At 44.3% G+C, this 57671-nt stretch carries 51 protein-coding genes, 1 tRNA gene, 1 rRNA gene and 1 pseudogene (1 of these 54 running past the window's edge); 26 read left to right on the forward strand and 28 right to left on the reverse strand.

Going from position 1 to position 57671, the window contains the following annotated elements; all coding sequences use genetic code 11:
- Window positions 1-5: 5 nt before the first annotated feature.
- The 5 genes from rrf (at window position 6) to cqsA (ending at window position 3765) form a co-directional block, all read left to right on the forward strand.
- Window positions 6-121 (forward strand): 5S ribosomal RNA (gene rrf, locus KI743_RS05515).
- 69 nt (window positions 122-190) lie between these two features.
- Window positions 191-281 (forward strand) — tRNA-Ser (locus tag KI743_RS05520).
- A 217-nt stretch (window positions 282-498) separates the two neighbouring features.
- The gene (locus KI743_RS05525) at window positions 499-945 is read left to right on the forward strand and encodes a hypothetical protein (RefSeq protein ID WP_285465495.1); all 447 of its coding nucleotides are present in this window, start codon (window positions 499-501) and stop codon (window positions 943-945) included.
- A gap of 332 nt (window positions 946-1277) precedes the next feature.
- On the forward strand, window positions 1278-2267 hold the full coding sequence (locus KI743_RS05530; protein ID WP_285465496.1) for a zinc-dependent alcohol dehydrogenase family protein: 990 nt from the start codon (window positions 1278-1280) through the stop codon (window positions 2265-2267).
- A gap of 265 nt (window positions 2268-2532) precedes the next feature.
- On the forward strand, window positions 2533-3765 hold the full coding sequence (gene cqsA, locus KI743_RS05535; RefSeq protein WP_285465676.1) for an alpha-hydroxyketone-type quorum-sensing autoinducer synthase: 1233 nt from the start codon (window positions 2533-2535) through the stop codon (window positions 3763-3765).
- Window positions 3766-3848: 83 nt separating this feature from the next.
- Here the strand turns inward: cqsA and KI743_RS05540 are convergent, their stop codons facing one another.
- From KI743_RS05540 to KI743_RS05570, 7 genes are all read right to left on the reverse strand, one after another.
- Entirely contained in the window at window positions 3849-5894 is a 2046-nt protein-coding gene (locus tag KI743_RS05540; RefSeq protein ID WP_285465497.1) for a hybrid sensor histidine kinase/response regulator, read from the reverse strand.
- 250 nt (window positions 5895-6144) lie between these two features.
- Entirely contained in the window at window positions 6145-7467 is a 1323-nt protein-coding gene (locus KI743_RS05545) for a CoA-disulfide reductase (RefSeq protein WP_285465498.1), read from the reverse strand.
- A gap of 75 nt (window positions 7468-7542) precedes the next feature.
- Window positions 7543-8949 carry a cation:dicarboxylate symporter family transporter gene (locus tag KI743_RS05550; protein WP_285465499.1) on the reverse strand — a complete coding sequence of 469 codons (1407 nt, stop codon included), beginning with the start codon at window positions 8947-8949 and terminating at the stop codon, window positions 7543-7545.
- A 31-nt stretch (window positions 8950-8980) separates the two neighbouring features.
- A complete protein-coding gene (locus KI743_RS05555; RefSeq protein ID WP_285465500.1) occupies window positions 8981-9364 on the reverse strand; it encodes a RidA family protein in 384 nt (127 codons plus the stop codon).
- 25 nt (window positions 9365-9389) lie between these two features.
- Window positions 9390-10058, reverse strand: coding sequence for a transcriptional regulator (locus KI743_RS05560; protein ID WP_285465501.1), 669 nt, complete (start codon window positions 10056-10058; stop codon window positions 9390-9392).
- 479 nt (window positions 10059-10537) lie between these two features.
- Window positions 10538-11875: an MATE family efflux transporter gene (locus KI743_RS05565; protein WP_285465502.1), complete on the reverse strand. Its 1338-nt coding sequence runs from the start codon at window positions 11873-11875 to the stop codon at window positions 10538-10540.
- 100 nt (window positions 11876-11975) lie between these two features.
- Entirely contained in the window at window positions 11976-12968 is a 993-nt protein-coding gene (locus KI743_RS05570) for an AraC family transcriptional regulator (protein WP_285465503.1), read from the reverse strand.
- A 120-nt stretch (window positions 12969-13088) separates the two neighbouring features.
- Between KI743_RS05570 and KI743_RS05575 the strand changes: the two genes are divergently transcribed.
- On the forward strand, window positions 13089-14459 hold the full coding sequence (locus KI743_RS05575) for a serine hydrolase (protein ID WP_285465504.1): 1371 nt from the start codon (window positions 13089-13091) through the stop codon (window positions 14457-14459).
- A 206-nt stretch (window positions 14460-14665) separates the two neighbouring features.
- Here KI743_RS05575 and ppsA read toward each other — a convergent pair whose 3' ends face one another.
- Window positions 14666-17038 carry a phosphoenolpyruvate synthase gene (gene ppsA, locus KI743_RS05580; RefSeq protein WP_285465505.1) on the reverse strand — a complete coding sequence of 791 codons (2373 nt, stop codon included), beginning with the start codon at window positions 17036-17038 and terminating at the stop codon, window positions 14666-14668.
- A 178-nt stretch (window positions 17039-17216) separates the two neighbouring features.
- Here ppsA and KI743_RS05585 point away from each other — a divergent pair, with 178 nt between their 5' ends.
- From KI743_RS05585 to KI743_RS05620, 8 genes are all read left to right on the forward strand, one after another.
- The gene (locus tag KI743_RS05585) at window positions 17217-18050 is read left to right on the forward strand and encodes a pyruvate, water dikinase regulatory protein (RefSeq protein ID WP_032550172.1); all 834 of its coding nucleotides are present in this window, start codon (window positions 17217-17219) and stop codon (window positions 18048-18050) included.
- A 645-nt stretch (window positions 18051-18695) separates the two neighbouring features.
- Complete coding sequence (locus KI743_RS05590) at window positions 18696-19151, forward strand: hypothetical protein (RefSeq protein ID WP_050487356.1); 456 nt, start codon at window positions 18696-18698, stop codon at window positions 19149-19151.
- A 3-nt stretch (window positions 19152-19154) separates the two neighbouring features.
- Complete coding sequence (locus KI743_RS05595) at window positions 19155-19658, forward strand: hypothetical protein (RefSeq protein ID WP_150868582.1); 504 nt, start codon at window positions 19155-19157, stop codon at window positions 19656-19658.
- 39 nt (window positions 19659-19697) lie between these two features.
- On the forward strand, window positions 19698-20108 hold the full coding sequence (locus KI743_RS05600; protein WP_285465506.1) for a hypothetical protein: 411 nt from the start codon (window positions 19698-19700) through the stop codon (window positions 20106-20108).
- 209 nt (window positions 20109-20317) lie between these two features.
- Window positions 20318-20575: a hypothetical protein gene (locus tag KI743_RS05605; RefSeq protein WP_285465507.1), complete on the forward strand. Its 258-nt coding sequence runs from the start codon at window positions 20318-20320 to the stop codon at window positions 20573-20575.
- Between the two features lie 190 nt (window positions 20576-20765).
- Window positions 20766-22730 carry a CHASE3 domain-containing protein gene (locus tag KI743_RS05610; RefSeq protein WP_285465508.1) on the forward strand — a complete coding sequence of 655 codons (1965 nt, stop codon included), beginning with the start codon at window positions 20766-20768 and terminating at the stop codon, window positions 22728-22730.
- A gap of 182 nt (window positions 22731-22912) precedes the next feature.
- Window positions 22913-23719, forward strand: a complete 807-nt coding sequence (locus KI743_RS05615) for an arylamine N-acetyltransferase (RefSeq protein ID WP_285465509.1) — start codon at window positions 22913-22915, stop codon at window positions 23717-23719.
- Window positions 23720-23721: 2 nt separating this feature from the next.
- Window positions 23722-24252: an NADPH-dependent FMN reductase gene (locus KI743_RS05620; protein WP_285465510.1), complete on the forward strand. Its 531-nt coding sequence runs from the start codon at window positions 23722-23724 to the stop codon at window positions 24250-24252.
- Between the two features lie 80 nt (window positions 24253-24332).
- Here the strand turns inward: KI743_RS05620 and grxB are convergent, their stop codons facing one another.
- The 3 genes from grxB to KI743_RS05635 form a co-directional block, all read right to left on the reverse strand.
- Window positions 24333-24965: a glutaredoxin 2 gene (gene grxB / locus KI743_RS05625; protein WP_285465511.1), complete on the reverse strand. Its 633-nt coding sequence runs from the start codon at window positions 24963-24965 to the stop codon at window positions 24333-24335.
- A gap of 262 nt (window positions 24966-25227) precedes the next feature.
- The gene (locus KI743_RS05630; RefSeq protein ID WP_150868588.1) at window positions 25228-25386 is read right to left on the reverse strand and encodes a hypothetical protein; all 159 of its coding nucleotides are present in this window, start codon (window positions 25384-25386) and stop codon (window positions 25228-25230) included.
- Window positions 25387-25545: 159 nt separating this feature from the next.
- Window positions 25546-26529, reverse strand: a complete 984-nt coding sequence (locus KI743_RS05635) for a Gfo/Idh/MocA family protein (protein WP_285465512.1) — start codon at window positions 26527-26529, stop codon at window positions 25546-25548.
- Between the two features lie 202 nt (window positions 26530-26731).
- Here KI743_RS05635 and KI743_RS05640 point away from each other — a divergent pair, with 202 nt between their 5' ends.
- Both KI743_RS05640 and KI743_RS05645 read left to right on the forward strand, forming a co-directional pair.
- Window positions 26732-27214 carry a GNAT family N-acetyltransferase gene (locus KI743_RS05640; RefSeq protein ID WP_285465513.1) on the forward strand — a complete coding sequence of 161 codons (483 nt, stop codon included), beginning with the start codon at window positions 26732-26734 and terminating at the stop codon, window positions 27212-27214.
- Window positions 27215-27333: 119 nt separating this feature from the next.
- Window positions 27334-27753 (forward strand): annotated as a pseudogene (locus KI743_RS05645) (murein L,D-transpeptidase family protein); the annotation flags it as partial.
- Window positions 27754-27788: 35 nt separating this feature from the next.
- Here KI743_RS05645 and KI743_RS05650 read toward each other — a convergent pair.
- Window positions 27789-28505, reverse strand: a complete 717-nt coding sequence (locus KI743_RS05650) for a glycerophosphodiester phosphodiesterase family protein (protein WP_285465514.1) — start codon at window positions 28503-28505, stop codon at window positions 27789-27791.
- Window positions 28506-28561: 56 nt separating this feature from the next.
- On the opposite strand from KI743_RS05650, the gene KI743_RS05655 reads away from it, so the two are divergent.
- Entirely contained in the window at window positions 28562-28699 is a 138-nt protein-coding gene (locus tag KI743_RS05655; RefSeq protein WP_285465515.1) for a hypothetical protein, read from the forward strand.
- Here KI743_RS05655 and KI743_RS05660 read toward each other — a convergent pair.
- Window positions 28696-29298, reverse strand: coding sequence for a 2OG-Fe(II) oxygenase (locus KI743_RS05660; RefSeq protein ID WP_285465516.1), 603 nt, complete (start codon window positions 29296-29298; stop codon window positions 28696-28698). The two genes, KI743_RS05655 and KI743_RS05660, sit on opposite strands and share 4 nt — an antisense overlap.
- 250 nt (window positions 29299-29548) lie before the next feature.
- Between KI743_RS05660 and KI743_RS05665 the strand changes: the two genes are divergently transcribed.
- Complete coding sequence (locus tag KI743_RS05665) at window positions 29549-30331, forward strand: MBL fold metallo-hydrolase (RefSeq protein ID WP_285465517.1); 783 nt, start codon at window positions 29549-29551, stop codon at window positions 30329-30331.
- 122 nt (window positions 30332-30453) lie between these two features.
- Here KI743_RS05665 and KI743_RS05670 read toward each other — a convergent pair whose 3' ends face one another.
- Together KI743_RS05670 and rimK are read right to left on the reverse strand one after the other, a co-directional pair.
- The gene (locus KI743_RS05670) at window positions 30454-30879 is read right to left on the reverse strand and encodes a RimK/LysX family protein (protein WP_032550185.1); all 426 of its coding nucleotides are present in this window, start codon (window positions 30877-30879) and stop codon (window positions 30454-30456) included.
- Between the two features lie 63 nt (window positions 30880-30942).
- Window positions 30943-31848, reverse strand: coding sequence for a 30S ribosomal protein S6--L-glutamate ligase (rimK, locus tag KI743_RS05675; protein ID WP_032550186.1), 906 nt, complete (start codon window positions 31846-31848; stop codon window positions 30943-30945).
- Window positions 31849-32451: 603 nt separating this feature from the next.
- Between rimK and KI743_RS05680 the strand changes: the two genes are divergently transcribed.
- Window positions 32452-34209 carry an SgrR family transcriptional regulator gene (locus tag KI743_RS05680; RefSeq protein WP_285465518.1) on the forward strand — a complete coding sequence of 586 codons (1758 nt, stop codon included), beginning with the start codon at window positions 32452-32454 and terminating at the stop codon, window positions 34207-34209.
- On the opposite strand, the gene KI743_RS05685 is transcribed toward KI743_RS05680, so the two are convergent.
- The gene (locus KI743_RS05685; protein WP_285465519.1) at window positions 34210-36108 is read right to left on the reverse strand and encodes a methyl-accepting chemotaxis protein; all 1899 of its coding nucleotides are present in this window, start codon (window positions 36106-36108) and stop codon (window positions 34210-34212) included.
- A gap of 317 nt (window positions 36109-36425) precedes the next feature.
- On the opposite strand from KI743_RS05685, the gene KI743_RS05690 reads away from it, so the two are divergent.
- The 4 genes from KI743_RS05690 (at window position 36426) to KI743_RS05705 (ending at window position 40858) form a co-directional block, all read left to right on the forward strand.
- Window positions 36426-37478: an MBL fold metallo-hydrolase gene (locus KI743_RS05690; RefSeq protein ID WP_285465520.1), complete on the forward strand. Its 1053-nt coding sequence runs from the start codon at window positions 36426-36428 to the stop codon at window positions 37476-37478.
- 197 nt (window positions 37479-37675) lie between these two features.
- Entirely contained in the window at window positions 37676-38173 is a 498-nt protein-coding gene (locus KI743_RS05695) for a DUF6515 family protein (protein ID WP_285465521.1), read from the forward strand.
- Between the two features lie 99 nt (window positions 38174-38272).
- Complete coding sequence (locus KI743_RS05700) at window positions 38273-39649, forward strand: Na+/H+ antiporter NhaC family protein (RefSeq protein WP_285465522.1); 1377 nt, start codon at window positions 38273-38275, stop codon at window positions 39647-39649.
- A gap of 138 nt (window positions 39650-39787) precedes the next feature.
- Complete coding sequence (locus tag KI743_RS05705) at window positions 39788-40858, forward strand: AraC family transcriptional regulator (RefSeq protein WP_285465523.1); 1071 nt, start codon at window positions 39788-39790, stop codon at window positions 40856-40858.
- Between the two features lie 20 nt (window positions 40859-40878).
- On the opposite strand, the gene KI743_RS05710 is transcribed toward KI743_RS05705, so the two are convergent.
- From KI743_RS05710 to KI743_RS05720, 3 genes are all read right to left on the reverse strand, one after another.
- On the reverse strand, window positions 40879-41892 hold the full coding sequence (locus KI743_RS05710) for an alpha/beta fold hydrolase (protein ID WP_285465524.1): 1014 nt from the start codon (window positions 41890-41892) through the stop codon (window positions 40879-40881).
- Window positions 41893-42011: 119 nt separating this feature from the next.
- Window positions 42012-42401 carry a hypothetical protein gene (locus tag KI743_RS05715; RefSeq protein ID WP_285465525.1) on the reverse strand — a complete coding sequence of 130 codons (390 nt, stop codon included), beginning with the start codon at window positions 42399-42401 and terminating at the stop codon, window positions 42012-42014.
- A 215-nt stretch (window positions 42402-42616) separates the two neighbouring features.
- The gene (locus KI743_RS05720; RefSeq protein ID WP_285465526.1) at window positions 42617-44329 is read right to left on the reverse strand and encodes an RluA family pseudouridine synthase; all 1713 of its coding nucleotides are present in this window, start codon (window positions 44327-44329) and stop codon (window positions 42617-42619) included.
- Window positions 44330-44521: 192 nt separating this feature from the next.
- Between KI743_RS05720 and KI743_RS05725 the strand changes: the two genes are divergently transcribed.
- Entirely contained in the window at window positions 44522-44974 is a 453-nt protein-coding gene (locus KI743_RS05725) for an NUDIX pyrophosphatase (protein ID WP_285465527.1), read from the forward strand.
- Between the two features lie 49 nt (window positions 44975-45023).
- Here the strand turns inward: KI743_RS05725 and KI743_RS05730 are convergent, their stop codons facing one another.
- From KI743_RS05730 to KI743_RS05750, 5 genes are all read right to left on the reverse strand, one after another.
- Window positions 45024-45311, reverse strand: coding sequence for a putative quinol monooxygenase (locus tag KI743_RS05730; RefSeq protein WP_285465528.1), 288 nt, complete (start codon window positions 45309-45311; stop codon window positions 45024-45026).
- A gap of 7 nt (window positions 45312-45318) precedes the next feature.
- The gene (locus tag KI743_RS05735) at window positions 45319-45765 is read right to left on the reverse strand and encodes a hypothetical protein (RefSeq protein WP_285465529.1); all 447 of its coding nucleotides are present in this window, start codon (window positions 45763-45765) and stop codon (window positions 45319-45321) included.
- A gap of 752 nt (window positions 45766-46517) precedes the next feature.
- The gene (locus KI743_RS05740) at window positions 46518-47375 is read right to left on the reverse strand and encodes a hypothetical protein (RefSeq protein ID WP_285465530.1); all 858 of its coding nucleotides are present in this window, start codon (window positions 47373-47375) and stop codon (window positions 46518-46520) included.
- Window positions 47376-48230, reverse strand: a complete 855-nt coding sequence (locus KI743_RS05745; RefSeq protein WP_285465531.1) for an ABC transporter ATP-binding protein — start codon at window positions 48228-48230, stop codon at window positions 47376-47378. It lies immediately after the preceding gene.
- Window positions 48227-48598 carry a GntR family transcriptional regulator gene (locus tag KI743_RS05750; RefSeq protein WP_150868603.1) on the reverse strand — a complete coding sequence of 124 codons (372 nt, stop codon included), beginning with the start codon at window positions 48596-48598 and terminating at the stop codon, window positions 48227-48229. The genes KI743_RS05745 and KI743_RS05750 overlap by 4 nt, the downstream gene beginning before the upstream one ends.
- Window positions 48599-48765: 167 nt before the next feature.
- Here KI743_RS05750 and KI743_RS05755 point away from each other — a divergent pair, with 167 nt between their 5' ends.
- Complete coding sequence (locus KI743_RS05755; RefSeq protein WP_285465532.1) at window positions 48766-51288, forward strand: EAL domain-containing protein; 2523 nt, start codon at window positions 48766-48768, stop codon at window positions 51286-51288.
- Window positions 51289-51300: 12 nt separating this feature from the next.
- Here the strand turns inward: KI743_RS05755 and KI743_RS05760 are convergent, their stop codons facing one another.
- From KI743_RS05760 to KI743_RS05775, 4 genes are all read right to left on the reverse strand, one after another.
- Window positions 51301-53043 carry an EAL domain-containing protein gene (locus KI743_RS05760; RefSeq protein WP_285465533.1) on the reverse strand — a complete coding sequence of 581 codons (1743 nt, stop codon included), beginning with the start codon at window positions 53041-53043 and terminating at the stop codon, window positions 51301-51303.
- 728 nt (window positions 53044-53771) lie between these two features.
- Window positions 53772-54254 (reverse strand): type II secretion system protein, encoded by a 483-nt coding sequence (locus KI743_RS05765; protein ID WP_032550206.1) that lies wholly within the window; start codon window positions 54252-54254, stop codon window positions 53772-53774.
- Window positions 54255-54500: 246 nt separating this feature from the next.
- The gene (locus tag KI743_RS05770) at window positions 54501-56447 is read right to left on the reverse strand and encodes a bifunctional diguanylate cyclase/phosphodiesterase (RefSeq protein ID WP_285465534.1); all 1947 of its coding nucleotides are present in this window, start codon (window positions 56445-56447) and stop codon (window positions 54501-54503) included.
- Window positions 56448-56521: 74 nt separating this feature from the next.
- The gene (locus tag KI743_RS05775) at window positions 56522-57079 is read right to left on the reverse strand and encodes a hypothetical protein (protein WP_285465535.1); all 558 of its coding nucleotides are present in this window, start codon (window positions 57077-57079) and stop codon (window positions 56522-56524) included.
- Between the two features lie 513 nt (window positions 57080-57592).
- Between KI743_RS05775 and KI743_RS05780 the strand changes: the two genes are divergently transcribed.
- Window positions 57593-57671, forward strand: the beginning of a protein-coding gene (locus KI743_RS05780) for a response regulator transcription factor (protein WP_032550209.1). 608 nt of this gene lie beyond the right edge of the window; 79 of the gene's 687 nt are visible here — the first part of the coding sequence; it begins with the start codon at window positions 57593-57595; the stop codon falls past the right edge of the window.

A 57671-nucleotide genomic window follows, 5' to 3' on the forward strand; every position in this document is an offset into this window, starting at 1 on the left:
ATTTGCTTGGCGACCATAGCGTTGTGGACCCACCTGATTCCATGCCGAACTCAGAAGTGAAACGCAATAGCGCCGATGGTAGTGTGGGGTTTCCCCATGTGAGAGTAGGACATCGCCAGGCTTTGATTTGGTTATTTGCTATGCAAATAACAACCTCAACAGTGTACTAATCTGTTGATGACAATTTGTTGGAGGGATGGCTGAGTGGTCGAAAGCACCGGTCTTGAAAACCGGCAACCGTTAATAGCGGTTCTAGGGTTCAAATCCCTATCCCTCCACCACCATTTAAAAGCCCGCTGAGAAATCAGCGGGCTTTTTTCATTTCTGCAGTCTTTATCACGACTTTAGCTTCACTTTATGTTTCTAAGAGGTGTTAACCTATAAAATTCTTTGTTTAATTACGACCTAACAGTTTGTAATTATTATGATTATGGTAGGCCTCCTCGAAGAGCTATGGTCGGGGAGAGGTTATGATTCACCCGAAGTATGGTTTGAAAAGTGGAAATAAAAGGAAAGAAAGTTAGCACTTGGATTGTATGTGTACTGTTCATCCATATTTTGGCTTTTTTCTATCATACTTATCTAGAAATAACGAGTTTACCTATTCAGGATGTATTGCATGGTGTAGACGGAAATACATCATTTACTATCGCGCCAAGTCAGGAAGCGAAAGAATTTGGATTGAAAAAAAATGGTGTGTTAGGAAAGATGTATGAGTGTATTATACAGTTCAATAAGAGTAGCCGAAGAGAACGTCCGAAGTTAACCAAATCAGGATGGCTCGATGTTCGATTAAGTGATGTAAACATTACATTGAATATGACGATTTCAGAAGGCAATGTAACTAAATTAATTACGAAGGGCGTAGATAAAAATGGGAAAAAGCTGAATGTAGATGTAGTCTATTTGAAGTGTCCGATTAGCCTGTTAAACGAAATATACTAATGATCTTCTTGGCCGTGAAGTGTGACTCGATTACTCTCTTCCCTACTTTTTAATCCAACGTTTATAAAATATTTCCATCCTTTAATTTCCCGTTAGGTATGCCGCCAAAACAAATTTGTTGAGAGCCAGAGACGCTAGCTTCGGCTCTTTTAGATCTCTACTTTTCCATTAAATCCTTACTTCGATTAGATTCGAAGATTGTCTCTCCAAATGCTCAATTCTTAACAAAAACTTAAAACTGATTCTGTGCCTTGTCGTCTTATAAACCTCACAGTGCTGCCTATACTAGTTGCGTACAAACAACGTAAAGCAATGGATAGGGGTTCTACGGTATGAAAGCGACAGTGATTCGTAAGTTTGGCGGTACAGAGGTATTTGAAGTAGCAGATATTGAAAAGCCAGAGGTTAAGGTTGGTCATCTATTGGTTAAGGTTGAGGCTTCTAGCGTAAACACGGTAGATATGATGCTACGTGAAATGGGTGAAGCGCTTCCCTTCCATCCTCAATTACCAGGTGTTCTCGGTATGGACTTTGCTGGCACTATAGAAGCTGTTGGTGAAGGTGTTGCAGGTTATGCGATTGGAGATGAGGTATATGGCTGTGCTGGCGGTTTAGGGGACTTACAGGGCTCATTGGCAGAGTTTATGTTAGCTGACGCCAATCTTGTTGCTCACAAGCCGAAGAATATCTCCATGCGTGAAGCTGCTGCCATTCCACTAGTGGGTATTACTGCTTATGAAGGACTGGTGCGAGCTGGTATCACGGCTGGGCAGAAAGTTCTTGTACATGGTGGGGCAGGTGGTGTTGGACATATCGCACTTCAATTGGCAAAACACTTCGGAACGGATGTTTATGCTACCGGTACTCAGGGTGTCAAGAATGATCTGATTACAAAGCTTGGCGCTACTCCTATCGATTACAGAAACGAGTCAGTGGCAGATTACGTTGCCAAGCATACTGATGGTGTTGGTTTTGATTTGGTGTTTGACTCGGTTGGTGGTTTGAATCTCAATAACTCCATTGAAGCGACTATGCTTAATGGCCAGATCGCAACAACAGTCTCGATGAATGAACTCGACCTCACTATGGTTCATCTAAAGGGCTTGTCACTGCATGTTGTGTTCATGTTGATCCCGATGATCCACAACGTTGGTCGACCTGAGCACCACAAGATCTTAAAAGCTATTGCCGATATTGTCGAAGCCGGCGAGCTTACCCCGGTTGTCGATAGTCAACGCTTCACATTAGAAGAAGCAGGTGCTGCGCACGAACGTTTAGCCAGCGGTCAGGTTACCGGCAAGGTGGTTGTTGATATCTCATAACAGTGTGCTCGACCAGTAGTCTTCAACCAATTTACTATCTGAAAATGCTTTGAATTAATGCTCACGTTGTTACACCGCAGCGTGAGCATCATCATTTTTCGAGCTTGAAAAACATCGTGAATCTTTGATTTTTAGTACACCCGAGTAAAGGGTGTATTCCCGAATCCTAATGACTGTTCCCCCTCCTTAAATCCTTAAATTCCGAGTTTGCAAGTCGCTGCAAAAATATGCAACTCACCACTTAACAGGTGCGTTTTTTTCTTCAATATACAGCTGTCAGCGCTGGCGTTTTTCTGTATTACGAAGAGAACTTACTATGAGTAATAATTCTAAAACAAAACCATTACCTTCCTTTGTTGAGGAACGCCTTAACTATTTTATTCAAGATCTGATTGCGCCGAACATGAACAAAAAGCACTTGGTACTGGGTCAGCGCCCAAGACCGAGTTCTGTTGTGATGCAAAGCAATGACTACTTAGCTTTGTCGAATCACCCAGAGATCCAGCAAGCGCATAGAGGCGCAATAAAAAATGATAGTCAAAGCGTCGTTATGTCTTCGATCTTTTTGCAAGATGAAGACTCTAAACCCGAGTTTGAGCAACAACTAGCTGAGCTAGTCGGAATGGAGAGTTGTTTGTTGTCTCAATCAGGTTGGGCGGCGAACGTCGGTTTATTGCAGACGATATGTGCTGAAAATACACCTGTCTATATCGATCACTATGCGCATATGTCGCTCTGGGAGGGCATACGTGCCGCCAATGCGGTTGCTCGCCCATTTCGACACAACAACATGACCCATCTGCGCAAACAGCTTCAACGCCATGGAGCAGGTGTAATTGTGGTCGACTCTGTCTACAGCACGATTGGTACTGTCGCACCTCTCGCTGACATCTACGAAATGGCTCAAGAGTTTGGCTGCGCACTAATTGTCGATGAGTCCCATTCCCTAGGAACCCATGGGAAGCAAGGAGCGGGTCTGGTGCATGAACTCGGACTGACTGAGCAGGTTGATTTTATGACTGTGAGTTTGGCTAAAGCTTTCGCTTATCGGGCTGGTGCTATTCTTGGTCCGAAATCAATGGCAGATTCACTGCCTTTTGTCGCGTTTCCTGCAATATTCAGCTCGACGGTGTTGCCTGAGGAAGTAAGTCGTTTAGAGAAGACACTGCAGGTTATTAAAAGTGCTGACGAGAGACGGGAGCGGTTGTTTGAGCGCTCTACATTACTGAAAAATGGCTTGTCAAAGATAGGATTCAATATTCGCAGTGAATCTCAGATTATTGCATTGGAATGTGGGAGCGAACGAAACACCGAAAGAGTTAGAGACTTCTTAGAAAACAACGATGTGTTTGGCGCGGTATTTTGCCGGCCTGCAACCGCGAAAAATAACAACATCATCCGCTTTTCCGTGAATTCTGACTTGAGTATGAGCGACATTGATCATGTGTTGACGGTGTGCCAACAGGCATTTAATCACAAGGATCTACAGTTTGCGTAGACGAAAACGGCACTCAATTAAGATAGGGTAGTCGTAAATACACAAATAGAGCTCAGTGAAATACTGAGCTCTTATTCAAGTGTTTAAACCCAGTTGGCAATCTTATCGAACAGACGGTTTTTATCCGCGGGCTTAACAATAAAGTCGGACATTCCTGATTCGCCAATCTGCTCAAGCGTGACTGGGGAACTGTCGCCCGTGTGTGCAATGATAGGAATCTTTGAATAAGCTTTGTTGGATCCTCGGATACGTCGAGATGCTTCAACACCATTCATGACTGGCATCTCAATGTCCATAAGGATTAGATCTACATTACTGTTGTCTAGGGCATCCAACGCCTGCTGACCGTCTTCTTTTTCGATGACTTCAAAGCCTTGTTTGGCGATAAGCATTGCAGTAAATCTGCGCAGTGACTCATTGTCGTCAACCACCATAATCGTACCTTTCTTAGAGGTCTTAAGCGGTTCGAAGTTAGAATGTGGTGACAGTGTTTCACTATCGAAAAACAGGCCGTCGACGGTTGATTTTGTATTGAGCAACCAAGCTTGGGTTTCTATCCATTTTACGTTAGGTAGCATAGAGCCGATTTGTTGGGTTGTTGATTGTTCATAAAGGTAAGCAACTCGCGCCTCAGTAAATGACAGCAGTGACTCAATTGCTTTTAGCTGCTTGGGTTGTTTAACGAGTGCTTCAGCGTCAACAAAGATAACATCAAACTCAAATTCATACTCTTTGCGACCCAGCGCTGATGCTGGGTTGATCACAGTTAAATCAAAGCCCATAAATCGGCTAATTTCGGTCATTCTTGTGGTCAGAATGTTTTGTTCGCAAATCATTAATACTGATTTCAGTTTAGTCAGGTCATTCTGGATCTCGGTCACAGTATTTGAACCTATCAATGGGAACGAAAGCGTGAACTGAGACCATTCTCCGAGTTCAGACTGGCACTGAATATCACCACCAAAAGCTTTCATAACTTTCTGGCAAAATGGTAACCCCAACCCGTAGCTACCCGACTTACCTGTGGTGTAGAAGTCTTGGAAAATATTACGCATGACCTCATTAGAGATGCCGGAGCCGTTGTCCGTTACTGTCACGCTGTTGGTCCTGCCCTCATTATACATCGAGACATGGATATGAAATTCATCCGAACTACGGTGGTGGAAAGCATTTTTAAACAAGTTATACATCACGTACTTGAATAAGGTGTCACTACCAAGAAATTCGAAATCACCTTGTACATTTAACGAGATAGCCTTTCTGTCAGTCGAGCGCTTGTAACTGAAGCTTTCGATCGCCTCGGTCACTACATTTTTCGCTGAGTGTTTCTTAAACGTTGACCGTGATATACGGTTCTCGTCAATTGACGTTAATAGAAGGTCTATCGTCTCGTTACCACTGCGAATGATGTTCATTGCATCGTCGCTGACTTTTTTAAGTAATACGACGTCGTCGTGTTTTAAGGTGTATTGACCTTGTGGTTCTTGCTTCGGATTAGGAAGTATCGATTGAATAACATCAATCGAAGTGAGCAAACCACTGAGTGGGTTACGCATTTCGTGGGCAATACCAGCACCAAAAGACTTAGCAAGAGACACTCTCGCTTCGTGTTCTACTTGGTTGCGAACATAGAACAAGTTACCGAACAGATAGATGAACAAGAAGATAGGAACATGCGTCCAGTCCATGGTGATATCAAGGTGAAACCCCTGTGCTACCCATGCACACAAGCTTGCTAACCCAATTCCCGCAAAGGTTTGAGCGAACATGACTTTGGTGATGTGAACTAGCAGGATATGCAGGAATATTGCTGCCATGAACGACATTACCCACACGTTCGACCAACTGTTCATCAGTAACATGTAAAAGAAGAAGCCGGGTAAGCATATTGTTGTGACGACTTGGTAGTACGCAGGGAGGTACTTTCTCCAGCGAAATGGGAAGCGATGTCGGTATATGATGCCGAAGAACAGTGTTGAGCAGAACACGCGCAATGGCAGGTTTTCATAGGGCTGCGGAAACATTAATTCCCAGACTATGTAATAGACTGGGAAGCCGACAAAGCCCATCCACCCAACAAGGGTCAGGTTTGGTTCAGCATATTGATAAACCTTGCGAATAGCATCCATATTGAATATTTAGTTACCTAGCCTAAGACGTATAAGAGTACTGATTTTATTTTTATATTTTCTTAGTGATTATATATCACTTGTTGTTTGTAAGCTTTTAAAGTTCGATCAAATATTGCACTAAGTCAGATTGTGGCACGAATTGATAGTTCCCATTTTGTTGAGCGCGGATAAACAAAAAAGCAGCCTGTGGTGGCTGCTTTGGGTAAAGAGCAGAGATGAGCCCAGCTCGGAAGGGCTTAAGCTTTCATTACTTCGCTACATTGCCTGCCACGTTTAGTGCATCCCAAGTTCGTGAGAACGGTGGTGCGTAACAGAAGTCCATGTAGCCGAGCTGTTGGGTGGTCATCTTTGCTGTGATCGCAACAGCTAACGCATTGATTCGGCCTACGGCTCCTTTTTTACCGACAATCTCGCCACCGAGTAAAACTTTGGTCTCTGGGTGGTAAACCAGCTTCACTTTGATGTCTTCTTGGCCTGGGTAGTAATCGGTCTGGTTTTTATCTGAAATGGTTGAAACCTTCACATCTAAACCGTGTTCTTTTGATAGAAGTTCAGATACGCCTGTGCATGCTAGTTCGTAGTCCAACACTTTCAAACAAGATGAGCCAAGGAAGCCATCCATATAAGTATCTTTTCCTGCCAACTTGTCTGCCATCATACGCGCTTGTTTGTTCGCTGTGGTTGCGAGTGGGACATAAACAGGTTTCCCTAAAGCCATATGGTGAACGACCGCACAGTCGCCGACAGCGTGGATATAAGCGTCTTCAGTGGCACCGAATTCATTCACCAACAACGCTCCGTTGGTAGCTTTTGGTAATTCGAATGCTTCGGTATTTGGTTTAAAGCCAAGTGACATGATCACCACGTCAGCCTCAATATTGCCGTTGTCGGTTTCGATGAGGTAACCACCTTGCTCTGAATCGCGAATAGCAGACACGCTGCAACTCGTTTTAAGCTCAGCGCCAGATTCACGAATCGCACCTTCTACCACTTCAATCATTTCTGGGCTAAATTGACGGCTCATCACGTGCTGCTCACGCTCAATGATGGTCACTTGTTTACCTAATAGATGTGCGGCATCGAATACCTCAAGCCCAATAAAGCCTCCACCAATTACGCAAACGCGTTGTTTACTGTTGTCCTTAAGTGCTTCTTTTACCGCCAAGCCATCTTCCATGCTGGTTAGCGTGTATACGTGCTCTGGGTTAAACTCGCCGAATGATGGCACTATTGGACGCGCGCCCGTCGCAATCACCAACATATCGTAATCGATGGTGCTTTCTTCTCCTTGGTGACGAACTTTAATCTGCTTTTCAATGCGGTCTAGTGCGATCATTTCAGTTTCAATACGCACGTCTAAACCAGATTTAATCGCCTGTTCTGGCGTTCGAGAAATCATCCGCTCGGTGTCATCAAACATACCACCCGCGAAGTAAGGCAAGCCACACGCTCCGAACGAGATGTAATTGCGCTTATCCAAGACAATCACCTCATCAGATGGTTGATTACGTTTGTACTTTGCCGCGAAACTCATACCAGCAGCACTACCGCCTATAACAACAACTTTCATATTTACTACCTAAAAACCTGAATTCAGGGAGACAAAAGAGCACCCATGTTGAGTGCTCTTGATAAATGCTAAGAATTACACTGCTGCTTCTTTTGTTACTGTAGCAGTGGCGTCAGCGTTGTATTGTTCAGTGTTTAGCGAGCCATTCTTCTTCGCGGTTAGAACACCAGACAACATAGAGCCTGAGATATTAAGCGCAGTACGTGCCATATCGATTAGTGCTTCAATAGAAACCAGAATCGCGACGACCGTAATGTCTAGACCCATGATGGTAAGTACCGCGACGGCTGCGAACGTTGCACCGCCACCAACACCTGCGATACCGAATGAAGCAATCGCGATAACTGCAATCAACTGTAGGATGAAGCCTAGGTCAACTGGCATGCCCATGACTTGTGCTGCCATGATGGCTAACATTGCTGGGTAGATGCCTGCACAGCCGTTTTGACCGATACTGGTACCGAATGTCGCTGACATGTTTGCTGTTTCTTCGTCGACACCTAGTCGTTGAGTTTGAGTTTCAACGTTGAGTGGGATAGCTGCCATGCTTGAGCGAGAACCAAAGCCGAACACCAATACAGGCCAGATTTTCTTCATGAACTTCGCTGGAGAAAGACCGAACATAGATACCATCACGAAGTGGATAGCGAACATCACACCGATTGCTACATAGCTTGCTAGTAGGAAGCGACCCATTTCAGCGAGTGCGAACAAGTCGTTGGTCATCATGAACGTGGTCATCAGAGCGAATACACCGTAAGGCGTCAGCTTTAAGATTTCACGCACCATTGAAAGCACCACTTCTTTTGCAGAGTTGATGAAATCAACGAAGTTTTGCACTTTCTCAGGCTTACGGTTTTTCACTTGCAGGATACAGTAGCCAAGGAACATACCGAACAGCACTGTCGATAGTGTTGACGTACGCTCTGATCCAGTCAGCATGTCGAAAATGTTGGTTGGGATGATAGACAACGCCATACCCGACAAACCGCTACTTGCCATAGCGTCTTGTGTTGCGACTAATGAGTTTCCACGTGCCTCGATAGCGCTGTTGGTGCCAATAGTGCTCACTAGCGCATTAGCATCGATACCAAATAGGTAAATGCTTGCGATACCTACTGCCGCTGAAATGGCACAAGTGAAAAGTAGAATACCGATGATTTTTGGTGCGATGCGTGACAGGGCACCACCACCTTCTACGTTCATGATCGAAGAGATCATCGCTACGAATACTAGCGGGATAACGATCATTTGTAGCAGTTTGATGTAGCCTTTACCAAACACAGAAATCAGCTCAGCAAAACCAGCCGTTGCTGCATTGCCGACACCAAACACCAGTTGAATTGCACCACCGAACAACAAGCCGGCAGCAAGCGCACTTAGTACGCGGAAGTTGAAACTTTTTTTCTGTTTTTTAAAGTTCGAAAGTAGTGCGTAGAACCCGAAGAACAGTATGCTTAATCCTAAAAATGAAACGCTCATGAGAATCTCCTATTGACCCCATTAAATTCGATTATTTTTTGTATGCGATGGCTTCAACTTCAACCAGTGCGTCTTTTGGTAATCTTGCTGCTTCAACACAAGAGCGAGCAGGTGCGTTCTCGGTGCCAAACATTTCGGTATATACCTCATTAAAAGCAACGAAGTTCTCCATATCTGATAAGAAACACGTCGTCTTTAATACTGTCTCGAGGCCAGCCCCACTTGCTTCTAGAACGGCTTTTAAGTTTTCTAGAGACTGACGAGCTTGTTCTTTAATGCCGCCCTCAACAAACTGCATGGTTTCAGGTACCAGTGGTAGTTGGCCTGAGGTGTAAACCATCTCTCCGTAAGCCGTTCCTTGAGAGTAAGGACCGATAGCCGCAGGTGCTTGTTCAGTGGTAATGATTTGTTTCACGATATAACTCCTAACTTATTAATTTTTATTCTGATTTAAATTCACGGATAAACTTGTAGACGGCCTGACGGCTTATCCCAAGTTGTTCGGATACTTGCGTGGTAGTTTCTTTTAATTCAAAGACACCGTTATCGAATAGGTTGCGAACAATGGCTTTGTTGTAGCCCTTTGGTGAGACGGTTTCGTCTTGATCGACTTCTTGAATCGCGGCGCTGAGAGCCTGTTGAATTACATCGTTGGCGTTGTTGCTGAATGTTTCGCTTACCAAGGTCTGAGGCGCGTTACATTGAGGCATCAAGGTCTTAACGATCTCTGGAAATGGGAATGACAAGTTCATGTTGATACAAAGCATGCCAATCGGCTTTTTATTTGGACCAGCTAGTATGCATGTCGTTGATTTTAGTAAAGAACCATCTGCTGCGTTGGTGAAGTAGCTTCTTGGCGACACTTCTCCAGTTTTCTCGAATGTGCTCCACATACGTAAACCTAAGTCAGTAATAGGCGAGCCGATTTCTCGGCCGGTATGGTGACCGTTGACGATCTTGACCACTGAATTTTCGAGGCTTTCAAAAGAGTGGATCACCACCTCGCAGTAAGGACCAATTAGGTCGGCGATTGTGTCTGCTAAGCGAAAGTAATTGCTCAAACACTCTCTATCTTCATCACTGAATCGAACTTGTTTTACACTCATCATTTCGGTTTACATTTTTGAACTCAATGACTGAAAGCTACTCCTTTAGTGGTAATTGAGCAATCTTGAGTAAACTTCTGTAAACCGAGAAAATGTGATGTAAATTCCAACAATTTTTCTGTTTTTAGCTGGTCTTATGGATGATATTTGAACAAGGTCACTAGAAAATGGAGATATGAGTTTAATTTCGTAAACCACATCAAAGTTTATTTATTTAAAACCAAAGATTGCGTTTTTGAAGGCTTTAATGATCTAGGACAAGTTCTAATGAACGCTGAAAAAACAGACCGATTTATTTCTTAAATACATAATATGAATGCATTTGTTCTATAAATGGAATGATGGCTAATGTTAGGTGATCAAATTGAAGTTTAGAGCGTTTGGACTCTCAAAAAACGCTATTGATAGGGCAGGGATTTAGTCTTAGATATGAAAAAGCAGCCGAGGTGGCTGCTTTATAATTGTGAATAAGGTTAAGCGTATTATTCGGTTGCCATCTTTAACTCAACTTGTTTTAGAGCACGTTGAGACATCAGCCAAGCGCAGCTACCAGCAAAGATATTCCCCACCATAGCGCCCCAGAACAGACCTTCAATTCCCGCGACTTGAGAGCCAATCCATAAACAAGGTAAGAAGAAAGCAAACAGACGCAGAGCTGAAATTGTCAGCGCGGTATACGACTTACCTAGTGCGTTTGATACCGATACCATCAACATACAAATACCTAGAGGGCCAAGGCTGATTGGGACAATCATTAGGTGGTAGTTCAAGATTGTTGTTACATCATTGTCGGTGGTCATTAACCCAGCTAATCCGTTTGAGAACAACCAAGTAACGAGTGCAATCACGACCTGAAAACCAAGCACAAAGGTAGCGGCTATCTTGATTAAACTGCGAATGTCAGTCAGGTTTTTTTCACCTAGCATTCGACCAACCATTGGTGGCATCGACATGGTTAGAGCCAGAACGGAGACGATAGAGAAAAACTCAAAGCGTGAGCCCAATGCCCAAGCCGCAACTGCAGCGGTACCGTAACTTGCTAGTAGTTTGGTTGCCAACATTGAGGATACTGGGGGTAGCAATTGGCTGATCATTGCAGGTCCCATAATATGGCCAATTGATCGAACACTTTTGCTAATGTCCAAGTCTTGCCAATCGAAAGTGAGCCAATGTTTCTTGGTAACCTTAGGTGCCACAATCAGGATACCCACGCCAAAGGCGATGATCGTTGCGATCGCCGCACCATTGATGCCTAAGTCCAGAGTGAAAATGAAGATCGGATCGAGCACAAGGTTAATCAAACTGGTGGCGATCATCATAGTACCTGGAAGCATGGTATTGCCATTGGCACGACAGACGCTATAGAAGAAATACAGCATTGCACCTGTCCACGAGCTGACGAGCCAGTAGATCCAGTAAGAATCAATGATTGGGAATACCGACTCTGGAGCGTCCAACAACTGCAAAATAGGACCGCGTATTAGGTAAATGATCACCGAAAATAGCGCGATACCCACACCGCCCATTGCAACAACCAGTCCCCCCAGTTGTTTTGCATAGCGTGTCTTTTTTGCACCAATTGCACGAGCTATCACAGCAGTGGTTGCGATCCCCAACCCGACTTGAATACCGATGATGATCATCTGTATTGGTAGCGTAAAGCCTTGAGCAGCAAGGGGCAAAACACCCAGTTGACCGATAAAAGCACTGTCTACAAGTTGGAAGCTCATCAGTGATAGTACGCCGAACAGCATCGGCCAGGTCATGGTGAAAAGTTGCCTGCTCAGGGAAGGAGAGGGTGTCGCAGTTGTTGAATTCATATCAGTCTTTGCATTATTGAGGGGACGGCGGTTCACCGTTCAATGTAGATTTGGCTAAAGGATAGCGTAATGTCTTGCGGATACCAATACGCGGTATTGTCTATTCTGTGTTGCGATAATTGCGTCGATACTGTGGTGCAGTGACATCTGCCCACTTTTTGAAGGCGCGATTGAAGTTACTTAGATCACTGTAGCCGACTTGCCAACTGATCTCTTGTACTGATAAGTCGGTCTGCTCTAACAACTGTGTCGCTCTTTTATAACGCACTTTCTCTTTCTCATCTTTAAAAAGAATGTCACGGCTTTTTAGATTCCTTTGTAGGGTTCGTTTCGTCATACCGAGCATCTCAGCAAACCAATCTATGTTGAACCATGGCAGAGTGGCATAAGTGTTAATCAAAGTGATGACTGAATGATGCCAGTCGAACGATGCGGTTTTTTCCGCTATCGGTCGGTAATCTTCATTGAGTGGGATGACAATAGCTCCATACGGTTGTTGAAACTGTATGTTGGAGTAGTGAAAGTGGTGAGGAAGTTTATTGGCATTTTGGCTAGATGAGACTAACTTCGCATGTGAAGGCTGCCAACGCTCTTCGATAAAGATTCGGCATAGGCTGATTATAGTGAGCGTTCTAAACCATTCAGCTTGTTCAAATCCCGCTGTTGAAGGGTGATAACAGCTGCGATGACAAAGCCACCAAAAACCGTCTTTGTGTTCAGTCCAAATGGTAATGTGGTTACTAAGGTTTTGAATCTCGACCACCAAACAACGTATCGCCTGCTCAAGAGAATCACATTGCTGAATCTTCTGATGTAAAGCCGGAGATAGTTGTTTAAGTGTCGCTTTGATTCCGACTTCAATACCTATGGCGTAACCAAATTTGCGCTCAAGTAGGTCGATAAAGCGGACTAGGTCTTGAGTTGGCAGCCATTGATTGGATTTAGTCAATTCAAGAGGTATGCCACACTCTGTTGCAATGTTGCGCCAATCAAGTGAGCATTTATCACAATACTCAATGTAAGGAACAATATTGCTAGTGGAGCTCAACAGAATGTTAGTAGTACTGGCAGTCGCCTTGTTCACGTTGGTCATAGCCCTTATCGATAAAGTGTCTCACTAAAGATAGCGTCGTCATATTCAAATGTCACCAAATGACCTAATTTGATTAGTGCTCTCTCCTTATACTCCTCTCAACCCAAAGAGGAGAAGCACATGAAACTTAAACCCCTTGCGCTAATTATTTCATCACTGGCCGTTTCATCATTAGCTATTGCATCAGATGTAGTAGCTCAAAACCCAGTTGAGGCGGCGCTTCAAGTTGAAGGCGCTCAAGTGACACTGACCGTCAAAGACGCTGCGAATTCATTTACCCCAGAGTTTGTGGAATCAGCGCGTGAAAACTTCAACAACTTCCATTGGCAGATGGGTGGTGACCACAGCGTTTATTACAACATGCACATGGGGGAGTTTCTTCCGACTGCTCTAGCTGCGCCAAATGCGCACTACAAGCCGCTAGTGAAGAATATCGACCCTCGTTTGGCGAAGCTAACGGTCGAAACAGCTGCCAAAGGTGAGCTGACGATGGAGCAGTACCTTGCTGATGAGCAGTTTAGAACTCAAGGTTTTATGCTGATTCATAAAGGCGAGATCGTGTATGAAGCGTACCCAGGTATGAGCCCAACAGATACTCACGTATGGGCTTCAGCGGCCAAGACAACGGTTGGTGCCGTGGTTGCGATGCTGGTGGAAGAAGGCAAAGTCGACCCAGAGAAATCTATTACTCATTACGTGTCTGAGCTTAAAGGCACAAACTGGGATGGCATCACCGTACATCAAGTATTAAACATGTCAACGGCACTCGATAACGAAGAAACGCTAGCATCAATCCTTAACCCGGACTCAGATGTTGTGCGCTTCTTTGCGGCATCTTTCAACTCTCCTCGCGCAAAAACAGGCGAAATGGAAACATGGATGGAAGTGGCTCAAGGGGCACAAAAACTGGATGGCGAACAAGCAGGTGATCACTTCCGATATGCGTCAATCAATACCATGGTGCTGACGAAGCTTGCTGAGAACATCGAAAACAAAACTTGGACAGAAGTGTTTGAAGATCGCGTTTGGTCGAAGGTGAATGCGCGTCAACCAATGCAGTTCAATCTAACGCCGGACGGCATGGCAATCGCAGTAGGTTTGGTTTCGACAACGGTAGAAGACATGGCGCGTTGGGGCACCTTGTTCACACCAAGCTGGAAAGCTGTGGCGGAAGAGCCTGTGATTTCGCAAGCGGTGATTGATCGCATCCGTAACAGTGGCGATCCGAAAGCCTTTGTTGGTACGAGTAAAGAGACGAGCTCTCTACACGCTTTCCATGAAAAAGCCGACTACAACGCGTATCAATTCGACTTCATCTTCAATGATGGTGCAATGGCGAAAAGTGGCAACCTGGGTCAGTTCATCTACATCGACCCAGACCGTGACTTTGTTGGCGTGATGTTCTCGAACAATCCATACCACTCAGGTTTTGGTGAGAACAAAGGTCCAACGTTAATGCGTTCTGCAGCGAAGCTGCTTGCTGAAAAGTAATATCTACCCATCAACAGCGCTCGCACTTGGTGGTTGAATACTCGCTACGATTTAACCAAGGGTGATATCGACGTAAATGGTGTGAATCTGGATAGTGATTGGCAGTCTGAAGCGTGGGTTGGGGTTCGATACTATTTCTAGGGAACGGCTGAAAAACAAAAGCCAGTCATAATGACTGGCTTTATTAATCTCTCGATTAGAGAAGGTTATTTGTTAGCAACATTGCCTAACTTCAACCATGTATCGATAACCGTATCTGGGTTTAGAGATACAGAGCTGATGCCTTGCTCCATTAACCATTCAGCTAGGTCATCGTGATCCGATGGACCTTGGCCACAGATACCTACGTATTTGCCTGCTTTGGTTGCAGCATCGATTGCCATCTTCAGCATCGCTTTCACGGCTGGGTTACGCTCATCAAATAGGTGAGCAACATCACCAGAGTCACGGTCAAGGCCAAGCGTTAGCTGAGTCATGTCGTTAGAGCCGATAGAGAAGCCATCGAAGTACTTCAAGAACTCTTCAGCCAATACTGCGTTAGATGGCAGCTCACACATCATGATTACTTTCAGACCTTGGTCGCCACGACGTAGGTTGAATTTCGCTAGAAGATCGATAACCGATGCCGCTTCGCTCGGAGTACGTACGAAAGGAATCATGATTTCAACGTTCTTAAGACCCATCTCGTTGCGTACGCGTTTGATCGCTTGAGTTTCTAGCTCAAAGCAATCTTCGAATACGGGAGAGATGTAACGAGAAGCACCACGGAAGCCCAGCATTGGGTTCTCTTCATGCGGTTCAAACTCTTTACCACCGACTAGGTTGCTGTATTCGTTAGACTTAAAGTCAGACATACGTACGATCACACGTTTAGGCCAGAACGCAGAAGCGATAGTCGCGATGCCCTCTGTTAGCTTGCTTACGTAGAAATCGATAGGATCTTTGTAGCCACGGATACGCTCAGTGATTTCAGCTTTAAGCTCATCACTCTGTGCATCAAAGTTAAGTAGCGCTTTCGGGTGAATACCGATCATCTTGTTGATGATGAACTCTAGACGAGCCAGACCAACACCTTCGTTCGGGATTTGAGCGAAGTCGAATGCACGATCAGGGTTACCTACGTTCATCATCACTTTGGTTGGAAGTAATGGTAGTTCGTCAACAGCAGAGCGCTTGATTTCGAAATCTAGTTCGCCTTGGTAAACGTAACCTGTTTCACCTTCTGCACACGAAACCGTCACTGTAGAACCATCTTCTAGGCGGCTTGTTGCGTCACCACAACCAACAATGGCTGGGATGCCAAGTTCACGAGCGATGATTGCTGCGTGACAAGTACGACCGCCACGGTTGGTTACAATCGCAGAAGCTTTCTTCATCACTGGTTCCCAGTCTGGGTCAGTCATGTCAGTGACTAGAACGTCACCTTCTTGAACCAAAGACATTTGATCCAGTGAATCAACCAAACGAACAGGGCCAGAGCCGATACGTTGGCCGATAGCACGACCTTCAACGGCTACGTCTGCTTTGTTGCTTAGTTCGTAACGCTCAATGACGTTTTGCTCGCTTTGAGAACATACGGTCTCTGGACGCGCTTGAACAATGTAAAGCTTGCCGTCGATGCCATCTTTCGCCCACTCAATATCCATTGGACGTTGGTAGTGCTTCTCGATGATCATCGCTTGTTTTGCTAGCTCTTTGATCTCTTCATCGTTCAGTGAGAACTCGTTACGCTCTTGAGTATCTGTGTCGATGATATCAACTTGCTTACCGATCTCTTGGTTAGTTGAGTAGATCATCTTAATCAGCTTAGAACCGAACGTTTTCTTAACGATAGGGTACTGACCCGCTTCAAGCATCGGCTTGTGAACGTAGAACTCATCTGGGTTCACTGCACCTTGAACGACCATTTCACCAAGACCCCAAGATGAAGTGATGAATACCACTTGATCGAAGCCTGATTCTGTATCAAGGGTGAACATGACTCCTGAAGAGGCCTTGTCTGAGCGAACCATGCGTTGGATGCCCGCAGAAAGCGAGATACCACGGTGGTCAAAGCCTTGGTGTACACGGTAAGAGATAGCGCGGTCGTTAAACAGAGACGCGTATACGTGTTTTGTTGCTTCTAGAACAGCATCGATGCCTTTAACGTTTAGGAAGGTCTCTTGTTGACCAGCAAACGAAGCATCAGGAAGATCTTCCGCCGTAGCCGATGAACGAACAGCTACAGACAATTCTTCATTGCCTTCGATTAGCTCACGGTAGTTATCGCGGATGTCTTGCTCTAGGGATTCTGGGAAAGGGGCTTCAAGAACCCATTGGCGAATCGTTGCACCTGTCTTGCGCAGAGCTTCAACGTCTTCAACATCAAGTTCATCAAGTAGTTGGTGAATGCGCTCATCAAGACCTTTGTAGTCTAGGAACTCGTTAAACGCATAAGAAGTGGTAGCAAAACCATTTGGTACAGAAACACCAGCATTGGATAGGTTAGAAACCATCTCGCCGAGTGAGGCGTTCTTACCGCCGACCTTGTCGACATCTTCCATGGATAGGCCATTGAACCATAGGGTATTATTTTGCATTTATTTCTCCAGAAACATAGCAAGTTTTGTAGGGATTTAAAGGCAAACGATTACGTCAGAATTGAAAAAAATGTTAAAAATTTTTCAAACCTGTGGGGAACGTAATAGTCAGCAGGCTTTTGTTATATATATTATGGTGTCCATCCTACTCAAAATAATTTTAAACATTAAATAAAAAATGCAAATTGATATTCAAAGTCGTGATGTATTCTATGTTTCTGATGGAACGGCTATAACATGTGAGACTTTAGGGCACGTTGTTCTAGGTCAATTTCCCTTCAAAGCTAACGAAAAAACCTTCCCGTTTGTGGAAAGCGAAGACAAATTGAGTGACCTACTCAAGGAGATCGAGATTTCCTACCAAGAGACAGGTTACGAACCGTTGGTGTTTTTCTCGATTGTTATCCCAGACATCAAGAAAAAGCTGTTGGCGGCCCCTGCGCACTGTTATGACGTGTTAGAGAGTATTGTGCAGAAAGTGCAAGACGACACCAAAATGGCACCTAAACCGAAGCTGCAGCGCTCGCGTAGCGTTAACAAGGATTCTGATAAGTACTTCGATCGTATTGCGGCGATCGAGTACACCTTAGCGCATGACGATGGAATTACGCTAAGGGGACTAGAAGAGGCTGATATTATTCTGCTTGGTGTCTCTCGTAGTGGTAAGACCCCAACTAGCCTCTATATGGCAATGCAATTCGGATTGCGTGTGGCTAACTACCCATTCATCCATGACGACATTGCGAGATTGAGACTCCTGCCTGAGTTTGAGATCCACCGTCATAAGCTATTTGGTTTGACGATCGATGCAGAGCGTTTAACTGAGATTCGTGAAAATCGTCTAGCGGGAAGTGAATACGCGAGTGACTCGCAGTGCCTTTACGAGTTGCAAACGGTAGAAGGGCTTTTTCGTCGTGAAGCGATCCCATACATCAATACCTCTTCACTATCGGTTGAGGAGATCTCAACACGCATTTTAGAGCGAACAGGATTGAGACGCCGACTACTTTGATCTTTTGTTGATTAGACGATCTTGCCGTTTTATTTGAAGCGGCAAGATCACCACTTGTCCAAACTTCTAACCACTTCTGACGTCATTCTTCTTCTTGAAGCGATCTCTCTGTCATAGAAAACCCACTTCTACTGTTTGTTTTGCCCTCTCCTGTTAGAGGTTGTTCAAGACAGTGTCATTGCTGCGTAAATAAATACTCATTGTCTAAATAAAATAATTGAGTGGCGCAAAATGGTAAAAGATCGGGAATTATCTCCAATAGTCTAGCCGTAACCAATTTGATTGAGGTTATACCTAGATGAAAACCACCATATTAATTCTGTCTGCTCTATTAACAATGAGCCTGCCTGCTATGGCTAATTTACATGTGTGGGATCAAAAACAGTTTCAAGCATATTCCGATAAAACTGAAGTTAAGTTCACTTTAATAAATAAGTACAACAAAAAGGCGGACTATTACTTACGAATCGATAATAAGTCTTTTCCGAATAAATTGAGCTTGGGGCCAAATCAAGATATCGAACTCAATATTAATGTTAAGACACCAGCTGGTCAGAAAACCAAGAAAAAAATATGTACGAGAATGGTTACTGATTCACCTAATAGCTATGAAGTGTGCACTAACATTAAATTCGAAAGGTATTGATGATGAGGCGAATATTCTTATTGATTTTGACGTTATTTGTCCCCGCATTGACGAGTGCTAACCCGATTCCGAGTGTCTCCAATCCATCAGGAACCGACCGTGTTCGAACTTCGGAAGGCGCGTCATGTGAGCAAGCCATTTCGACCGGTAAAACCATTCAGTTTGGTACTTATGGTGCAACGGGCAATGAAGACAGCGACAACTATTACGGTGGCGATCCAAATAATTATTACCACCAAAACCAAGATGAAGCGGGTATCTACGCTGCTATCACCTTCCAATTTGGTGGAGAAGAGAGAGTGGATTGCTCGCGCTTATACGAATTTGAATTGAGAGAGAGGAAGAGAGAAGAAGAGTTAGCTCAAGCAGAACACGAGCTTAAATTACTGCAAATTGAAGCTGAGAAGTATCGTCTTCTCAAGATGAAGCAAATGAATACAACCTTTTCGGAGTAAGTGATGAGTAAGGGAAAGCAGTTAATGCTAATGACAGCCTGTGGCGTGTTGTCTGTGTCAACGGCGTATGCAGTGCCTCCGGGTCATGGAGATGAAGAAGTTACCAGTGGCGATGTGACCTTTTCGGCTAAAGTGGAAAAGCAGTGTGGTATCGATGTAACGGCAGCCTCGGCAGATCTTGCTTTTGGCGACAACTATCTCGACTCAACCGCCCAAGTAAAACTCATTAACAATGAGAAAGACGGCAAGATTGAGTTTAGAGTCGAGCCAATCAAGACAGAAGACCTTGGTGACCAAGTCACTAAAAATGATGTCCACTTTAGAGCTGAGAGTTCAGTGTCGGCAGACATGAGTGCTCCAGACTGGGAAGAAGGGATTGAATTCTCGCGTGATGACCTTCGGTCGAACAACTTAGTTAATCTAGCCGCTCGAGTTTCCATCGACGAAAGTAACCTTGATGCAGATGATTATGAATTGGTGACCAATTGGATTATCGAATGTGATTAACAACTAAAACCCTCATAGGAGGTTTTTTTAGGTCGAGTGATGAAAACAATGTTATTTCTTTTCCTAGTGCTGTTTCTTTCTCCTTATGCGCTGAGTCAGAAAAATAAAGATCATAAAAATGGAGGAGAGTTTAATAAACTTTGTGAGAGTGGATCAGAATATCATGAGAATCGGATATTTGATGGGTTATCTAGCTCGGAATATATTAATTGGACTCAAGTAGAGTTAATGAATGTAAGTAGTCGTTATGATTATTCTTCTACCATGATTAATCATGCACGTGATGAATATATATCCTGCGACCTTATTGTAGAGTATAAATATAACGATAAGAAGATATCCATTAACTCTACATATTTGGTATCACTAGAGAATGATCAAATAAAAAATACTGAAACGTCTACCAAAAAAGCAGTTAGAGACTTTATTGTAAGGGTGATAGTCAATTGAAAATCAAGATTTGTCTGTTCGCTTTTATGATGCTCCATGCGTCACACGGGCTTGCGGCCACAGAGCATAAGAGCCTCAGATTTTCTAAGCATGTGCATGAGCAATGTGGCATCAAAGTAATTGATAACGCCGGAGAGTTAAATTTTGGGCATCGCTATGATGGGCAAGCACTGAACTTCGAGCTGACATCGAATAGAAAAGGTGGGCGTGTGAGACTAAAACTGGTCCATTTTGACCTCGGTAGCTTTGAGGGCACGGTTGACCCGTCGCAAGTGTACTTTCGGGTAGATGGTGCTTTCCGTTACCAAGGCAACGTCGATTTCTGGCAGCAAGGCATTGAACTAGAAGCCGATTTCCTGCGTGAATACCCTAGCGTCACAGTGAGTGCGAGAATTGAATTTCAAGATTACAATGCGCCGGCAGGTGAACATTTCATCAATATGGAGTGGGGAATTGAGTGCTATTAGATCTTGAACGAATATGTTCAAGTAAAACCTATATTCACATCTGTATACATATTTAATATGAGATAAGTGGCATTTATTCTTTGCCTGTTTGCGCAACGACTATCTATGCTTTTAAGTACGGTTACTGAAGTAATCGACAATTAATTACAAAGATAGACGTCAGGTTCACAAAGGTTAGGGAAAACTGCTTATGAAAATATCGTCACTTTCGATCCGAAATCGCTTGCTTATTGGCAACATAATTACCGTCAGTATTTTGGTTGTGCTGTGTGTTGTCGTTTGGAACTCCATCAAAACACTCAATAACACTGATGATATGGTCACCCACACGTATCAAGTTATCGATCACTCCGACCGACTAGTTAACTCCATGGTCGACCGCGAAACCGGATTGAGAGGGTATGCGATTGGGGGGCAGGAAGAGTATTTAGAACCTTACTATTTCGGTCAAAAGGCTTTTGATGATAGTTTCACCACAGTCAGGAATCTAACTAGCGACAATCCTCCTCAACAGGCTCGATTTGATGAAGTTAAGCAACTCGCATTGGGTTGGCAGGCGTATGCAGAAGAGGTTATCTCACTTCGAAAAAGCATCTATGAAGGTGAGACTTATGTTAATGAGTTGCAATCCCTGATTGCCAGTGGTGTCGGTAAACAAAAAATGGATGCCTTGAGAAAAGAAGCCGCCTCGAGTCAGTATCCTAATGGTGAGCGACTCATCAACCATATGATCAACATGGAAACCGGCTTACGCGGCTTTATGTTGAATCGCCAAGAAGAGTTCCTCGAACCCTATCACAATGGCTTAGAGCAAGTAGAACAAGAGCTCGCTTTTATGGGTAACTCCAAGTTAGCTCGAGATGTTCGCGCATGGATCGATGATTACGCGTCGCAAGCTATTGCCTTAGTCCGACAAGCAAACCGGTTTAATTCCATTGATGCTCTCTACGCCAAGTTGTCCAAAAAAGAAGGGAAGCAATTTATGGATGCTCTGCGAGGCAAAGTTGCAGAGATCATCGATATCGAAAAAGGCTTGATGGTTGAGCGTAAAGAGGCTGCGACAACAGCCTCAGAACTGGCGTTGATTGTGATTGTCGCTGGTGGCGTATCTTCAGCACTGTTCTGCTTTGGGTTTGGTGCCTTCATTTCAAGAAATATTACTGCGCAGATTCAATATGTGATTGGTGTTGCCAAACAACTGGCGAAGGGTGATCTCACGGTTAAGATTGAAAAGGGTGAGCAGAACGAAATCGGCCAGTTAACCGATGCTCTGAAAGCTACGGCAGACAGCCTAAAAACCATTATTAGCAATATGATGGTCGCGAGTGAGCGTCTAAGCAGCTCATCTACCCAACTCACCAACATTACTGTCGCCACCAACAAAGGCGCCAATGAACAGATGTTGATGACTGATCAAGTTGCAGTCGCAATGAATCAGATGTCGATTTCTGTTCAAGAGGTGGCGCGTAATGCGGTTGATACTGCTCAATCTGCAGAAGAAGCGAGTAGTGAAGCGAAACAAGGACAGGCGGTTGTAGAACAGACTACAGACAGTATTAATTCTTTAGAATCTGAGATTGATGGCACAATGAGTCGATTAGAAGACTTGTCCCGCGAGGCCACCAATATTGGCGGTATTCTTGATGTGATTTTAGATATTGCGGCGCAAACCAATCTATTGGCTCTTAACGCAGCGATAGAAGCCGCTAGGGCTGGAGAACAAGGAAGAGGCTTTGCTGTGGTGGCAGATGAGGTTCGAAGCCTTGCTCAGCGTACGCAAGATTCTACCTCTGAGATTCAGAGCTTGATTGAGCGTTTACAAGCCGGAACTCAAGAAGTGGTCAGCAGCATGGGAACTTGTAGTGATATTGCTAAAGCGAGCGTCGTCAATGCCGAAAAATCAGGCCATGCGTTTGATGTCATCACTCAATCCATCAGCCGTATCACTGACATGAGCACACAAAGTGCGAGTGCCTCAGAGCAGCAAAGTGTCACGGTCGAGCAGATAAACCAAAATGTGGTTAACGTGAACCGTATAACCAAAGAGAGCGTTACGGGCGCGGAGCAAACCGTTGAGTCTAGCCAGGAGCTCGTCAATTTATCAGAGAAACTGCAGAGTATCGTCGGCCAATTCAAGGTGAAAAGCGCCAGCTAAACGGAACAGAGAGTCTTCAACCAAAAGCGAGCACTGAGCTCGCTTTTTTATTTTTTAAATGAAGTGAAATCAATCTAAAAAAATAAATGAAAAAAGTGCTTTACCTAAAGTTAACTTGAGGTTTTATGATGCCAACCAAGCGATAAGGAGAGCGGCTCTCCAACTAAATATAAAGGCATGATATGAATCCAAAAATGATTGAACAGTACTTCCAACGAATTGGCTTGATCCATCAACCTGAGATTAATGAATCGACACTAAGGCTTATCCACCATCATCAACACCGCGCAATCCCATTTGAGAATTTGGCGATCTTAAACGGTGAGCCGATTGATATCACGCAACAGGCGATATTCGAGAAGTTGGTTTTAGGCGAGCGAGGCGGTTACTGCCAAGAGCTCAACGGGTTGCTATTCAATGTCCTTTCATACCTTGGATTTACCATTCGACCTCTGCTTGCTCGTGTGCATTTTGGTGAGCAACCAACAGGACATGGTCATCGTATCAATTTGGTGACCATTGACGATCAACAGTGGATTGTCGACGCCGGTTTTGGCACCAGCACACCACGAGCACCGCTACCGCTGATATTCAATCAAGAGATCAAAACCGATCTCCAAACGTTTCGTTTTGTTAAAGATCCACTGTTCGGAAACATGCTGCAGACCTTCGAAGAAGACGCGTGGAAAAATATGTATAGCTTGGATATGAACCATGTAGTTTGGAATGATTTGGAATACGGCAATTATTTTACCTCGACTCATCCAAGCTCTCTGTTTACTCAAAACTGTGTTGTCGCAAGACCAACTGATGAGGGTATTACGACTTTATTCAATCGAACATTAAAGATTCGACAAGGTGGTGTGGAGCAAGAGATCGAATTAGAGAACGAATCGGACTTTTATCACGCGCTGAAACAGCACTTTGGTCTGGAACCTAAGATTTCTTACCAAGCATTTATTCCATTTTTAGACAAACCAGAGGCTTAATAATGAAAATATTAGCAATAGGCGCAACCAACAGCACGGAATCTATCAACAAACAACTAGCAACATACACAGCAGGCCTTGTTACAGGATCGGAGGTGGAGACATTAGACCTGAATGATTTTGAAATGCCGATTTACAGCGAACAGCGTGAAAAGAACCAAGGGATTCCAGAGTTGGCTCATCGATTCTTTAATAAGATTAGTGAGTCAGATGCCGTTGTGATTTCGTTTGCCGAATACAATGGGACTTATACGGCAGCGTTTAAGAATATCTTTGACTGGGTCTCTCGCATTAATATGAAGGTGTATCAAGGTAAGCCTGTCGTGATGCTAGCGACGTCACCCGGCGCGGGTGGGGCAAGTTCAGTGCTAGCTTCAGCTGTGGCTTCTGCGCCGTATTTTGACGCGGATGTGAAAGGGCATTTATCGGTACCAAGCTTTTACGATAATTTCGACGTAGCAGCTGGACAGTTAAAGCATCCAGAGTTGGTACAAGAGCTTAAATCCATCATGAGCAAAGTTGCTCAGGTTTAGTAAACCGCGTATTCGTATTACTACACCCAATAAAAAACCGAAGCGCTAGACTTCGGTTTTTTATTGGGATTGGTATGAGTCTATTCAAGCAGCCCAACACCGAGTTCATGACTCTTTCGCTCCATCCAGCGATCCAGTTTTGGCGGCCATTCAATACTCGACTCAACATAGAAGCCACGGAGCATTGAGAAGTAAACTGCCTGATCGATAAGAGGCAGAGTTGATTCACCATTCTCGAAGTTAAGCAATAACTCTGCATCTTTTAACAACGGATTGATCAACTGTACGAATTGAGGAGTCTGTTCAATCAGTTTGTCGAAGTTGAACTCTTCCGTCTCTTTACTCTCGCGCCAAGCTGCTTTGCTCTCTTCGGTGCGATATTCAGGTAGGTCTAGTTTCCACCAACGTGGGCGACCGATACGCTGTGTGAGTGGGAAAGCGCGAGTCTGGAACTGGGTTACAGGGTTTGCAGGCTCTCGAGGTTCATCGCTGTTCGCAAGATCCATAAAGTAACTGATGATGTCTAGGCTTTCCGCCATGATAGAACCGTCGTCTTTTTCAAGAACAGGCACCATTTTTTTACCAATAAGATCAATCAAGGTCTGTGCATCATGATAGTCGACTGACACCAGTTCCACCGTCAGCCCTAGCGAGCGTGCAACGAAAGCGACGCGGGCGCAGAATGGGCAGTGATCATAGATATAAAGCTTCATGGCTTCCCCTTAAATGTATAAGCTTTCCAAAGCATAAGATAACGCTAATGTATCAGAACTTATTTAAGACCATAAGTACTTGTATTGAAATGTAATAGAAATTTCGTAACCCGCAAGGAGCTGGGTGAGGCATGAAGTTGTAGTGGGTCGCAGAAATAGATAAGGCCCTGGTAATTCACTCCAATGCAGAAGAGTGTATTGACCAAGGCCCTAATTCGTTGATGTTTCTAATTGCGCGCAATCGCGAGCTAAAAACGTCTAATTATGCTTTTTTAAGATCTTGCATAGGGTAAGTTAGTGTTAGACCACCCTCGATAGTTGAAACGTGAACGTAGAAACCGCCAGAGCTTAGGCCTGTTACTACCATCTCACCTAGTTCGATACCCTTTGTTGCTACAACACGATCTTCGATTGAAAACATTTTAAACACCTTCAATAAATTAAAATTAACTTTGCTTTTCGAAGGCGGATTTAATCAGATGATCCAGTGATCGACTAATCAGGTAATTTGTCGTCAAGACAACGAAAGGTTATTCAAGATAAGTCGATCATTTAAAATCATAGGGTTAGAGAAATATGTTTAAAGTTCGTCCGCTGGATAATACACACCAACCTGACGACGCATTTCTGTTATTAGCTCTGACACGGTGATCGCGCGCTGTTGCGCTTGTGATTGCGCCTCTTTGTTACCTTTCAGCACTTGAGCAAACATCTCAGCCTCGTAGCACATCGAGTTCTCGCGTTGTGGTTGGCTTAACTCTTCAACATCGCCATTTCGGTACTGAATCTTAACCTGTGTACATTCTGCAATATGGTCGATCAGAATCGCGCCTAATTCACCTTGAATCTCGCTGTATGCGTAAGAGTCACTGACCTTAGAGTGCGCTAGGGTCACGTCGAATTCTGGGTAGTAGAAGATGGCACTGCCGTGGCCATCAACCCCAGATTCTAGTAGGTGTGCTGATGCTTGAACGCTCTGAGGCTTCCCAAACAGAGAAACAGCTGCGGCTACAGAGTAGAAACCGATGTCCACCAACGAGCCATTTGAGAAAGCGGGGTTGAACGTGTTTGGGTTTTCTCCATCTAGGTATCGTTGATAGCGAGACGAGTACTGACAGTAGCTGATGTGCGCTTTATGGATTCTACCGATCTTAGGTAACGCTTGTTGAACGGCTTGAAAGTTAGGGAGATATTGAGATTTGTAAGCCTCGAATAGAACAACATTGTTGTCTTTGGCAACTTCAAACATCTTGGTTGCTTCACGAATATTTGAAGCAATAGGTTTCTCGCAGATAACGTGCTTGTTGTGCTCCATCAGCATGATTGCTTGCTGACAATGGAACGAATTCGGTGAGGCGATGTAAACAGCATCAATGGCCGGATCGTTAGCAAGCTCGTCTATATCTGTATAGTGAGTCTCTACGCCAAACTCCTTGCCGAACTCAACTGCGCTCTCTAGATTTCGAGAATAGACGGCGGTTAATTGCATGGCGTTAACTTCATGTGCAGCCTGTACAAATTTTTGAGTAATCCAATTGGTGCCAATTACAGCAAACTTAATCATATCGGTTTTTCCGTCCTTCTTATTGGTGTGTTGAGATAGTAGCACTGGGTGTAAACGAAAAGGACGTTAATTGCGGAACAAATTATTGTTGTAGTTAGCCTAATATTATTAATGTTACTCAGGCCATGCTTACCTGTTGTGGCTTGTGCAGTGAATGGCGGATTTTGCTAAGGTAGAACTAATTGCAAACAAGGTAGTTATTATGCGTATACGCGCGGTCAAAGTGTCCGATATTCAATTCATATTAAAGCTTTCTCATCAGATCAATCGCCAACATCATCAAGGCGCTCCCACGGTTTTTAGTTCCCCTGAAGAAGCAGATAGCGGCTCTGAAGCGTATTGGCTAGGCTTAATGCTAGAGCCGGAAGGGCACTTCTTAGTTGCTGAACAAGATGAACAGGTCGTCGCTTTTCTGGCTGGAAAAATTACACAGAATAACGGCGTGAGTTTTATTCAAGACCATAAAGTCGCGCGAGTAAACACCATAGTGGTCGGGGATGACGTTCAAGGCCAAGGTCTAGGTAAAAAGTTGATGCGCGGCTTCAATCAATGGGCACAGTCTAATGGTGCGACAGAGCTGCGCTTGGAGGTGATGGAGTTTAATCAGGATGCGCAACGTTTCTATGAGTCTTTGGGAATGGTGACCCAATCGCGAATCATGTCTATGTCGTTAGAGGATGTATGAGTCGTTTCATTGCTGTACTAATGTGTTTCGCCTGCTCGTTTCTCACGTTAAGTTGGGCTGGAACCCCTGTTGTTGTTGAGAGCTTTACACTATCTAAGCCATCGTATTCTCAGCTAGCTGTTACCATGGTGAAGGTTGATAAGTCTGCAAGACGTATGTACCTAATGAGTGGAGACACATTAGTACGCGAATATCGAATCGCCTTAGGTAAGCAGCCGAAGGGACATAAACGTTTTGAGGGTGACAACCGAACCCCTGAAGGTCGTTATTACCTTGACTATGTGCTTGAAGAGTCAGAGTTCTATCGTTCTGTACATATCAGCTATCCGGCGCCATCGGATCGCAAGTGGGCAGAGAAATACGACATTTATCCGGGTGGTAATATCAAAATACACGGTCTAAAGAACGGAGAGCGCCGTTCTTCTGGTTATGTTCAGAGTTTTGATTGGACAGATGGCTGTATCGCTATCACCAATCAAGAGATGGATGAATTTATTGACCTAGTTAGAATGGGCACTCCAATCATTATCGAATGGTAATGAGTGCCACTCTGTTCGAATGATTCTGTTTAGCTCTATTGAGCTATGAATCGAGTAGGGTAGTCAGTGAAGATAGCATCGACGTGATTGATATACTCAAAGTCTGCGCTTTGGTTGACGGTGTAACACCAGATTTCTCGTCCTGTCTGCTTAAGGTATTCAATGTCAGCTTGAGTCAGGTTGGCGTAATTTAAGTGGCAGCTGAAGGCGTTGACACTCTCAACAGTCGTTTTATCTTCCTGTGTTAACTGCTCGGTGATCATGCCGACTCGGTATTGAGGCATGTGCTTTTTCACCTCTTCAACCACTCGATGGCTAAAGCTAGAAATCAGGATGCGGTCGGTATCCATCGAACAACGGATCAACTCATCGTGAAGCAGTTCAACTACGTGTGCTGGCTGGTGGCGGGTATCGACTTTCACCTCTAAATTAACGCTCAGATCGAGCTCTTCAACCAAAGCCAACAGCTCTGTGAGAGTCAGAATTTTCTCATCTTCAAACTCTGACGACTTCCACGAGCCAAAATCGAACTGTTTAAGCTCTGCCAAGGTATGCTCGTCGACGCGACCTGTACCGTCACTGCAGCGCTCAAGCGTATGGTCGTGACACACTACCAGTTGATCGTCCAATGTAGGCTGGATGTCGACTTCAATCCATTTCAGGCCAAGTATAGCTGCCTGTTCAATACTTGCTTTGGTGTTTTCAGGATGCGTCCCTGCGACACCACGGTGACCAACAATCATAGGAGGCATAGTGTTTCCTTCTTCAACGCATTGTTATTCATGCATAAACTAAGTCTAAAGGATAAATGAGTTATCGTCGTTATCTTGATGCACAAATTGAGTTTGCATCGGATTGGTTAGAGTGCATGGGCATTGATGTTGATATGAAGAGTGTGAGAAGCACCTCAATTGAGGCGCATCTCGGGGTTTTGGTCGGCAATTAGTGCGCGATATCCAGTTGATTATCTTTCACGCCATTAATGCGGAACCATCCTGCGATACTAAAACGCTCGGTATTGGTTGGCAGCACTTCGTGCGGAAATTGCTCCGAGAAGAACACAAATAGACGTCCCGCTTTTGGGGGAATGGTTGCTACGTGGTTATCGTCTAAGTCATACACCACTAGCTCCCCTGCATCTTGCTCAGACCATTCATCGTTCATATAGAACACGGTAGTTAGGCGGCGGTTTTCATTGCCTTGGAAGCAATCGAGATGCTTTTGGTAGAAATCCCCTTTGTCGTATTTTGCAAAGTGCGCTTCATACTCAAATAACCCAAGGAAAAAAGCTTGGTTTGCCGCCAAACGGATCTGCTCCATTTTATCTAGAAATTGCGAAGCGGGTTGTCCCATGTCGCGGCTCAACCATTGGATTTTATCGCTGCGAATGCTCGACTCGCGCATGACTTCTTCGTTACGGCCAATCCTAGCCTTTTTCCAGTTGTCTGGAATACAGTCCCTCAATGCCACAACTTCGTCATACGTGAGGAAGTCATCCCAAACAAAATAGCCTTGGGTAGATAACGCGTCGATCAGTTGGTTCATGTAAAGCACTCGGATAGTTGATTAAGGGGCACCTATATAGTCCGAATATCTCACGCCAACAAATCAGGTTGTTTGTCGTCACGATAACCTAAAGTATGCAGGTATAACTTTGGTGACGCTGTCACTTTACTTGGGGCGTTCGCTGTTGATTTCGTGTGTAACGACAGCCTTATTTAACAAAATGATCACATTTGTGGATGATTTTGCTATTGTATAGGTCTGACCAGTTAGCAGTGAACAAGGAGTCGTTTTGCAACTGCACACTATTGAAGGGTATATCCAAGACATGTACTTGGTGGAGTACCCTGATCGTTTGTTATTGCTTGATGGCGCATGCCGAGCAGACATTCCACATCTAAAGTCCTTTATCGAACAAGACCTTGGGCGCGATTTCCATGACTTACATACTGTTGTGGTGACGCACATGCATCCAGATCACGCAGGGGCGGCACATAAACTGCGAGCCTTAACGGGTTGTAAGTTGGTGTCCGCTGACCGGGAGTTCGATTGGTACGCACGTTGGGACGGAATGCTAATGCATCTGACGGATTTGGCGTTGGCACGTTGGATGGCAAATCGGTTAGGTAGGCCTAAAGCCAACCTTTGGTACTCACGTAAGTTAAAGCCAGATTTTAAGTTGTCGGATGGTGAGACTATTCCCGGTTTTGAGGATTGGGTGGTACTGGAAACTCCTGGTCATACTGATAGGGATTTGTCTGTTTATTGCCCCTCAGAGCGATTGGCCTACGTCGCCGATTTGATGGTGGAAGTGAAACAGAAATTGATTCCTCCATTTCCTATCTTTCACCCCAATAAGTACCGTCAATCAGTAGAGCGGATCTATGATCTGCACCTAGATACCTTGCTGGTGGCACATGGAGGGCAGGTGGCTTTCGATCAACCTGCATTTGAGCATTTGTTGGTAAGTGCACCACGCAGGCCTGTGACTCATTGGCGCGTGACTAAAATTAAATGCAAGAGTTTGTTGAAGTCGATTTGGCGGTTTGGCTTTATCGATAAAAAGCAATCCTAAAAGACAAAGGCCAGTCATTATGACTGGCCTTTGTGTAGGACGAGTAGCAAATTATACAAGCGTATTCGGCAAAATAGCTTATTTGGACTCTGCGTAAATTACGGTTTCGCGTAAGAGCAGGATCAGTTCAGTAAGAAAGACTCACTTGGGTCAACAATCACTTTATTGCTCATACCCTGACGCCCTAAAAGCATCATGTAAGTCATGTCTTGACGGTTACTCAACGTTAGGTCGATCAGCCATTGCTGACCACCCATACGCAGTAGTGTTTCAATCACACAGCGTGTCTCTACTTCACCATTCGAAGACTTGATCTTCTTGCTCGCTTTTAATTTCGCGGTGCAACGCACGGTCTCTTCTAGGTGGTACACGTCTGGGTGTAGATCGAACTCAACGTAACGTTGCCCATCTTCTTTAAAGCAAAGTAGGTTGTCTACGTGTAGAGAAGAGGTTTTTGCCCCTGTGTCTACGCGCGTGTGCAATCCTGTTATCCCTAACTCAGGTAAGCAAAGTGCTTCAGTGTTCCCTATGATCATTTTGTTGTTCATAATTATTCCAATCATCAGTTAACGGCTTACATGGTCATCTTAACCGTTTAAATATTTCTAATATCAGCCTTTACCGCGAGTACGGTTTGCATTTGGTTTTGCATTCTTTTCGATGAATTCGAAAATCATGTCAGCAACATCTTTGCCAGTCGCTTTCTCGATACCTTCTAGGCCTGGAGAAGAGTTCACTTCCATTACCACAGGGCCATTCTTAGATTGTAGGATATCGACGCCACATAGGTTTAGGCCCATGATTTTTGCTGCGTTGATCGCCGTTGCACGTTCTTCTTTAGTTAGTTTAACCAGTTGAGCAGTACCGCCACGGTGCAGGTTAGAGCGGAACTCACCTTCACCTGCTTGACGTTTCATTGCCGCAATCACTTTGTTACCTACCACAAAGCAACGGATGTCTGCGCCTTTTGCTTCTTCAATGAACTCTTGAACCAAGATGTTTGCTTTTAGGCCCATGAATGCTTCAATTACGCTTTCTGCTGCTTTGTTGGTTTCAGCCAATACCACACCGATACCTTGAGTACCTTCAAGTAGTTTGATAACCAAAGGCGCGCCACCCACGTTCTTGATCAGATCTTGGATCTTGTCAGGACGGCTGGCGAAGCCAGTTTTTGGTAGACCAACACCTTTACGAGACAAAAGCTGTAGTGAGCGTAGTTTGTCGCGAGAGCGGCTGATCGCTACTGATTCATTGATACAGAAAGTGCCCATCATTTCGAATTGACGAACAACCGCAGTACCGTAGAAGGTAATGGAAGCGCCAATACGTGGGATCACTGCGTCGTATTGAGGCAGTTCTTCACCCATGTAGCGAATCTTCGGATTGTTACTCGCGATATCTATGTCACAGTGCAACGTGTCGATAACATCGACCTGGTGACCACGAGCTTCTCCAGCCTGCTTTAGACGAGCGGTAGAGTATAGATTTTCGTTGCGAGAAAGAATTGCGATACGCATGGCGTTTCCTTAGTAAATACCTGATTGGTATGTGCAAATTAGTAAGTTGTTTTTAGGTCCTCGGTCTATTTCCTGAGGCTCCTTGTTTGCTTCGGGGCGAACCTTAAGGCTTTTCGAACAACTAAGAAAACGAATTAAATTTGTCGAGTCGACAACAGAAATTTATGAAGGGTTTGAGTTATTGGTACATAAGGGATGCGGGGGCTTTTGAGTGGGGAAAGCGAGCCGAAACCAAACTCTGATTGGGGGCAGGAGCTGTTTAAGTGGCGTTCGACTCGCATAACTTAGCGAGGAAATGTGTACTCGTTAGTGGATCAACATAGCTCTAAAAGTGCACGAAGCGCTTCTTTTTCAAGTTGACTGTTCGTACGTAAAAACTGGGATAAATAGTATTTTCTCATGGCATATCACCTTCATCAGATAGGTTGGTGTTTGGCACTGGGTTACCTGTTTGTGTAAAGCCATTTTATCGATAATGGGGAAGTAATAAACAGACGGTTTATTTTTACGTTGTTCCTAGTTTTGGATTAAGTGGCAGATTTATTGTTGAAAAGCTCTATAATTGGGCTTATTAGGAAAACGAGTGAAACAAAGGTTCTGATTTTGTCTGATGTAAATATGATGCGTTACTACGCAAGGCTGACCTCATTTGATGCCAATACCCCACATGCGGTCACCTTGGCTGAATTGGCCGATTTGATGTTTACTAGTGTTAGACATGCGCGAACCTTGCTAGGGCGAATGCATCAGGCGCAATGGGTAGTGTGGGAGCCCAAAGCCGGTAGAAACCAGCGTTCTAATCTAACTCTGCGCTACGATGTGCAAGGGCTTAATCGTCATATTGCGAGTAAATTGATCGCCGAAGGTAAGTATGAAAAAGCGTTGGCTGTACTTGACGACGACCGCACCGTGTTTGGTTCCTTGCTACAAGAGACATCCGGTGCAACCTTACGCCAAGGGTTACTGCACGTTCAACTGACTTATAAACGTCGATTTGAAGCGCTCTTCCCTCACCATGTTCACCGTAGCAGTGAGCGCTTTTTGTTAAGGCAAGTATTCAGCTGTTTGGTCAGTTGCAGCAGTGATGGGGTACTCAAACCTGAGCTAGCGCATCACTGGGATTACAACGGTGAGACACAAACTTGGACCTTCTATCTTCGCCCCGGTTTAACCTTCCATAACGGACAGCTTATCGATGGTGAGCAACTGGTGCTGTTGTTTGAGCAACTGAAAGCGCACTCGTTCTATCAATCAGAGCTAGAGCATGTTGAACAAGTCTACAGTGACCAACCGCTTCGTCTTTGCTTTAAGCTCTCCAAAGCGGACACTGGTTTTGCGGGCTTATTAGCTGGTGTTAAATACTCCATTCAACCCGCAGCGCAACTGCAAGGACTGATTGCTCCAAATATTGTCGGTAGTGGACCATTTATGATTGCGGAGCACGATGCAGAGCGTATTAAGTTGAAAGCGTTTGAGCACTTTTTCAGTACGCGTTCGCTTACGGATGAAGTGACAATTTGGCAATTTGAAGAAGAGCTCGCTAAAGTGACCAACTTTGATCAGAGTGAAATTCAAGTGGCGCCAGAGGAAGATGCTTCGTGCTTCCATCAGCTTGGCCGAGATGTGAATGCAACCGAAACAGACGAACAATACAGTCGTGTTGAAGATGGTTGCTTGTTCGTGTTGTTCAACCACAATGCATCACAGCAAATGTTGACCATTGAACAAAGAAAGTTTCTTGCTGACTGCTTCAAGCCGAGCTTGGTACACGAACAGTTAGAGTTGAATCGCGGTATGTTCGGTTTGCAGCATGCTAACAACATTTTACCTAGCTGGAGCCCTGTGTATCGCATGCCAAACTCGCCTTGTGCTTTGCCACGTAAACTCACCATCGCAGTTTATGATTACTACGCTCTGTATCGCTGTGCTGTGAGTATCGCTGACCTACTGAGATTTCAAGGTGTCGAAGTTGAGGTTAATACTTATAGCTTCCGCGATTTAACTCAGCGCTCGCAAGCCAATCAGCTTAATGAAGACCTAATTCTGTGTAACCTGAATCTCGATGACAACGCGCCGTCGTCTCTATTTTCATGGCTGATGAATGATCCTGTTCTGCATTCAGCTCTCGGACAACAGAGCAGCGAATGGCTGAAGTTGCAGCTCGATCAACACAAAGCATCGGTCGAGCTGGAAGATTACCTAGAGCGTCTTGAGCCGATTGCGACTAGCCTGGTCACTGACTACTGGCTGTTGCCGTTGTTCCATCATCTTCAAACGGTGAGGTTTCAAGGTATTCTCAAGAACGTAGCCATCACCAACTGGGGATGGCCAGAGTTTAAGGATGTGTGGTCGGTCGATTAGCTAGCACTTAAATTGAGAGACCAAACTGGTAAGGTGCGCCGCTTTATCTCTTAAGTGAGTGCACTCTTGCGCGGTCTTCTCAACCATCATATCGTTCTCGCGAGCAATCTCTGAGATACCTGAAATATGAGGTGATATTTCGTTGATCACATTCGATTGCTCTCCCGTTGCTGAAGCTATCTGGATATTCATCGCATTCATCTCATCCACACTCAGAGAAATAGTCGACAGCTGTTGTTCTGAATTTGAGGCTTCGCTTTGGCACTTCACACCTAGCTGAGTACTGGCTTCAATCGCCCCCACGGCTTGTTGGGTGCGCTGTTGGAGCTGGTCGATAATCCCGCGTATCTCTTCGGTAGAAGCCTGACTGCGTGAGGCGAGCGTTCTGACTTCATCAGCAACCACTGCAAAGCCTCGACCTTGTTCACCCGCTCGCGCCGCCTCAATCGCCGCATTCAAAGCAAGTAGGTTAGTCTGTTCTGATACTCCATTGATGACATCAAGCACGGTATCGATGGAGTTGGCGTCGTCAGCGAGTTGGTTGATGATTGAAGTGGTATCGCTCAGTTGTTGATTCATGTGCTCGATGCTTTCAGAAGTCACCGACACGGACTCTTGACCTATGTTGATCGCATTGGACGCGCTCGTGGCACTGTCGGCTGCAACATTGGCATTCTGTGCGATCTCATCCGAGCTTGCGCCCATCTCATGAATAGCGGTCGCGACTTGTTCTATCTGGCTGGTTTGTTGTTTCAGGTCTTGCTCCATCGATTGAGCCATCCGGTCAACACTTTGAATCGATTCTGATATCTGTTTGCCGGTATTGGATACATCGGTTAGTAGGTGACTCAAATATTCGACGAACTGGTTGTAGCCACTGGCAATTTGACCGATTTCATCATGACGTGAATCGTCTAAGCGGCGCGTAAGATCGCCGCCCCCTTTACCAATTTGTTGAAGAAGCTCGGCAACCTCGACAAAGGGCAGCAAGAGTTTATTGGTTGCCCAAGCGGCGATAGGGGTATAGACAACCGCAATCAACAGCGCCATGAAAATGATGGTTTGGCTGAAGCCGTTAAGCTCTTCTAAAACATCGGCTTTAGGAATCTGAGTGATCAGCGTCCACCCTGTTCCTGGCATTGTTCTTGAACCTAATATTTGCGCTTTGTTGTCGATGATACTTTCAGTCACAACTGTGTTTGTTTGGGCAAGTAACTGTGTTGCGTTAACACCTAACTCTTCAAGTGATGTCCCAACTAAGTTTTGAGTGGGGTGAACCTTAATCACACCCTGCTGATCAACCAGATAAACAATACCTCCTTTACCAACACTGTAGTGACTGATTAATTGAGTAATACTCTCCAGTGTTAATCCAATGCCTGCCACACCAACACGCTTGCCCTCTTTAATGACTTTATAGTTAACAAATAGGGTGGGGGTGCCCGTTGCCCCATCGATATCAAGAGAAAGCTCAAACGGCTGGTTTGATTGAATAAATTGATAGAACCACTGATCTTTGCTTTCGCTTTGCGACACTGTTTTTAAAACGCCATTGTGAGTGTGGTATGCCCCCGTTTCTAATGACACAAAGTACGCACTGATGGCATTGAACTCATTTTTGATCGTTGTGAGATAGTTACTTAGGTCTCCTGTCGATGCAGACCTAGAGGTGATTAGCGGAGACAGGGCCATCATTTTAGACGCAAGAATTGGCGTCTCTAACTTGAGGCTGATTTCATTACCAACTTCGCCTAACAATGCCGGGAGCTCTCTATCGAATGTTCTGTCGATCAAAATCGAGCGACTTGATTGAAACGAGTAAATGCCCATCAGGCTGATAATGGAAAGCGCTGCGATGATCGTCGCTAAGATCGCTTTCATTCGTATAGTGAGATTCAATTTAGACTCCTTTCCCAAACTCTCGGCTCATCATTTGTAAATCAAATGTTAATTAAAAATTGACCTTTAGGTCAATAAATCAATCTTAGAAGTGAGAGTTGAGTGATATTTATACAGATATGCCTCTGCCTTGAACTGTATAGATGATCTGAGTGGTGATTTTAACCATATGATTTAATTTGAATTTTATTTGTTTGATGAAAATAACATCAATAAAGTTACACTCATTGGTTTACTTTTGGTGATTTAAAGGTAAACTCATCGGTGTAGTTTACTTTTGGGTCTACGATCCAGAGCAAAAACAAACTGAGAGCTGAATGAAAAAATATCTATTACCGATTGTAGGAGTACTTGCCGTGGCAGCGACTGTAACCGCATATTCAAATTCAAGTGAGAAGCTTGATAACTTGCCTAAGAAGTTTGCGAACAGCGAGCTTGAATACAAATCAGGTATGTCAGATATCTTCTCTATCCTTAAAGCTTACGTCACTGTAGAACGTAAAGAGCCTGTACCAAAAACGGCATTACCTTTGATGCCGATGACCAAAGCGCAGTTGGTTGAAGAGCAAGAAGACGTTGTCTACCGTTTAGGTCATTCAAGTATTGCGATGAAGCTGGATGGAAAATTGGTCATGATGGACCCAGTCTTTAGCGATCGTGCGTCTCCAGTGCAATGGATGGGGCCAAAGCGTTTCCACCCAACACCAATTTCAATCGAGCAACTGCCTGATGTCGATGTGGTAGTGATTAGCCACGACCATTATGACCATTTGGACAAAGCAGCAGTAACCGCGCTAGCGCAAAAAGTGGAAACTTTCCTCGTGCCGTTACGAGTAGGTGCAATCTTGGAAAAATGGGGTGTCGAGAAAGAGAAAATCGTTGAGCTGAACTGGTGGGAGTCTGCAACTGCAGCAGGTATTGATTTTACTTTGACACCGACTCAACACTTCTCTGGCCGTGGTTTACTCGATCGCGACCAAACCCTTTGGGGCAGCTGGGTGATAGAGGGTAGCGATAAGAAAGTTTTCTTTAGTGGTGACTCTGGTTACTTTAATGGCTTTAAAGAGATCGGTGAACGATTCGGTCCTTTCGATCTCACTATGATTGAAACGGGGGCTTATAACTCACTATGGGCGGATATTCACATGTTCCCAGAGCAGAGTGTTCAGGCTCACATCGACCTAAAAGGTAAGGTGATGATGCCTATTCACAACAGTACCTTTGACTTGTCCATGCACGATTGGCAAGACCCGCTTGAGCAAGCATCTTCTATCAGTAAAGAACGTGGTGTAGAGATCACCACACCGATCATTGGTGAGCGTCTACAACTAGCGGGGACGGCAGAAACCAAAGCGTGGTGGAAGCTGTAACTACCTCTAAAATGACGGGCAGTAAGAAAACCGCTGCAAGTGATTATTAAGTATTTAAGCCACCGATTGGACTCAGTCGGTGGCTTTTTTGTATCGAGAGTCATAGCGCGTCTCTTTACGCACCTTTACGTTTGCTTTACGTAAGCTGATATTCGGATTGATAAAATGAATAGATGATTTAGTTCTTGGTGATCATTATGTTTAACGCTCAAGCTGCAAGAGGCGCAACCCTAATTCTGGTAACGGCAGGTCTTATTTTCCCTTTGTCTGCAACCGCGAAACCTCACCCGATTTACAAGCCGTCTAAGAAGATTGTGGTGGTTAAACCTGTTTATCGACCAATCAAAAAAGTGCCGAAACATCGCAGTTACTACTATTACAAAATGCCAAAGCACACGAGTTATATTGTGTTGGCTGGCATCAGCTATGCGGTGATTGATAATGTCTATTACAAACGCAGTGGCGATCAATATATCTATATTGAAAACCCACCCGTGACTTCATCGTCGACGTCGATTACTACAACGACCACAACCACGTCCTCAAACTCGGATGTTGGTAGCTTGGTTAATAAGCTGCCTTCAGGTACCACAACGGTAACCATTGATGATGCGACCTTTTATGTGAAGGGCGGTGATTGGTATGTTCCAATTGCGGGCAGTAAACAATTTGTTATCGTTGAGCCCCAGCTATAGCGTAAATCCACTTAAAATTGGACATTTAGACGTCTAGACGTTGACAAGTCTCAAGGGTGGGATTAGTCTTCGCCCTCCTGTTCTATAGTAGTTTGTTCCATGTCTAATTCTAAACACTCAAATGCGCAAATCGCTCCGAGTGCGGTTGCGCTGATCCCGCTCATTATCTTTCTTGCTCTGTTCATCGGAGTCGGGAGTTACCTCTCTTATCAAGGCGTTGATTTCGCGTTTTATCAGCTGCCAGCACCTATCGCGACACTGCCGGCGATTATGGTTGCTTTGCTGATCAGCAAAGAGAAGATCAACCGAGGCATCGAGCATTTTATGCGTGGTGTAGGACACCCAGATATCGTCGCTATGTGTATGATTTACCTATTGGCAGGCGCATTCGCAGCGGTGGCTAAAGCATCGGGTGGTGTAGACGCGACGGTTAACCTTGGCTTGTCTGCGATTCCAACAAGTATGATTCTGCCGGGGATCTTTTTGATCTCAGCATTCATTGCAACTGCGATGGGTACGTCAATGGGTACGATTGCGGCGGTTGCGCCAGTTGCTCTTGGTATTGCCGACTCTTCTGGAATGAGCCTTCCGCTGACGGCTGGCGTGGTACTGAGTGGCGCAATGTTCGGCGATAACTTATCGATTATCTCTGATACCACAATCGCGGCGACGCGTTCTCAGGGCTGTGAGATGCGTGATAAGTTCAAAGAAAACATCCGTATCGCTCTACCCGCAGCATTAATTGCAATCGTTATTTTTGCGATGAACAGTACAGCAACGCAAGTGCCGGACACGGGTGATATCGAGTGGCTTAAAGTAATGCCTTACATGGCGATATTGGTGTTCGCTGTCTCTGGGATGAATGTATTCGTGGTGTTGACCACCGGTATCCTGTTGGCAGGCTGTGTGAGCCTAGTGGGTGTCGATAGCTACAGCTTGACTGACTACGCACAAGATATCTATTCAGGCTTTGGTAACATGCAAGAGATCTTCTTGTTGTCGATGCTGATTGGTGGTCTGAGTGAGTTGATGCGCCGTCAGGGGGGACTGGCTTACCTAACTAATCTAGTGAGCAGTGTGATTCGTGCCTTTGGCTCTAAACACTCTAAGCAAGCGAATGGGCGTGCTAGTGAGCTAGGTATTGCCGGTCTGGTTTCAATGGTGAATGCGTGTACTGCAAACAACACAGTAGCGATCATTGTATCGGGTAGTGTCGCTCGCCAATTGGCGGAAGAGAATGATGTGTCACCGCGTCGAGCGGCGAGCTTGTTGGATATTTTCTCATGTGTGGTTCAAGGCGTTCTGCCATATGGCGCTCAGGTCTTACTATTGGGGTCTGTTTTTAACCTGTCACCGTTAGATATCGTATCTAATTCATATTACTGCTTCGCATTGGCTATCATGGCGGTGATTGCTGTGTTTATCAATCATCCGGCGCGTCAAGCTGCTCAATCTAATGGCAGTTACTCAAATTAAGTGACAATTGAATTCAAACGAAGGCTCCTTGATGGAGCCTTTATTACATATGGTTAATGGATTACCATGAGCTCAAGTTGTCAACGCTATCTAGCCGCGGCAAAAACCGCGTAATTTGTTATTAACACTGGAATTTTGATGCTCGCCATTCCCTTACCATTTGTCGCTGCGCTGTTGTTATTGATGACAGGCGTGTTGCTTCGATGCCGTTACCCACAAACCAGTCAAAAACCATTTTGGTTTATCATTCTGTGTGCGCTAATGGTGACGGTGGTGGGACTGCGATGGACGGTAGACATTGCGCTGTTTCGCTTCTTGCAACCAATTCTTGGTGCGAGTGTTCCCGTGGCAGCTTGGCTCTGTTTTGCGGGAGCTCATCGAAGTCAATCTAGTACGCATTTGCATTGGCTAGGCCCCATTGTTGTTCTAGTTGGTTCACTCTTTTATGGGTATGTCTGGGCGGGAACTCTTGATGTATTGCTGATCTTACTCTATCTCGGATATGGCAGTTTGCTGTTGAAGTCGTCATTGCGCATGCCAGAACAAGTGCGGCTAACCGATGTACCTAAAGTGTTGGTTGCTGAACGGGTTGCAGGTGTAATGCTGCTTTTCTCCGCTTTGGTTGATAGTGCGCTTTCTTACGACATTTTGCTGTTGAATGCGCAGCACACTAACCTGATCTTATCGATTAGCTACCTTGTTCTTATTCCAGCCGTTGTTTTCGCCGTGATGGTGGTCAGTATAAGTACACCAGCTGAAGTAAATAACAAGCATGCTCAGACCTCACCTTCCATGTCACAACGCTTTTCTGAAGAGGTTGATACATTAACCACATCAAAGAGTCGCACAGGTGACGACCAAGCTGAAGAAACCGCGCAGATTATGGCTAAGTTCGATGCATTAATGAGAGATAACCAAGTATTCAAGGATCCAGATCTGTCTCTCAATCGCTTGGCACGAAAGCTAGGCATTCCTGCTCGCAAGATATCGTCTGCGGTTAATCAAACTCACCAACAGAACATTTCGAAGGTGATTAACGCTTATCGAATTGAGCATGCTAAGACTCTGCTTGAGCAAACTGATGACGCGATAACTGAGATTTTCCTAAGCTCAGGTTTTCAGACCAAGTCTAATTTTAATAGGGAGTTTTCTAGGATAACTGGGCAAACTCCGAGTGAGTTTCGAAGTTCACCACAAGTGTTAGAGTGAGTGTGTTTGCTTTTTGTTTATCAATTTAGAAAGCGAGCGATGTCATTGAAGAACAGTTGATGCAACTGGTCGCGTGATGTCCCAACGCCATCTTTACAAATAATGCCATCGCCTGGCACTTCTTCATTCAGTAGTGCTATAGCACCGGGCTTACAGCTTTGAATGAAACTAAAGTGGGTCGCTTTTTCGTAGACTTTGTACCGTCTTACATTCAGAGGAATGTGCTCAGCAATGTAGCCAGACTCTAATGCTTGAGGAAGATCTCCAATGTCGACCCCAGCTGCAAGTATCAAGGTTGGCACTTTGATGTCTTTTAAGCTTCCGACTGAGAAGCTACGCGCAAGCCCTAAATCAAGGCTAACGACACGTTGAATACGAGGGTCTGAAAGGTCTTTTTTGTTTGGCTCTTTATCCTGTATTTTGTCTAGCCCTAGTTCTTCCGCAAGCCCACAAGTTCGTGGGTTGGGGTATGCCTGACAATTGGCCTCAAAAGTTGCTCTATCTATTTTCGCTCCCGCCAATTGCATCACAGTCCAACCACCTAACGAATGTCCAATTGCGGTAACATTGTCGACATTGGCTGATTGCTTCCATGGGGTTTCGGATAACACGTAGTCCAGCATACGTGACACATCTTGTGGCCTTTCCCACCATGTCGCTGCTTGTTTTGGGGATTGGTCGAAAGAGGTGGTTCCCGGATGGTCAACGGCCGCCACGATGTAGCCACGACTCGCAAGTTTGGTCGCCAACCAGTTTTGGTTCCGCCAATTTCCTCGATAGCCGTGTGATAAAAGCACCATAGGAAAAGTGCCTGATTGAATCTCCCCATCCTTAATGACTTGTGTGCCGATAAAGGCGGGGTTATCGCCAATCAAGGTTGTGTCTGATACATCTTGTGTGGGATACCAAATGGCAGTGTTTAGCGGGCGATTAGGGTCCTCAGTTAAGGTGACTTGAGTGAATCCGACATCAAACGCGACGGCTGAATTGCAAAGGTAAAGTAGGGATGTGAACAGTAAATGTGTCCATTTCATGGTATTAACTCCAATTGAGGTGATTGGAGCTAATATGCGGTCAGGCCAGGTATCACGCGACCTCAAACACGATCGAGGACGCCCTAAATCGTGTTTGATTACAGAATTTGGCGATTAGGCTATACTTGTCTTCTTATAGGGCGCTTCTCTACCAATCCGTTTCTCTCCAAGCCACGTCTTACGCTACTACACAACTTGCCAAAACGACGCAGTTCTTCGAAGTTGGGCCCTTGTCCCATTGAAATTTTGTGCTCCCAGTACATTATCTCCATGTCGACCATTTCGAGTAATTTCTTAGAACAACCCGTGCAATTTCCTTTTGGCCCGCAGATAAATGTTTCTGGCTCATACAAAGGGAGCTCGTTTTTCACTTCTTCAATCAAATTCAACATGGCCGAATCGAGGTCCGGTTTCTTGGTCTTTATTGGCTTTACGTTTGTCGGTGCTCGCGCGGTGATCAAAGAGGGCGTCGGTGTATTTGGGTGTAAATTCAAAGCAGTTGATGACATATCAAAGGCCTCTGGGAAAGAAGAAGGTGGGCATGCTACGGATAATGAAAAAACGAATCTTGATGTAGTGCAATAAGCTTAGCGATATATCCCAAAGGGGTAGATAAAACAGAGGAGAAAAGGTTAGTGGGAGGCTCGAAAAAAGGAGTCACGGGAGGTGTGACTCCTTCTTTAGAATAGTGCAGTTAGCGATCGCAGCTTACTCTTGATAGCCCTTAGAATTCGGCATCGAATTGGAATGTCATCCATTCATTGGTAATTGGGTGGCTCAAACACAGCTTCTCAGCGTGAAGGTGAAGTCTGTCCGCCTTATGCCCATAAAGAACATCTCCGACGATCGGCATATTCAAGCCTTCCTCATGAGAACAGTGCACTCTCAACTGATGAGTACGACCTGTTTTCGGGTGGAGATAAACCTTGGTTTTGCCATCACGACGCTCAATCACTTCCCATTTAGTTTCTGCAGGCTTGCCATGCTCATAGCAGACGATTTGACGTGGGCGATCGTAAAGGTCGCCGCGCAACGGCAAACGAATATAGCCCTCATCTTGCTCTAGGTTACCTTCAATCAGAGCGACGTAACGCTTCTCAACTTCGCGAGTAATGAACTGCTTTTGTAGGCTCTTGTTCGCTCGGCGAGTGAGTGCGAAAACCAGTATTCCCGAGGTTGCCATGTCCAATCGGTGAATAACGAAAGGTCCTTCAACATCGGGATGCATTTCCTGCACGCGAGTATAGGCAGAGTCTTTAATGGTTTTTCCCGGTACTGACAAGAATCCAGATGGCTTGTGCACCACAACGATGTGCTCATCTTGAAATAGAATATCGAGCTCTTTGCCCTCTGCTGGGTTTTCGAGTAACGGATTTGGATCGACTTCTAGTCCTTTCATCATGTGGCCCAAGATCGGTACACATTTACTTTGACAAGACGCGTAGTATTTCTTGTGTTTACGCACCTCTGATTTTGGTGAGCGCCCCCACCAAAACTCGGCCATGGCCAATGGTGTATAACCATGTAGGTAGGCGTATTGCAGCATCTTAGGCGCAGCACACTCCCCAGAGCCGGCTGGTGGTACTGGGTTAGTCAATGGCGCGAAGATATGGTTTAGATCTTCCGTTTTTCCTTCAGCATTTAGAAACGCGTATTGAGCGAAAAGCTTATGCTGCAACTGATGAGAGATAGTTGCGCGTTGCTCTTTTAGTTGATCCAGTTGCTCGGTATAGACATCAATTTTCGATTGCAATTCAGCCAGACGTTTTTCCCAAGCTAGCTTAATGTGCTTCTGTTGGTTCTTGTCTGCAACGCTCGCTTTACCAAGTTCAACACTTAGCTGTTCAAATTCGGTTTCATCAAGCTCTAGTTTACCTTGTTCACGCTGTTGTTTACGAACCTTACGACCTTCGATGACCTGTTGGCGCTGAGCTTCGTTTTCTTGTTCCGCTTGCGCTCTGTTTTGCGCCATTTGCTCACACAGTGCTAAGTAGGTCTCATCTGATTTCAGAGCTTTGTATTTTGCATTTACCGCCATCATGTCGGCTGTATCTTGATGGAAGAAGCTCTCGCTGTTCAGCATATCAAACACTGGTGGCACGAAGTGCGGCAACAGGTTTTGGTCAGCGATCTTGCCAGAGAATGCAGAAAAGTAGCCGATCTCACCCTGTGGGCTGCGAACGATAAGCACCCCAAACATTTTGCCACGGCCCTCTTCCGATTCTAGACCGAAATCGTGGTGCCAATCGGTCTGTGTTTCCAGATGAGCCTGAAGCTGTTCTGAGGCCAGTTCACAAAGAGGGTGGGGCTCGTAGTAAAAAGGAAACGTAAAGCGTTCTGGAAGCGTGTATGACTCAATCGATTGGTTGAATCGGGTAAAGCAGTTTTCAGGTGTATGTAGAAATTCTGAAGCGTGCGAAGAAGTCGATGAGTGCATAGTGAGTCTTTTTATCTAATGAGTGAAATCGCAAGGAGTTCGATGTTAGGCCGCCGATTCTACTCTTTATCGATACACGCCTCAAACTTGTTCAATGAGAACACTGTTATTTTTGTTGCATTGGCTGTTTAAGTAGTAACAAGTTGGAATGAACGTGATATGCTGCTGCGTTTTATATGAACAGGTAAGCTTATGATTCCGCTAAATACTTCGATTGTTTCCGGTGTGGCTCTTTCTGAAATCGATGGCCAGATGAAAATGCTATTGATGAAACGTGTGAAGGGGGGATTTTGGTGTCATGTGGCGGGCTCTATTGAGAGCGGTGAGAAGGGCTGGCAGGCGATTGTACGCGAGTTCAAAGAAGAGACAGAAATTGATGTGACAGCCTTGTATAACGCTCAGTTCTTAGAGCAGTTCTATGAGCACTATGTTAACGTTATTGAGCTGATTCCGGTATTCGCCGTAGTATGTCCACCAAATCAAAATGTGCAGTTGAATGAAGAACATACAGAGTTTCGTTGGTGCACCCTGGAAGAAGCGAAACAGTTAGCGCCGTTCCCAAATCAACATGCTGTCTATGACCATATCTGGGAGTATTTCGTTAACAAAGCGCCTAATCCGCTGTATCGCGTTAAGTTAGTTTAGGATCGCGTGAAGTTAGCTTAAATATCAAAAGTACTTACCTCAACCTCATTCATGATGAGCTGCTACCAATGATTTGATAGTGGCGTTCAACCCTGTGAGTGATTTTTCCCCATTCAGAGCTTTTAACGCGTTGTTGGTGTGTGTCAAAAGCTTGTTGATCAACAAACTCTTCGTAAACACTGAATCTATTTGGTATATGTGGATCTTGAGTGACCTCGAAGATCAAGCAGCCTGGTTCTTGGTGAGTCAGAGCTTTATGAATTGGTAGCGCAGTGAGCACGGCTTCAAGGTCAACTGTTGGAACCTCAATGTGCCCAGTTAAAACAATCTTAGACATAATTCACTTAACTCTTCCCTGTTACGCGTTCTAAATACCAATGGCCTCGACACGGGCCGTTAGTGAGATACCAATCACCTGTCACCTTATCAGCAGAGACTTTTCCTGAAAAGCGATAGTCCCATTGCTTGTTATTAGCATACAAGGTGAGTATGTGTGTATCTTCGGCAACCCAGCCTTTAAGTGACGTGCCATTGTAGGTGAGGCGCAATGTGGCTTTGCCATTCTCAATACGGCCAGTGATGGTAGTGCGCTCGCAAAGGTTGTTGTTAGTGGTGTTTATTCGTCTACCAACCCATTCTCCATCGAAGCTTTTAGTGACACTGTAACTTGGTGTCTCTGGGAACTTCGGGAAGGGCTCTGAATTTCCAGATTTGAACCAACCTACTTGCTGTCCTATAGCGACAAATAGAATAAAACCAGCGGTTAAGGCTAACAATAGAGGCTTTTTCATCGGCATATCCTAGGGTATTCGAAAACGTAGGAGACTTATTAAAGTTGATGTTGATACGTGATTAAGCCGATAAATCCCTTACATAGCAATGATATAGCTAAGTTATGCGACTTGCCTTGCGAATTCGAAGTAAAAAGGAGATCAAGGTCAATTCTGGTTTCATTAAATCGTATTGAGTTTGAAATATATTTGTCACTCAGAGAATTTAGTGTTAGATATGAAACTTAGCTCAAAGGAATGAACTGAGCTATAGTTGATAACAGTGTCATGTTTTGGTGCAACAGGTACTCGCTACTCTTTATATTTTGTGATGTGTATCGTTGATCTGGCCATGAAACACAGTTAGATTCGAATAGTTGGCAAATAAAAAGGCTCATGAAGAGCAGTCAAACGGAAAGGATATAACCCTTATGAAAAAAATGAGAAGAGCACAGCTTCATCGCGTTCGTATTCAGTACTGGAAAGACACAGCGAAAGAAGCTTCAAAAAAATAAGCTTGTTAATGACAGCTTAAATTAGCCTTATTGGCATTTCCCCCTTGTGCGCAGATAGGCGACTCGTGACCTAAGCACATAACCAACCCAGAGCTGGTAAATCTCCATAAAGATTCAACACTGCCAGCTCGATTATCCCCCTTTAGCGATTATCTTTTTTACGACTCCAAAGGTCTTTCAACCCAATACCTCAGTTTAATCAAAAGCAAAAAAAGCCCCTGTATTGCAGAGGCTAGGTATTAGTAATTTAATGATGCGTTAACGTTGAAAGAGGTTTCTCCACGTCACATCCTCAGTTCGGTTCAGTCTTATACTGGTTAAGTAGGCCAGCACCCCAATCGCAATATAGACGACCAATGAGAGTACTGGTGCTTCTACAAGCGCGCGGAATGGGTTGGGCTCGAACAACACATTAATGGGTAGCGAGACAACGAGCGCTAAGAACTTGCTTATCCAATCGCTAGAAAATAGGCTCAGTGACAACCACTTGATTGCGTAGCCGCCAATAAACATAACCAGTAATGGTGAGTTTACGACTTGTGAAACAGCTAATGTCACCATGGCTAAAGGCAGTAGAACAATCGACACCAATAGCATTCTTGCTAGGAAAGCTAGCCAGTTAGTGAGTACATAGAAGATTGATTGCTGTTCAACCAAGAGCGCTAACTGTTTATCACTGAATGTTTGAATCAACCACAGTATCACATCAGTAAACAAGACCAATAGGGCACAAATTAGCGGAATAATGACCAAACCTACAGCGAGTTTTACTGCATGAGTCAGATGGTTTGATACAGGCATACTACGCCAAAACATCGAACTGCCTTCTTGGCGCTCTTTTCGCAGTGTTTTAGGTAGAAACAGTGTTGTTAAGAGCAGAGACACGGTTCCTGCAATAGCGAAGATCAGAGAGTTAAGGTCGCGTGCGATCTCTTGATGGATTTCGCTAATATCGCCGTTGACCTCCATTTGAAAGAAGAAATTATGTTGAGCTTGGTTATTGAATATTAAGCCTACGCCAAGCACTAAGCCACAAAGAGCAATGAACAAAGGGAGACGTATGATCACCTTATGTTCGATGAGCTCTTTTTCGATCATGTAAACGCTAGGGTGCATTTAAATAGCCTCCTTCTGTGTTGCAAGGAAAAGGTCTGATAAACCGACATTGAATCTTTTGCCAAACTCTTCAGTTTGAGGTTTGTATTGACTCTCGAGAAGCCATTTGGTGCTACCAAGACTAGCTTGCGAGCTGAGAGGCTTGAATTGTGCAATGGTTGCGCTGTGTTCATTTGACGCATCAAGAATGAAGTAGTCGTTCTCAACTTGTTCCATAGTTTTGTACAGAACAGGTTTGCCCTGCTTAATGATCAATACATCGGTCAGCAGGTGTTCAATCTCAGAGACTTCGTGACTGGCAATAATTAGGGCTCGCTCACCATCATGGAACCACTCTAGTAGATGGCGGTAGAAGGTATCTCGATAGATAAGATCAAGTCCTAGTGTCGGCTCATCGAGGATCAGCACCTTAGTGTCGGTGGCGATAATGATAGAAAGGTGAAGTTGTGCCTTCATTCCTTTAGAAAGCTGTTTGATCTTAGATGTGAGTTTGATGTCGGTGCTACTCAGTAGTCGCTCGGCGCGTGAACGATCGAAACTTGGGTGAACGCCGGCAGTGTACCTGAGTAACTGTTTAACGCTCATCCATTCTGGGAGCACGTTAACATCAGAGATGTAAGAGAGGTGCTGCATCAGCTCGGCGTGCTGTTCGATAGGGTGGCAACCATTGATATCAATCTCACCTTGGTAGCGGTGCCCACCGAGCAGCGATTTGATTAAAGTCGATTTACCAGCACCGTTGTGCCCCAACAGTCCTAAGACTTGTCCGGCTTTGAGCTCAAAACTGATTTCTTCTATCCCAGTGTCATTGGCATAGCGTTTGGTGACGTTCTTAGCGGAAAGTAATGTCTTCATGACTTTTCCTTTGTGTGTTGTTCTAACAAAGAGACAAGCTCATCGATGCTCATATCTATATTCTTTAGTGTGTTTGCAATCTCGGGCACTGTGTGGGCGACAAAGTCGCTGTAAGCGTTCTGCTTTAATTTTGTCTCTGCTCCCAGTGCGACAAACATTCCTTGTCCGCGTCTCTTTTCGACTAATCCGTCGTCCACTAATAACTGATAGCTCTTCATCACAGTAAGGTGGTTGATTTTGAGATCGGCCGCTATCGTTCTTACTGACGGTAGTGCTTGTTGATCTCTCCATACTCCCTGCATGATCTGCTCTGTGATTTTGCTAGCCAGTTGTCGGAAGATAGGTTGGTCATCTTTCCAATCTGTCATATCGCTTTCTGTATGGTGATATACATGTGTATAACACTAAACTTGTTATCAAAATAATCAACTGTTTTTTATAAATCATATCTATTTTTTTATTTTTAGGGGTGGATGTTCAGTAAAAATAATGAGACCATATGGTATCCCGTACTAATAACTTTGTAAGTCTCTGAATGCTGCACATCAATGACAAAAAGCTGGTTTGGTTTACCAAGTATTTGCCGATCGTGGTCATTATTTCTTCTGCGATCATACTTAACTTGATCATGATGACTGGTGTCGATCGTAAGGTTCGAGCATTGGTAGATTTAGTGCGTATGGATTACATAGCTGCGCAGAAACGACTGATTGAAGCTCAAGTCAAGCAAGTGTCACAACAGATAGAGAAGACGCAACACGTGGCCGAAGCTGAATCGATGAAAGCGTTAAAAAGGCGAATCGATCGTGCCTATACGGTTGCTCAAAACATCTACTCATCGAATCAGCATCTCTCTAACCCTGAGCTCAAGGTGATGATTCTCAATGAGATACGACGTATGAGCTTTGCTAACAAACAGAGCTACATCTACGTCTATGACATGCAAGGGACGGCTCTTGTTCACCCTCTTATGCCTGAATTTGAAAGTACTAACAGGCTCAATGTCAGTAACGGTGAAGGGCAGTATGTGGTCGCTGAGCAAGTGGCCTTGATGAGAGAAAACTCCAGTGCATATATGCGCTATAAATTTAATCGACCTGGATATGGTGATGAAGAGTTTGAAAAACTGAGTCATATTCGCCGATTTGAGCCTTATGGCTGGTTCTTTGGGACAGGGGTTTATTTAGATCAAGTTAAAGCAACCAGTTACCAACGCATTTTGGATATTCTTTCCAATGTGACCATCGGTGACAATGGCTATCTGTTCGTATTCGAGGAGAACGGAGACACACTGCTGCGCCACAATCAGATACTAGTCGGTAGCGGACAGAATCTATACCAAGAGATTGGTGAGAGCTTTAAAAACCAAGTTTTGAGTCAGCCTGCGTCAGGTGGCTTTGTTGATTACATCACCAAAGACAGTGATGGCGTACTTGGGCCTAAAACCAGCTTTGTTAAGCGAATTGACGGTTGGGATTGGATCATAGGTACCGGTATTTATCTTAATAAAGTCCAAACGTCGATTGAGAAACGAAAAGAAGAGCTACTGATTGAATCACGAAACGAGTTCGGTTTGGTATTGGTGTTCAGTGTACTAGCAACGTTGGCATGTATCTTCTTGAGTGCTTTGGTGAGTCGCAAAATTTCACTGCGCTTCAAGCAGATGGAACAGCGCATCGCGGAAGATTTCAATCGACTGAAAAATAGCCGGCGTCGACTGCAGCATATGGCGAGGCATGATTCTTTGACCGCATTACCAAACCGCACCGAGTTGGAGCGACAAGTGAATCGGGCAATCGCTAAGTCTAAACTCCAGGGTAAGTTGGTTGCGGTGGTGTTCGTTGATCTCGATGACTTCAAGCGTATCAATGATCAATACGGGCATGGCTACGGTGATGAACTCCTCAAGCAGATCAGCGAGCGCTTTGAGTTGTGTCTTGATGAACACGATATCGTATCTCGCTTTGGTGGGGATGAGTTTGTTTTCTGCCTTCCAGAGCTCGACAAGCTGGCGCAGGCTCAAGCAAAAGTAAAACAGATACAGAGCGTGTTTGATAAAGCGTTTAATCTGCACGGCGTTTCGGTGACGACCCAGTGTTCTGCAGGTGTTGCCATGTACCCCTATGACGGACTTGAAGTGGATGAATTGCTAACCAAAGCAGATATCGTGCTCTACAAAGCCAAAGAGAGTCGAAAAGGTGAATCTGTATTTTATGACGAGGCCATCAACAAAAAGGTCATCTATGACTTCCAAGTAGAGGAGCAGCTTAAGCTCGCGTTAGATAACCGAGAGATAAGTGTGGTGTATCAGCCTCAAGTTGATTCCCAAACTCAAAAAGTCAAAGGCATCGAAGCGCTGTGTCGTTGGAACAACGCAGAACTTGGGTTTGTATCACCAATGGACTTTATTCCCGCTGCTGAACGTCTTGGTTTGATTCAAGAGTTGGGGGAATATGTTCTAAAACAGGCGTGTGAGGACACACTCACGTTTATGCCAAATGGAAGAGACGCGATCGGTGTTTCTGTTAACGTTTCTCCTAAACAGATTCTCGATAGTGGGTTCGCAGACCGAGTTAAGCTCTTAGTGAGTGAAACCGGGCTTTGTGCCAGTCGCGTGACACTGGAGATCACAGAGAATATCTTGATTAAAGATCTGCATGTCGTGGAGCCTGTACTGAGACAGCTTAGAGACATTGGGTTTGGTATTTCTCTGGACGATTTTGGTACGGGCTTCTCTTCCCTGAATTACCTTAATTCTTTACCAGTCAGTGAGATTAAAATAGACCGTTCCTTCATCCGTAAATTGAATACCAGTCAACACAGCGCAACCTTGGTTAGAGCGATTATCGATATTGGCAATTCATGCCAGATGAAAGTCGTTGCTGAGGGGGTTGAGACTGATGAACAAATGGCGAAACTTCAACAATATGAATGCGATCTGTTACAGGGGTTTTATTTCGATAAGCCACTCTCTGTAGCAGGCTTAATTGCGACCTATTTTCCTAACATAGCTGAGCGCACTCACTATGATAGTGAGCACGCTGAAGCTTATGTGTAGCCATTCTCAGGGCTAATCGGCAGCACGTTGAGGCCGGCTGTATAGGTAACCTTGATGCAGGTTATAGCCGAGCTGACACAGGATATATTGTTGCCTACGCGTTTCGACACCTTCGTAAATCATCGTCATTTTGGAGAGACGCCCGATCTCTGAGATGTTAAGTAACACACCTTGATGGTACTCCCCAGACTCAATGTCTTTTACAAAACAGCGATCCAGCTTGAGATAGGTTGGTGAGATTGCACTGATGATCTCGATATTGTTGTTTCCTGTTCCGAAGTCATCTAACGCAATAGTGATCCCGAGCTTTTTGATCGCCTTGATGTTGTCTATCACTTCGCCACCATAACCAATGTTCGAATACTCAGTGATTTCAGCGACAAATTCGTTGGCTTCCATGGCTGCTAAGTGGGGCTCAATTTTATCGAAGTTAGCGCCGACTAACGTACTTGGGCAAATGTTCACGCCATATTTGTCATGACTATTGTTGCTCTTTGCGACTCTGACTGCCTCAATCATTAGAATCGTGTGGAAGGTCAGTAGATTTGAGCGGCGCATTGCGTTGATGAAATCCAAAACGCTAACAGAGCGTACTCGAGAGAGCAGCTCGTAATAAAGGACACTATTATCCTCAGTGTTTATGATCGGCTCTTCCTCGAATGAGATCCTTCTCCAACGCAACATGTATACAACCACGCCTACAATGTATCGATGGTAAAGTAACACCGTAAACAAGAGCGTCAGCGTTAACCAAATCCAAGTGATGTTATGGCTATAGAAGCTAATGGTTGCGCCCGTTGCGAGCGAGTGCTCGTAAAGAGGTGGATGGTTCTCATTGTTATGAAGGATAATATTGCCATGCTTTTGAATGGATACTGAATCGACGAACAGTGGCATTAATGAGTTTCGGTATCGTGCTTCAATCGATCGCTTTGGAATGCGTACCGTGAGGAATATGTTTTCCTTGGGATAGGTAAACCCGGAATAGGTAAAATCTAAGCTGTCATAAAATTCGCCGATGTTATCGGGGTTCACTGATTTAGAGCGAGTCGTCGATATGTAGCAGGAGCCATCAGGGGTTGTCATCACCGCTGAATCGAGATTGAGTGAGTGTCTCAACGCATAGACGGCATCATCGTTGTTGCACCCATAATTCTTAAGCTCTTCGGTCACAATCTTAGTGTTTTCACTAAACTGATCGGCAATCTTGGTTGTGTAAAGGATTTGGAAAAAGTAGACAACGAACAAGATTAACGATGACGTAGAGAGAACGATAACAGTGCCTTTAAACCACTCTTTATAGTAAGTGCGGGCCAACATTTTTAGCACGGTGATATAACTAGGTTTGAATTGGTTGATATCTAGCCTTGATTGTTCTTGATTAATGGGAGCTTTATCAAGGTCAATAAAATATCCCACTTTATAAAGGTTAGAAATGAGTTCGCTTTGAGAATCGATACCTGCCTTTTTTAACAGGTTACGATATTTCTTTCTGACTGATGCAATGGTGTTTTTTAGCGCATAGAGGCTAAACTCTTCATTAAAATGTGATTTGAATGATTCTTCAACCTCTCTTGCTGACTTTGGATTTGATATTGAAGAATTATCAATTAAGTACTTTATTACAAAGCTCTCTTTACTATTTAGCGTTTCCTCAGATATCTTGCAGTTGCTCTTTTTGATATATATTTTTTCTTCGTTGTAAATTAGCTGTAATATTTCCCTTTCGCTATATATATTCAGAGAACAGTGCATAGCTTAACTCCTAAATGATAGTTGTTATAATTATTGTGTTAATAATCAATTGTTCCTACTCATTTAGCCCATACTTCTCTGTAAATAACGTCGACAAAACGTCACCATTTCTCTCAATACTTTGATATTAATCGCAGAATTTGGGCGGCAATGAGGGATTCTCGAGATGTTCATTCAAAAGTGGAATTTATAAATCAATCAAGAAGTTTTACAAGTTAGAAAGGGGATAAATCCATTTGTTTTGGTATTTATCCATTTGATATTGGCAAAATATGGGTAATTTTGTCCCAGTTAGTTGCTTCTTATTTAGTGGTTGCTAATATAATAAATGTTTATTGGTTTGGTGTGTTATATAGGTGGTAGCTGAGTTTGGCGACTGCTAGGTTGCACAAGTAATAATATAATCTATAAATAAAACGCTTATTAATACACATCTAAAAATGAAGTAGTGGAGAATGCCTAAATATTTAACGAAAATAGAATGTAAATATACATAATTTTGTATCTACTAATAATCACCGTTATGGTTATGAATTCATTATGACTTGGTTATAAATTTACATCCAGTTTTGGATATGAGTCGAAGTGTTTGGTATTTTTTAGGATTAATATTGGCACTGAATGTTAATCGATAATGAACTAATTATGCTAGAGGATTGATGGCACATCATAGGATTAAATCAATTAATATTATTATGTGCCATCATCAATTGTTGTCTAGTCAAAGTTTAACAAGCGCTATCTAAAACAACGACTTGAGGCTCTTCCTCTGGTTGGTAGAGTACTTGGCAATAATTACCTTGGGGTTCATAAGTGTGTTCATACATATGAAAAGTAATGGCGGCACGCCTCTCTTCTTCAGGCTTTCCTGGGAAATTATCTTTATTGATCACTTTTAACTCGCTAGAGTCGATATTCATTAACCTTCGTAATGAATCCATATAAGCAATTGGGTAGCCATGACAAACAAAATAGGATTCTACTTCTGTTTTGATTGTGTAATTACACTCTTTTTCTACGCCTGCAAGAACAGATTTCGCATAGATAACGTCAATGCCATTGCGTAGGTTAGCTGCAATGTCGTGGATCTTGTTAGCACGAGCATCTGCTTGGATCTCCATAAACTTCACCATAGCTGTCGTTGCGATGACAGAGATGATGACCAAGCAGACGATAAGTTCGAGGACAGTGAAACCGGATTTTTTAGGCATAGTATCTCTGTATCATGTGGTAGCAGAAATGGCTTTAATGTACGAAAGCCCCGTTAAAGTCCGAGGTTAAACTAAGCGGCATAGACAAAATAGGTACCTGACGAAGAACTAAATGATGACACCTCTCTTCATGCCAACAAAAATCAATAAAAACAGTAAGTTAATCAACTGGCTTGTAAGCTTGTACAATGTAAGCCCGTGTAAGCGAGTGGTTTTGTTAACTATCTGATATTGTTGATTAAATCATTAATGGTAAGTCGGACTTAAAAAGTACTCTTCGACCTCATCTGGGTGAATTGGTTTGCTAAATAGAAATCCCTGAAAGTATTGGTAGCCACAATTCATAAGAAACTGTTTTTGGCTTTCTGTTTCCACACCTTCCGCCACCACTTTGAGCTCTAGCTTTTCACAAATGGCATGTGTCGCTTTTACAATGGCTTTGCTTCCTTGATGTGAGCCGTGAACAAAACTCTTATCTAGCTTTACGGTACTGATGGGCAAGTCATGGAGCATCGACAGAGAGGAGTAGCCAGTGCCAAAGTCATCCAAGTGTAACTCGACCCCAAGGGCCGCAATGTCGTAAAGCGCTTGTTCGACTTCACCATGTTTGAAGATCATCGAAGACTCCGTGATCTCAAGTGCTACTTTGTTTGCTGGTAGCTGATAGAACTTGAGCATTGCAGACAGTTGGTCGGCAAATGCTGAATGAATCTGTTTGCCAGAAATATTGATACTCAAAGTGAGCTCAGGGCCGTACTTTTTATGCCATGTCGCCAGTTGTTTAAGAGCAGCATTCAATACCCATCGCCCAAGCGGAACGATTTGACCCGTCTCTTCGGCTAAGCTGATAAATTCTCGCGGAGCGATTTCACCCAGTTCATGGTCTTTCCAACGAAGTAATGCCTCAAAGCCTTTTATTTTATTGCTATCACTGTGAATGATCGGCTGGTAATGCAGTTTTAAATCGTCGTTCTCGATTGCTCCTGCAAGTCGATGTCGAATATTGACCTTTCGATGCAGTGCTTTGGCAAGATCCGGAGTGAAGGTTTGGAAGCGATTACGGCCATTTGCCTTTGCCATGTGCATCGCCATTCCAGCTTGTTTAAGTAATGACTCTTGATCCATGGCGTTGTCGGGAAAGTGTGCCGTACCAATACTGCATCCTACCGATAGGGAACCGATACCCGCGATGTGAAAGCTCTTGTTAAGCGCATTGATGATGCGGGAACAAAGTAGTGGGATATTTTGATTTCGACAAGTGTGAGCAATGACGATGAACTCGTCACCACCAAAGCGGCCAATCATACACGTATCATCAACCAACTCTTTTAGTCTTATCCCTACTTGTTTAAGGAGTTGGTCACCAACATTGTGCCCATAGGTGTCGTTAACTAGCTTAAAGCCGTCTAGGTCGACAAACATCAGTTCAAATGGGGAGCGGTACTCAATGCTCGTCTGCAATAGGTTTGTGATACCTCGGCGGTTATAGAGTTCTGTCAGGCAATCATGCTCGGCGTTGTATTTGGCTAATAACAGACGCTCTTTTTGGCGTGTGATACAGGTTAGATTGAGTAGCAGCTGATTCTTGTCGAACAACCATTTACCTTGTACATCAAAGTAATGGGTTTTGTCGCCAATCTGACAACTCACTTCTTCTAGGATCTCTTGCCCACGCATGGCGGAGAAAAGCCATAGGTCGACAGTCTCCTCGTCTCCGAGAAAGTCGATCAGTTGAGTAAATGGTTTGCCATAGCTTTGGTAGAAAGCCGTATTAACACTTAATATCTCGCCGGTTTTATCGAATAATAAAGAAAGGTTCGACCCGTCTGAGCAAGCCAAGTCATGCTTTAAGCTGTTTTCTTCAGCCACTACCTGAACCAGCATACCAGTGCGTCCATCTGGCAGAGGAATTCCTGAAAATTGACACAGCGCCCGCTTAGCGATGTGCTTGGGAGTAAAGTTCCACCAAGTTTTGATGGTCTGATTGAGATGGAATTGCCGTTGGTACTCTTCGAGTGTTGCCTCAATAGCTTCAGACATCTCTTTTCCAAGATCGCGTGAAGTGAGCTCTTTAATTGAATCGGCTTCCCAAAGTGGCAGTGCGCTGCTATTCGCCCAAACGATCAATTTATTGTCGATGTCGTATACCCAAATAGGGCATTTTAGATGCTCGAATGGTAAATAACTTTGCATATATCAAGGCTTAATGGATGAAGTGAAGAGGCTGTAGCAATCGTATGGGATTGCTACACGGGTTCAGTACTGCTTTATAGGTTTAGTGAACGAATCACTTTGGTAACGTGGCCCTTGTCATTGACCTTGATAACGTAGCCCTTCTTGTCATCAAAAATCTCTCCATCAATAAGGTGCCATTCCTTCTCTTTTTTAATGATCTCTTTCGCGTAGTTTTGGTCGAACATGGAATCATTTGGATAAACGGTTTCGATCGCTTCAAACAGAAGTTGAGCCTGGTCTTGGTTAGTCACCTGGAAGCCGCTCTTGATACACAGTTGTAACTCAGGGAGAGGCTGTGTGGTGTATGGTTCAGTCATTGAACCCAACACACCGTCATGGGAGTAAAATTGATAACGTCCAAAACTGCTTTCGCTGCCATCTGGTGATTTGAGTACCGGCGTTGCACTGTAAAACTGGCAGTCAAAAACCATCTTCTGAATAATGCTGCTCTGTTTTACAACCTCTACGTTCATCCAAGATAACACTTGTTTCTCAACCAGTTGAGCTGTCTCATCTGTTTGTGCAGCCATCGCTGAACCGAGAGAGAGTGATCCAGTAACAAGCAATGCAGCAAAGTATTTTTTGTTCATAGGAAATATCATTCCATTTATGGTTTTGGTGAATAGGTAACTGGCGCTAATACTACTCAATCAATGAGATTAAAAACATAGGGCGAATCGAGTTGTGAGGTTGATTCCACTGCCAAGGCTTCTGGGTAATCGTTTTCGTTACATTCTCATGTTGACTCAGTAGTTATTACAACTGTTAATTACATTTATGTTAGTAATATATAGGGCATAAATGCCCTTGGTAGAATGAATGAACTTTTGGCTTGCTGTAAATGATCGTTATGTAAGAGAGGGTAAGAAAATAAAGGAGATGTAAGGCGAGCACGTTACTATGATGTCAGTTTTATGAATAACATTTAAAGGATATTAGTAAAGGCGCAACAGGGTGCATTTCGCACGCGAAATCGTAAATATAGGTGTACAGAGATGAATACATTGTTTTGCATACTGTAAAATGATGAGTTCGGTTACAGTATTGATGATGTATTCTCAGTCTATATACTGCCCGCGCATTTATAAATACTGGTGATAGGAATGTCAAAAGCGAAAGTGCTCATAATCGAAGATGACCAAGAGATTGCGCGTCTAACTACACTTTATCTAGAAGCTGAAG

The sequence above is a fragment of the Vibrio sp. D420a genome (assembly GCF_030248625.1).
In the GTDB taxonomy this organism is placed as follows: domain Bacteria; phylum Pseudomonadota; class Gammaproteobacteria; order Enterobacterales; family Vibrionaceae; genus Vibrio; species Vibrio fortis_A.

Excerpts from the sequence above, each read along its gene's own strand:
- KI743_RS05530 (WP_285465496.1), top strand. The coding sequence starts at position 1,278 with ATGAAAGCGACAGTGATTCGTAAGTTTGGCGGTACAGAGGTATTTGAA.
- KI743_RS05540 (WP_285465497.1), bottom strand. The coding sequence starts at position 5,894 with ATGGATGCTATTCGCAAGGTTTATCAATATGCTGAACCAAACCTGACC.
- KI743_RS05545 (WP_285465498.1), bottom strand. The coding sequence starts at position 7,467 with ATGAAAGTTGTTGTTATAGGCGGTAGTGCTGCTGGTATGAGTTTCGCG.
- KI743_RS05550 (WP_285465499.1), bottom strand. The coding sequence starts at position 8,949 with ATGAGCGTTTCATTTTTAGGATTAAGCATACTGTTCTTCGGGTTCTAC.
- KI743_RS05560 (WP_285465501.1), bottom strand. The coding sequence starts at position 10,058 with ATGATGAGTGTAAAACAAGTTCGATTCAGTGATGAAGATAGAGAGTGT.
- KI743_RS05565 (WP_285465502.1), bottom strand. The coding sequence starts at position 11,875 with ATGAATTCAACAACTGCGACACCCTCTCCTTCCCTGAGCAGGCAACTT.
- KI743_RS05570 (WP_285465503.1), bottom strand. The coding sequence starts at position 12,968 with ATGACCAACGTGAACAAGGCGACTGCCAGTACTACTAACATTCTGTTG.
- KI743_RS05575 (WP_285465504.1), top strand. The coding sequence starts at position 13,089 with ATGAAACTTAAACCCCTTGCGCTAATTATTTCATCACTGGCCGTTTCA.
- ppsA (WP_285465505.1), bottom strand. The coding sequence starts at position 17,038 with ATGCAAAATAATACCCTATGGTTCAATGGCCTATCCATGGAAGATGTC.
- KI743_RS05585 (WP_032550172.1), top strand. The coding sequence starts at position 17,217 with ATGCAAATTGATATTCAAAGTCGTGATGTATTCTATGTTTCTGATGGA.
- KI743_RS05590 (WP_050487356.1), top strand. The coding sequence starts at position 18,696 with ATGATGAGGCGAATATTCTTATTGATTTTGACGTTATTTGTCCCCGCA.
- KI743_RS05595 (WP_150868582.1), top strand. The coding sequence starts at position 19,155 with ATGAGTAAGGGAAAGCAGTTAATGCTAATGACAGCCTGTGGCGTGTTG.
- KI743_RS05600 (WP_285465506.1), top strand. The coding sequence starts at position 19,698 with ATGAAAACAATGTTATTTCTTTTCCTAGTGCTGTTTCTTTCTCCTTAT.
- KI743_RS05610 (WP_285465508.1), top strand. The coding sequence starts at position 20,766 with ATGAAAATATCGTCACTTTCGATCCGAAATCGCTTGCTTATTGGCAAC.
- KI743_RS05615 (WP_285465509.1), top strand. The coding sequence starts at position 22,913 with ATGAATCCAAAAATGATTGAACAGTACTTCCAACGAATTGGCTTGATC.
- KI743_RS05620 (WP_285465510.1), top strand. The coding sequence starts at position 23,722 with ATGAAAATATTAGCAATAGGCGCAACCAACAGCACGGAATCTATCAAC.
- grxB (WP_285465511.1), bottom strand. The coding sequence starts at position 24,965 with ATGAAGCTTTATATCTATGATCACTGCCCATTCTGCGCCCGCGTCGCT.
- KI743_RS05630 (WP_150868588.1), bottom strand. The coding sequence starts at position 25,386 with ATGTTTTCAATCGAAGATCGTGTTGTAGCAACAAAGGGTATCGAACTA.
- KI743_RS05635 (WP_285465512.1), bottom strand. The coding sequence starts at position 26,529 with ATGATTAAGTTTGCTGTAATTGGCACCAATTGGATTACTCAAAAATTT.
- KI743_RS05640 (WP_285465513.1), top strand. The coding sequence starts at position 26,732 with ATGCGTATACGCGCGGTCAAAGTGTCCGATATTCAATTCATATTAAAG.
- KI743_RS05650 (WP_285465514.1), bottom strand. The coding sequence starts at position 28,505 with ATGCCTCCTATGATTGTTGGTCACCGTGGTGTCGCAGGGACGCATCCT.
- KI743_RS05655 (WP_285465515.1), top strand. The coding sequence starts at position 28,562 with ATGAGTTATCGTCGTTATCTTGATGCACAAATTGAGTTTGCATCGGAT.
- KI743_RS05660 (WP_285465516.1), bottom strand. The coding sequence starts at position 29,298 with ATGAACCAACTGATCGACGCGTTATCTACCCAAGGCTATTTTGTTTGG.
- KI743_RS05670 (WP_032550185.1), bottom strand. The coding sequence starts at position 30,879 with ATGAACAACAAAATGATCATAGGGAACACTGAAGCACTTTGCTTACCT.
- rimK (WP_032550186.1), bottom strand. The coding sequence starts at position 31,848 with ATGCGTATCGCAATTCTTTCTCGCAACGAAAATCTATACTCTACCGCT.
- KI743_RS05690 (WP_285465520.1), top strand. The coding sequence starts at position 36,426 with ATGAAAAAATATCTATTACCGATTGTAGGAGTACTTGCCGTGGCAGCG.
- KI743_RS05695 (WP_285465521.1), top strand. The coding sequence starts at position 37,676 with ATGTTTAACGCTCAAGCTGCAAGAGGCGCAACCCTAATTCTGGTAACG.
- KI743_RS05700 (WP_285465522.1), top strand. The coding sequence starts at position 38,273 with ATGTCTAATTCTAAACACTCAAATGCGCAAATCGCTCCGAGTGCGGTT.
- KI743_RS05705 (WP_285465523.1), top strand. The coding sequence starts at position 39,788 with ATGCTCGCCATTCCCTTACCATTTGTCGCTGCGCTGTTGTTATTGATG.
- KI743_RS05710 (WP_285465524.1), bottom strand. The coding sequence starts at position 41,892 with ATGAAATGGACACATTTACTGTTCACATCCCTACTTTACCTTTGCAAT.
- KI743_RS05715 (WP_285465525.1), bottom strand. The coding sequence starts at position 42,401 with ATGTCATCAACTGCTTTGAATTTACACCCAAATACACCGACGCCCTCT.
- KI743_RS05720 (WP_285465526.1), bottom strand. The coding sequence starts at position 44,329 with ATGCACTCATCGACTTCTTCGCACGCTTCAGAATTTCTACATACACCT.
- KI743_RS05725 (WP_285465527.1), top strand. The coding sequence starts at position 44,522 with ATGATTCCGCTAAATACTTCGATTGTTTCCGGTGTGGCTCTTTCTGAA.
- KI743_RS05730 (WP_285465528.1), bottom strand. The coding sequence starts at position 45,311 with ATGTCTAAGATTGTTTTAACTGGGCACATTGAGGTTCCAACAGTTGAC.
- KI743_RS05735 (WP_285465529.1), bottom strand. The coding sequence starts at position 45,765 with ATGAAAAAGCCTCTATTGTTAGCCTTAACCGCTGGTTTTATTCTATTT.
- KI743_RS05740 (WP_285465530.1), bottom strand. The coding sequence starts at position 47,375 with ATGCACCCTAGCGTTTACATGATCGAAAAAGAGCTCATCGAACATAAG.
- KI743_RS05745 (WP_285465531.1), bottom strand. The coding sequence starts at position 48,230 with ATGAAGACATTACTTTCCGCTAAGAACGTCACCAAACGCTATGCCAAT.
- KI743_RS05750 (WP_150868603.1), bottom strand. The coding sequence starts at position 48,598 with ATGACAGATTGGAAAGATGACCAACCTATCTTCCGACAACTGGCTAGC.
- KI743_RS05755 (WP_285465532.1), top strand. The coding sequence starts at position 48,766 with ATGCTGCACATCAATGACAAAAAGCTGGTTTGGTTTACCAAGTATTTG.
- KI743_RS05760 (WP_285465533.1), bottom strand. The coding sequence starts at position 53,043 with ATGCACTGTTCTCTGAATATATATAGCGAAAGGGAAATATTACAGCTA.
- KI743_RS05765 (WP_032550206.1), bottom strand. The coding sequence starts at position 54,254 with ATGCCTAAAAAATCCGGTTTCACTGTCCTCGAACTTATCGTCTGCTTG.
- KI743_RS05770 (WP_285465534.1), bottom strand. The coding sequence starts at position 56,447 with ATGCAAAGTTATTTACCATTCGAGCATCTAAAATGCCCTATTTGGGTA.
- KI743_RS05775 (WP_285465535.1), bottom strand. The coding sequence starts at position 57,079 with ATGAACAAAAAATACTTTGCTGCATTGCTTGTTACTGGATCACTCTCT.